46 protein-coding genes, 3 pseudogenes and 2 riboswitches are annotated in these 56,163 nt (G+C 39.1%); of the genes and pseudogenes, 44 read left to right on the forward strand and 5 right to left on the reverse strand.

Annotation, left to right across the window (positions count from 1 at the left end):
• Window positions 1–437: 437 nt before the first annotated feature.
• The 4 genes from SAY88_RS17115 to SAY88_RS17130 all read left to right on the forward strand — a co-directional run bounded on the left by SAY88_RS17115 (window position 438) and on the right by SAY88_RS17130 (window position 3,757).
• On the forward strand, window positions 438–620 hold the full coding sequence (locus SAY88_RS17115) for a twin-arginine translocase TatA/TatE family subunit (RefSeq protein ID WP_250097716.1): 183 nt from the start codon (window positions 438–440) through the stop codon (window positions 618–620).
• A 17-nt stretch (window positions 621–637) separates the two neighbouring features.
• Window positions 638–1,396: a twin-arginine translocase subunit TatC gene (tatC, locus tag SAY88_RS17120; protein ID WP_250097717.1), complete on the forward strand. Its 759-nt coding sequence runs from the start codon at window positions 638–640 to the stop codon at window positions 1,394–1,396.
• Between the two features lie 245 nt (window positions 1,397–1,641).
• Window positions 1,642–2,172 carry a DoxX family protein gene (locus SAY88_RS17125; protein WP_332633341.1) on the forward strand — a complete coding sequence of 177 codons (531 nt, stop codon included), beginning with the start codon at window positions 1,642–1,644 and terminating at the stop codon, window positions 2,170–2,172.
• A gap of 175 nt (window positions 2,173–2,347) precedes the next feature.
• Complete coding sequence (locus SAY88_RS17130) at window positions 2,348–3,757, forward strand: MDR family MFS transporter (RefSeq protein ID WP_332633343.1); 1,410 nt, start codon at window positions 2,348–2,350, stop codon at window positions 3,755–3,757.
• A gap of 375 nt (window positions 3,758–4,132) precedes the next feature.
• Here SAY88_RS17130 and SAY88_RS17135 read toward each other — a convergent pair whose 3' ends face one another.
• Together SAY88_RS17135 and SAY88_RS17140 are read right to left on the reverse strand one after the other, a co-directional pair.
• The gene (locus tag SAY88_RS17135) at window positions 4,133–4,351 is read right to left on the reverse strand and encodes a YdiK family protein (RefSeq protein ID WP_034632355.1); all 219 of its coding nucleotides are present in this window, start codon (window positions 4,349–4,351) and stop codon (window positions 4,133–4,135) included.
• Window positions 4,348–5,073, reverse strand: coding sequence for a CPBP family intramembrane glutamic endopeptidase (locus SAY88_RS17140; protein WP_332633346.1), 726 nt, complete (start codon window positions 5,071–5,073; stop codon window positions 4,348–4,350). The genes SAY88_RS17135 and SAY88_RS17140 overlap by 4 nt, the downstream gene beginning before the upstream one ends.
• A gap of 401 nt (window positions 5,074–5,474) precedes the next feature.
• Here SAY88_RS17140 and groES point away from each other — a divergent pair, with 401 nt between their 5' ends.
• The 33 genes and pseudogenes from groES to SAY88_RS17305 all read left to right on the forward strand — a co-directional run bounded on the left by groES (window position 5,475) and on the right by SAY88_RS17305 (window position 43,665).
• Window positions 5,475–5,759 carry a co-chaperone GroES gene (groES, locus tag SAY88_RS17145; RefSeq protein ID WP_250097724.1) on the forward strand — a complete coding sequence of 95 codons (285 nt, stop codon included), beginning with the start codon at window positions 5,475–5,477 and terminating at the stop codon, window positions 5,757–5,759.
• Window positions 5,760–5,814: 55 nt separating this feature from the next.
• Complete coding sequence (groL, locus tag SAY88_RS17150) at window positions 5,815–7,455, forward strand: chaperonin GroEL (protein WP_250097725.1); 1,641 nt, start codon at window positions 5,815–5,817, stop codon at window positions 7,453–7,455.
• A gap of 332 nt (window positions 7,456–7,787) precedes the next feature.
• The gene (locus SAY88_RS17155) at window positions 7,788–8,180 is read left to right on the forward strand and encodes a (2Fe-2S) ferredoxin domain-containing protein (protein WP_332633349.1); all 393 of its coding nucleotides are present in this window, start codon (window positions 7,788–7,790) and stop codon (window positions 8,178–8,180) included.
• A gap of 10 nt (window positions 8,181–8,190) precedes the next feature.
• Window positions 8,191–9,186 (forward strand): CobW family GTP-binding protein, encoded by a 996-nt coding sequence (locus SAY88_RS17160; protein ID WP_332633350.1) that lies wholly within the window; start codon window positions 8,191–8,193, stop codon window positions 9,184–9,186.
• 101 nt (window positions 9,187–9,287) lie between these two features.
• Window positions 9,288–10,031: a class I SAM-dependent methyltransferase gene (locus SAY88_RS17165; RefSeq protein ID WP_332633351.1), complete on the forward strand. Its 744-nt coding sequence runs from the start codon at window positions 9,288–9,290 to the stop codon at window positions 10,029–10,031.
• An 88-nt stretch (window positions 10,032–10,119) separates the two neighbouring features.
• Window positions 10,120–10,965 (forward strand): annotated as a pseudogene (locus SAY88_RS17170) (FecCD family ABC transporter permease).
• Window positions 10,962–11,777 (forward strand): heme ABC transporter ATP-binding protein, encoded by an 816-nt coding sequence (locus tag SAY88_RS17175; RefSeq protein ID WP_332633353.1) that lies wholly within the window; start codon window positions 10,962–10,964, stop codon window positions 11,775–11,777. The pseudogene SAY88_RS17170 and the gene SAY88_RS17175 overlap by 4 nt, the downstream one beginning before the upstream one ends.
• 32 nt (window positions 11,778–11,809) lie before the next feature.
• Complete coding sequence (locus tag SAY88_RS17180) at window positions 11,810–12,250, forward strand: methyltransferase domain-containing protein (RefSeq protein ID WP_332633406.1); 441 nt, start codon at window positions 11,810–11,812, stop codon at window positions 12,248–12,250.
• A pseudogene (locus SAY88_RS17185) lies at window positions 12,240–12,356 on the forward strand (Fe-S cluster assembly sulfur transfer protein SufU); the annotation flags it as partial. The gene SAY88_RS17180 and the pseudogene SAY88_RS17185, both read left to right, overlap by 11 nt.
• 15 nt (window positions 12,357–12,371) lie before the next feature.
• Window positions 12,372–12,578, forward strand: a pseudogene (locus SAY88_RS17190) (GTP-binding protein); the annotation flags it as partial.
• Window positions 12,579–13,045: 467 nt separating this feature from the next.
• Complete coding sequence (gene nikA / locus SAY88_RS17195; protein WP_332633355.1) at window positions 13,046–14,680, forward strand: nickel ABC transporter substrate-binding protein; 1,635 nt, start codon at window positions 13,046–13,048, stop codon at window positions 14,678–14,680.
• An 18-nt stretch (window positions 14,681–14,698) separates the two neighbouring features.
• Window positions 14,699–15,643 carry a nickel ABC transporter permease subunit NikB gene (nikB, locus tag SAY88_RS17200; protein ID WP_332633357.1) on the forward strand — a complete coding sequence of 315 codons (945 nt, stop codon included), beginning with the start codon at window positions 14,699–14,701 and terminating at the stop codon, window positions 15,641–15,643.
• Entirely contained in the window at window positions 15,640–16,473 is an 834-nt protein-coding gene (gene nikC, locus SAY88_RS17205) for a nickel ABC transporter permease subunit NikC (RefSeq protein WP_332633359.1), read from the forward strand. The genes nikB and nikC overlap by 4 nt, the downstream gene beginning before the upstream one ends.
• Window positions 16,474–16,488: 15 nt before the next feature.
• On the forward strand, window positions 16,489–17,310 hold the full coding sequence (gene nikD, locus SAY88_RS17210; RefSeq protein ID WP_332633361.1) for a nickel import ATP-binding protein NikD: 822 nt from the start codon (window positions 16,489–16,491) through the stop codon (window positions 17,308–17,310).
• Window positions 17,311–17,345: 35 nt separating this feature from the next.
• Window positions 17,346–18,191 carry a nickel import ATP-binding protein NikE gene (nikE, locus tag SAY88_RS17215; protein ID WP_332633363.1) on the forward strand — a complete coding sequence of 282 codons (846 nt, stop codon included), beginning with the start codon at window positions 17,346–17,348 and terminating at the stop codon, window positions 18,189–18,191.
• A 1,016-nt stretch (window positions 18,192–19,207) separates the two neighbouring features.
• The gene (locus SAY88_RS17220) at window positions 19,208–21,016 is read left to right on the forward strand and encodes a cache domain-containing sensor histidine kinase (protein WP_332633365.1); all 1,809 of its coding nucleotides are present in this window, start codon (window positions 19,208–19,210) and stop codon (window positions 21,014–21,016) included.
• Complete coding sequence (locus SAY88_RS17225) at window positions 20,994–22,196, forward strand: response regulator (protein ID WP_332633367.1); 1,203 nt, start codon at window positions 20,994–20,996, stop codon at window positions 22,194–22,196. The genes SAY88_RS17220 and SAY88_RS17225 overlap by 23 nt, the downstream gene beginning before the upstream one ends.
• Window positions 22,197–22,214: 18 nt before the next feature.
• Complete coding sequence (locus SAY88_RS17230; RefSeq protein WP_332633369.1) at window positions 22,215–23,504, forward strand: ABC transporter substrate-binding protein; 1,290 nt, start codon at window positions 22,215–22,217, stop codon at window positions 23,502–23,504.
• 500 nt (window positions 23,505–24,004) lie between these two features.
• Complete coding sequence (locus SAY88_RS17235; RefSeq protein WP_332633408.1) at window positions 24,005–25,366, forward strand: glycoside hydrolase family 68 protein; 1,362 nt, start codon at window positions 24,005–24,007, stop codon at window positions 25,364–25,366.
• 278 nt (window positions 25,367–25,644) lie between these two features.
• Window positions 25,645–26,979 carry a glycoside hydrolase family 68 protein gene (locus SAY88_RS17240; RefSeq protein ID WP_332633371.1) on the forward strand — a complete coding sequence of 445 codons (1,335 nt, stop codon included), beginning with the start codon at window positions 25,645–25,647 and terminating at the stop codon, window positions 26,977–26,979.
• Window positions 26,980–27,071: 92 nt separating this feature from the next.
• Complete coding sequence (locus SAY88_RS17245; RefSeq protein ID WP_332633373.1) at window positions 27,072–28,418, forward strand: glycoside hydrolase family 68 protein; 1,347 nt, start codon at window positions 27,072–27,074, stop codon at window positions 28,416–28,418.
• A 227-nt stretch (window positions 28,419–28,645) separates the two neighbouring features.
• Window positions 28,646–31,042, forward strand: a complete 2,397-nt coding sequence (locus SAY88_RS17250) for a GH32 C-terminal domain-containing protein (protein ID WP_332633375.1) — start codon at window positions 28,646–28,648, stop codon at window positions 31,040–31,042.
• A 274-nt stretch (window positions 31,043–31,316) separates the two neighbouring features.
• The gene (locus SAY88_RS17255; RefSeq protein WP_332633377.1) at window positions 31,317–32,408 is read left to right on the forward strand and encodes a D-alanine--D-alanine ligase; all 1,092 of its coding nucleotides are present in this window, start codon (window positions 31,317–31,319) and stop codon (window positions 32,406–32,408) included.
• Between the two features lie 130 nt (window positions 32,409–32,538).
• Complete coding sequence (locus SAY88_RS17260) at window positions 32,539–33,909, forward strand: UDP-N-acetylmuramoyl-tripeptide--D-alanyl-D-alanine ligase (protein ID WP_332633379.1); 1,371 nt, start codon at window positions 32,539–32,541, stop codon at window positions 33,907–33,909.
• A 191-nt stretch (window positions 33,910–34,100) separates the two neighbouring features.
• A complete protein-coding gene (locus tag SAY88_RS17265; RefSeq protein WP_332633381.1) occupies window positions 34,101–34,598 on the forward strand; it encodes a GNAT family N-acetyltransferase in 498 nt (165 codons plus the stop codon).
• Between the two features lie 291 nt (window positions 34,599–34,889).
• Window positions 34,890–36,164: an urea ABC transporter substrate-binding protein gene (gene urtA, locus SAY88_RS17270; RefSeq protein WP_332633383.1), complete on the forward strand. Its 1,275-nt coding sequence runs from the start codon at window positions 34,890–34,892 to the stop codon at window positions 36,162–36,164.
• A gap of 61 nt (window positions 36,165–36,225) precedes the next feature.
• Window positions 36,226–37,128 (forward strand): urea ABC transporter permease subunit UrtB, encoded by a 903-nt coding sequence (gene urtB, locus SAY88_RS17275; RefSeq protein WP_332633384.1) that lies wholly within the window; start codon window positions 36,226–36,228, stop codon window positions 37,126–37,128.
• A 24-nt stretch (window positions 37,129–37,152) separates the two neighbouring features.
• On the forward strand, window positions 37,153–38,250 hold the full coding sequence (gene urtC / locus SAY88_RS17280) for an urea ABC transporter permease subunit UrtC (RefSeq protein ID WP_332633385.1): 1,098 nt from the start codon (window positions 37,153–37,155) through the stop codon (window positions 38,248–38,250).
• Window positions 38,189–38,992, forward strand: a complete 804-nt coding sequence (gene urtD / locus SAY88_RS17285; RefSeq protein WP_332633386.1) for an urea ABC transporter ATP-binding protein UrtD — start codon at window positions 38,189–38,191, stop codon at window positions 38,990–38,992. The genes urtC and urtD overlap by 62 nt, the downstream gene beginning before the upstream one ends.
• Window positions 38,976–39,668 (forward strand): urea ABC transporter ATP-binding subunit UrtE, encoded by a 693-nt coding sequence (urtE, locus tag SAY88_RS17290; protein WP_332633387.1) that lies wholly within the window; start codon window positions 38,976–38,978, stop codon window positions 39,666–39,668. Before urtD ends, urtE begins: the two co-directional genes overlap by 17 nt.
• A 95-nt stretch (window positions 39,669–39,763) precedes the next feature.
• Entirely contained in the window at window positions 39,764–41,428 is a 1,665-nt protein-coding gene (locus SAY88_RS17295; protein WP_332633388.1) for a sensor histidine kinase, read from the forward strand.
• Window positions 41,428–42,135, forward strand: coding sequence for a response regulator (locus SAY88_RS17300; protein ID WP_332633389.1), 708 nt, complete (start codon window positions 41,428–41,430; stop codon window positions 42,133–42,135). The genes SAY88_RS17295 and SAY88_RS17300 overlap by 1 nt, the downstream gene beginning before the upstream one ends.
• Window positions 42,136–42,342: 207 nt before the next feature.
• Window positions 42,343–43,665, forward strand: a complete 1,323-nt coding sequence (locus SAY88_RS17305) for a CitMHS family transporter (RefSeq protein WP_332633390.1) — start codon at window positions 42,343–42,345, stop codon at window positions 43,663–43,665.
• Window positions 43,666–43,729: 64 nt separating this feature from the next.
• On the opposite strand, the gene SAY88_RS17310 is transcribed toward SAY88_RS17305, so the two are convergent.
• Window positions 43,730–44,608 (reverse strand): SMP-30/gluconolactonase/LRE family protein, encoded by an 879-nt coding sequence (locus SAY88_RS17310; RefSeq protein ID WP_332633391.1) that lies wholly within the window; start codon window positions 44,606–44,608, stop codon window positions 43,730–43,732.
• A 184-nt stretch (window positions 44,609–44,792) separates the two neighbouring features.
• On the opposite strand from SAY88_RS17310, the gene SAY88_RS17315 reads away from it, so the two are divergent.
• Window positions 44,793–45,461, forward strand: coding sequence for a futalosine hydrolase (locus tag SAY88_RS17315; RefSeq protein ID WP_332633392.1), 669 nt, complete (start codon window positions 44,793–44,795; stop codon window positions 45,459–45,461).
• A complete protein-coding gene (locus tag SAY88_RS17320) occupies window positions 45,458–46,288 on the forward strand; it encodes a 1,4-dihydroxy-6-naphtoate synthase (protein WP_332633393.1) in 831 nt (276 codons plus the stop codon). The genes SAY88_RS17315 and SAY88_RS17320 overlap by 4 nt, the downstream gene beginning before the upstream one ends.
• A 56-nt stretch (window positions 46,289–46,344) precedes the next feature.
• On the opposite strand, the gene SAY88_RS17325 is transcribed toward SAY88_RS17320, so the two are convergent.
• Together SAY88_RS17325 and SAY88_RS17330 are read right to left on the reverse strand one after the other, a co-directional pair.
• A complete protein-coding gene (locus SAY88_RS17325; RefSeq protein WP_332633394.1) occupies window positions 46,345–47,544 on the reverse strand; it encodes a DHH family phosphoesterase in 1,200 nt (399 codons plus the stop codon).
• 120 nt (window positions 47,545–47,664) lie between these two features.
• Window positions 47,665–47,835 (reverse strand): hypothetical protein, encoded by a 171-nt coding sequence (locus SAY88_RS17330; protein WP_332633395.1) that lies wholly within the window; start codon window positions 47,833–47,835, stop codon window positions 47,665–47,667.
• Between the two features lie 222 nt (window positions 47,836–48,057).
• Here SAY88_RS17330 and SAY88_RS17335 point away from each other — a divergent pair, with 222 nt between their 5' ends.
• The 5 genes from SAY88_RS17335 (at window position 48,058) to SAY88_RS17355 (ending at window position 55,757) form a co-directional block, all read left to right on the forward strand.
• Entirely contained in the window at window positions 48,058–49,017 is a 960-nt protein-coding gene (locus SAY88_RS17335) for an AAA family ATPase (RefSeq protein ID WP_332633396.1), read from the forward strand.
• Window positions 49,014–50,165, forward strand: a complete 1,152-nt coding sequence (locus SAY88_RS17340) for a DUF58 domain-containing protein (protein WP_332633398.1) — start codon at window positions 49,014–49,016, stop codon at window positions 50,163–50,165. Before SAY88_RS17335 ends, SAY88_RS17340 begins: the two co-directional genes overlap by 4 nt.
• Window positions 50,166–50,186: 21 nt before the next feature.
• Window positions 50,187–52,367 carry a transglutaminase TgpA family protein gene (locus SAY88_RS17345; protein WP_332633400.1) on the forward strand — a complete coding sequence of 727 codons (2,181 nt, stop codon included), beginning with the start codon at window positions 50,187–50,189 and terminating at the stop codon, window positions 52,365–52,367.
• A 41-nt stretch (window positions 52,368–52,408) separates the two neighbouring features.
• Window positions 52,409–52,510: riboswitch (purine riboswitch) on the forward strand.
• A gap of 101 nt (window positions 52,511–52,611) precedes the next feature.
• Entirely contained in the window at window positions 52,612–54,153 is a 1,542-nt protein-coding gene (gene guaA, locus SAY88_RS17350; protein ID WP_332633402.1) for a glutamine-hydrolyzing GMP synthase, read from the forward strand.
• Between the two features lie 91 nt (window positions 54,154–54,244).
• A riboswitch (purine riboswitch) is annotated at window positions 54,245–54,346 on the forward strand.
• A 109-nt stretch (window positions 54,347–54,455) separates the two neighbouring features.
• Window positions 54,456–55,757 (forward strand): NCS2 family permease, encoded by a 1,302-nt coding sequence (locus SAY88_RS17355; RefSeq protein WP_332633404.1) that lies wholly within the window; start codon window positions 54,456–54,458, stop codon window positions 55,755–55,757.
• The last annotated feature ends 406 nt before the right edge of the window (window positions 55,758–56,163 follow it).

Raw genomic sequence — 56,163 nt, forward strand, 5'->3', positions numbered from 1 at the left:
TCCGAGTGAGTGGTTTTCTCACACGGACGAGTAGCGAGAGAAGCCATCGCCATCTATGAAAGGGCTGAGAAAAAGGGTGGTTTTCCCTTTTTATACAAAATCGAAGCGATGAGCGGAACCGCTACATGTTTTAAAGTCCGAGTGAGTGGTTTTCTCACACGGACGAGTAGCGAGAGAAGCCATCGCCATCTATGAAAGAGCTAAGAAAAAGGGTGGTTTTCCCTTTTTATACAGAATCGAAGCGATGAGCGAAACCGCTACATGTTTTAAAGTACGTGTGAGTGGTTTTCTCACACGGACGAGTAGTGAGAGAAGCCATTGCCATCTATGAAAAGGCTGAGAAAAAGGGTGGTTTTCCCTTTTTATACAGAATCGAAGCCATTGCCTTCTATTTGAACACACTCTATAATGAAAAATAGGACAAGGAGGTGCTACCTATGGGTGGATTAGGAGCAGGCAGCATTGCATTGATTGCAATCGTTGCGTTACTAATTTTTGGTCCAAAGAAGTTACCAGAGTTAGGAAAAGCTGCTGGGAATACATTACGTGAATTTAAAAACGCAACAAAAGGCTTAGCAGATGAAGATGAGAACAAGAAAAAAGATAACGATAAAGCCTAAGTAGGAAGGGTCTATAAATGGAACAAAGAGACATGTCGGTAATGGACCACATTGTGGAGCTTAGACGAAGAATTATTATAACTTTAGTCTTCTTCATCGTGGCACTAATTGCCGGCTTCTTTTTAGCTACACCGTTAATAACATATTTGCAAAGCACACCTACTGCTCAAGACTTGCCAATGAATGCTTTTAAGATGACGGATCCGATTCGGATTTTTATGACATTTGCTTTTGCAAGTGCGCTCATTATCACATTTCCGGTCATCTTGTATCAGCTTTGGGCGTTTGTTAGTCCTGGCTTACATGAGAAAGAACAAAAGGCTACATTGGCCTATATTCCGTTTGCTTTCATATTATTTATAGCTGGTCTTTCGTTTTCGTACTTTGTTCTTTTCCCCTTTATCGTTCAATTTATGGGGAGTTTGTCAGAACGACTTGGAATTACTGAGCAGTATGGGATTAATGAATACTTTTCGTTTCTCTTTCAAGTAACTTTGCCATTTGGATTATTATTTCAACTTCCTGTTATTGTAATGTTTTTTACTCGATTAGGGATGTTAACACCGAGTTTACTTGCTCAGGTAAGGAAGTTTGCTTATTTTGTTTTGCTTGTAATAGCTGGTTTTATAACGCCACCAGAAATTTTGTCTCATTTGATGGTGACATTGCCGTTATTGCTTCTGTATGAATTTAGTATTTGGGTGTCTTATCTAACCTATCGAAAAGTTCAAAGGTTGGAACGAGAACGAGAACAAGAAGAAAGCATAAAAGAGTGACTTCCGCTGTGATGAAAGTCACTCTTTTTTATACTGTTTTGTGAGATGTTGAACATAGTTTGACATGTCTTAAAATAGGATAGCCAAAAAGGTTGTCCTGTCCTATACTATGAATATAGAAAAGGTTGTGAAAACAATCACAAGAAAAAAGAGCTATCACAGCCGATTCTACAATAAAAGTGAGTTTCTTCACTAAAGTATGTGAAGTTCTGAACAAACAAAAGCAAATAAAAGGAGGACTTACAATGATCGGTCAATTTTTCAGAGAAAACAAATATGTCGCGGGAGTATGGTTGTTCTTACGAGTATATTTAGGATGGTCTTGGTTAACAGCAGGATGGGGGAAGGTAACTGGAGATTTTCACGCAGGAGGCTATTTACAAGGATCTGTTGCTAACCCAGTGATAAGCGGGGAAGCGTTAATGTATCCAAACTACGTATCATTTTTAGAGGGTATAGCAATTCCAAACGCCGATCTGTTTAGCTTTATGGTAGCGTGGGGAGAAGTATTAGTAGGACTAGGACTTATATTAGGAGTATTCACATCAGCAGCAGCTTTCTTCGGAGTAGTGATGAACATGTCATTCTTATTTGCCGGAACGATTTCTTCTAACCCGTGGATGATATTAATCTCAATGTTCATTTTAGCAGCAGGAGCAAACGCAGGTCGTTACGGTGGAGATAGGTGGGTATTGCCATACTTGAAAAGTGTCGTATTCAAAAATAGAAACAATGAAAAAGGCTTTGGTGGAGCGAATTTAAAAGAAGCCATCTAATTGTAAAAAGAGGTAGACTCTAAAGAAAGAAGGGGTTTGCCTCTTATTGCTGTTTTCTAGGGTGAAATTAATTAGAAGGCCAAGGCAATAGGTCGATCTAAATAGTGTTCCTGCTTTAACACTTATGTTATGATACAGCTATGGTATTTCGAAAAACGAAATGGTGTGACTAACAATGAAAGTGTCAGGAAAGTGGATGGTCGTTGTAGCTGTGCTGCTCGGATCTTTTACAATGATTTTAAATAATAGCATGTTAAATCCAGCTGTACCACAACTAATGACTGTGTTTAATGCAGATGCGGTTGCAACTGGATGGGTTATAACGATATTTATGGTAACAATGGGGATGACCGTGCCAGTTACAGGATATCTCGGTGATCGGTTTGGGAAAAAGAAACTATATATTCTTGGGTTAGCCATTTTTGTTTTAGGTTCCTTACTTGGTTCATTTTCATGGAATCTGAGTTCGTTAATTATGTTCCGAGGGCTTCAAGGCATAGGTGGTGGAATTATGATGCCCCTTTCTATGGCACTTATCTTCGAAGCTTTTCCTCGAAAAGAACGTGGTTTAGCAACAGGAGTATGGGGCATATCTGCCATGATGGCACCTACCATTGGACCGACATTTGGTGGTTTTTTACTTGAGACATTAGATTGGACTTACTTATTTCTTGTTAATGTTCCCTTTGGGCTTATTGGTATCTGGTTTGCGTATCGTTATTTACCAACTACAACTGCTAATAAGCAAATTACATTTGATAAATACGGGTTTATCACCATTACTTGTGGTGTCGGTGCAATTTTGTATGCATTAGGAAGAATGTCTGAACTTGCTCACTTAACAGAGCCAATGAACCTTACGTTAGTGGCGGTGGGGATTGTACTATTATATGTATTTGTCCAAATTGAAAAGAAAGAGGAGCAACCTCTATTAGATTTAGCATTGTTTCGTGTGCCAGCCTATATGTATAGCATGATCATAGCGAGTGTTTCATCTATCGGTTTGTTTGCGGGAATATTTTTAATTCCATTGTTAATTCAACAAGTGTATGGTTTTGGTCCAATTATGACAGGTCTTATCTTTTTGCCATCAGCCTTGTTAACGGGAGTATTTATGAGTGTAGGTGGACGGATTCTTGACCGGAAAGGGCCAACTGGAGTCGTATCTACAGGCCTTATTGTTGTTGCTATTGGTACGTTTCCGCTCGGGTTTATGAGCCTTGAAACGTCTTTAGTGGTGATTTTCTTTTGGATGGCTATTAGAGGGATCGGAATGGGATTAAGCGGTATGCCGTCAACGACGACAGGAATGAATGCCATTCCTAGTCATCTCATCTCCAGAGGGTCTGCAGTGAATAATGTTATTAGACAAATGAGTTCCGCCTTAGGAATTGTATTTGTTTCGATTTACTATGAAGTGAGAAGAGGTCAATTAGCGATTACGCTCGGATCGTTAGAAGAAGCGAGTCTTCATGCAATTAATGAAGGGTTTATTGCTATTGCCATTCTCACAACAATTTCAATTCCAGTAGCATTCTTCCTTGAAAAAGCAGCAAGGCAAGAGGAAAAATTGGCTTCAAGGTAAAAGTTTTCGAGGAGTATTATGCAAAAAGCATAGTGCTCTTTTTTTATTGAAAAGGACACTAGAGCACGAATGAAAATGCATAAGCTGCATATAAAACAAGTAGGAATGAAAATTATAGAAGGTGGTAAGTAGTGGACGGCAAACGCAAGGTGAAAGTGTGTTTTGTCATAGTGACGAGTATCCTAATATTATCTTTTGTGAGACACGTGTTTCTTTGAGGGGGAGTACGAAGGAAGAAATGCCTAGGGGGTTGTCGAAAAGCCAGTAACAAAGGAGGCACTGGCTCCGTTCGCTGCGCGCCTTCTATGAGAAACCCACTCATAGAAGGCTTAAAACATGGCAGCGACTCCGCTCAGTGCTTTGGGAATATCCCCTTTAGTCTTTCTTTTTCTTATTTGTCTTCTGGAGCTGTTTAATCACTTTTCGTAAACGATAAAAGCGATAGGCAATCATAAAATCAATTGCAGCAAAAGAAACAATTAAATAGCTCCAAAAATTCCAACCGGCGGTGTTCACATTTTGAATAGCAAAAAATACTAGTAACACACCTATTGAAAAATAGAGGAGCGCCATTGTAATCGGTGATGCTCTCATAGTAATCCTCCAATGATGAGTGATGTTTGTTGTTCAAGTTGTTCGAGTTGCTCCATCCAATCTTCAATTTGGTCTGCTAACAAAACATTAACAATTGAAACAAAAAGGTTAATTGCAACATGAGCGATAATCGGAACAAGTATACGTTTTGTTTTTACATATAGGTAAGCAAAAACTAGTCCCATAGCTGTGTATACGAGTAAATGAGTGAAATCCATATGAACAGCGGCGAAAATTAATGAACTAAGGATCCCTGAAATCCAGAAATTAAATCGTTTGTAAAGAGCTCCAAATATAACTAAACGGAAGACAATTTCCTCTAAGATAGGGCCAATGACTGATATAACAATAATAAAAGCAGGGAAAGCTTTTGCGAATTCTACAATGGTCTCTGTGTTTTCAGACCCAGGTTCAATCCCAAGAAGGAACATTTCAATTAATGCTGCTGCATACTGAGCAGCAAAAACAAAGAAAACACCAATAATGGACCAACGTATGGCTTCTCCTCTTGAAGAGCGCCCTCTTACTTCATGACGATTACGGATCTCAGGCAAAAGCAATAAGATAATAATAAGTAAGCCAGTCGTAAAACTGAACATACTCCAAATACCAGGTATACGCTCTAAAGGAATGTCGAGTTCCCTGAGAAGTAAGACGCCAGGTACAGCTGAAAATTGCATTAATGTGTATGTAATTAGAATCCACCAATATCTTTTATTCAATGTGTAATTCCCCTTTGTTAAAAAGTCTCAAAACGCATCTTCATATTTTAACATAAGCTTTACAGAAAAGCTGAAGGAAAGCCCCAAGTATTATCGAATATAATGTGAATAAGAATACTGAATTAGGAAAAGATAATGAAGGTTTGTTTTAAATCCTACATGAAAGCAGTCTTTTATTACGGTATGTAAGTACATAATTGATTATGTGCTTGTCTTGATTCTTAAACAAAATACATATATTAAAGGACCTGAAAGCGCACAGCAAATTTTTAAATTTTTTTTTGCAAAATGCTTGCAAATATACCCAGTTATGCTTATTATAATAATTGTGTTAGCACTCGAAGGTGATGAGTGCTAATAATAAAAATTTAATTTGTAGATCTTGAAGGAGGGTGTTTTCCTTGTTAAAGCCATTAGGTGATCGTGTTGTAATTGAACTAGTTGAATCAGAGGAAAAAACTGCAAGCGGGATTGTGTTACCCGATTCTGCGAAGGAAAAGCCTCAAGAAGGAAAAGTGGTAGCTGTTGGTACTGGTCGTGTGACTGACAACGGTGAGCGCGTTGCTCTTGAAGTAAGTACGGGAGATTCTATCATCTTTTCAAAATATGCAGGTACTGAAGTGAAATTCGAAGGCAAAGAATATTTAATCTTACGTGAGAGCGATATTCTTGCAATCATTGGCTAATAAAAAAAGAGCTTAGTCTCTACATAAAATAGAAAAATTCTAGGAGGGTACAAACATGGCTAAAGATATTAAGTTTAGTGAAGACGCTCGTCGTTCAATGCTACGTGGTGTTGATGCACTTGCGAACGCTGTGAAAGTAACACTTGGACCAAAAGGACGTAACGTGGTTCTTGAGAAGAAATTCGGTTCTCCATTAATTACAAATGATGGTGTAACAATCGCGAAAGAAATCGAGCTTGAAGATGCATTCGAAAACATGGGTGCAAAGCTTGTAGCTGAAGTAGCTAGCAAAACAAACGATATTGCAGGGGACGGTACAACAACTGCAACAGTTCTTGCTCAAGCTATGATCCGTGAAGGTCTTAAAAACGTAACATCTGGTGCGAACCCGATGGTCATCCGTAAAGGTATTGAAAAAGCAACTGCTGCTGCAGTTACTGAACTTAAAAACATTTCAAAGCCAATCGAAGGAAAAGCTTCAATTGCACAAGTTGCAGCGATCTCTTCTGCTGATAATGAAGTAGGTGAAATCATCGCTGAAGCAATGGACCGTGTTGGTAACGACGGTGTTATCACAATCGAAGAGTCTAAAGGTTTCTCTACTGAGTTAGAAGTAGTAGAAGGTATGCAATTCGATCGCGGATACGCTTCTCCTTACATGGTAACTGACTCTGATAAGATGGAAGCAGTTCTTGATAACCCTTATGTACTTATCACTGACAAGAAGATCGCTAACATTCAAGAAGTTCTTCCTGTTCTTGAGCAAGTAGTACAACAAGGTAAGCCAATCCTTATCATCGCTGAAGATGTTGAAGGTGAAGCTCTTGCTACACTTGTTGTGAACAAATTACGTGGTACATTCAACGCTGTAGCTGTAAAAGCTCCAGGATTTGGTGACCGTCGTAAAGCAATGCTTGAAGACATTGCAACATTAACTGGTGGTGAAGTGATCACAGAAGATCTAGGTCTTGACCTTAAGTCTGCGAACATCACTCAACTTGGCCGCGCTGGAAAAGTTGTTGTAACAAAAGAAAATACAACGATCGTTGAAGGTGCTGGAGACGCAGCTGCAATCGCTGGTCGCGTAAGCCAAATCAAAGCTCAACTTGAAGAAACTACATCTGAATTTGACAAAGAAAAGCTACAAGAGCGCCTTGCTAAGCTAGCTGGTGGAGTAGCCGTTCTTAAAGTTGGTGCTGCAACAGAAACAGAATTAAAAGAGCGTAAACTACGCATTGAAGATGCATTAAACTCAACTCGTGCTGCAGTTGAAGAAGGTATCGTAGCTGGTGGTGGTACAGCACTTGTAAATGTCATCAAAGCTGTTCAAGCAGTTCAAGCTGACGGCGACGAAGCTACAGGTGTGAACATCGTTCTACGTGCTCTTGAAGAGCCAGTTCGTCAAATCGCGCACAATGCAGGTCTTGAAGGATCTGTTATCGTTGAGCGCCTTAAAGGCGAAGAAGTTGGCCAAGGTTTCAACGCTGCAACTGGCGAGTGGGTAAACATGGTTGAAGCTGGAATCGTTGACCCAACTAAAGTTACACGTTCAGCTCTACAACACGCTGCATCTGTATCTGCTATGTTCCTAACAACTGAAGCAGTTATCGCTGATAAGCCAGAAGAAAACGCTGGCGGCGGCATGCCTGACATGGGCGGCATGGGTGGCATGGGTGGCATGGGCGGCATGATGTAATCTGCCCCTCGAACCCTTGTTGCATAAGCATTTCTATATAATATGCTAACAAAATGCTAACATAGTGAATAAATTTCAGACTTCTCCTTAGTTCTTTGGAACTTATGAGAAGTCTTTTTTCTTATGTCATATGACGATATACATTTTTTTGCTCTGAATATCTGAATGTACCAATCTTTTTTCTAATGTTACACCTATAATTGACAGCTTTTATTTTTCAAGTCTATAATCGTAATGATTACTATTATCTGTATTCGATGAATAATTCTTAAAAGAATAGGGTAAGAATGTTTTGTATATCGTAATGATTACGTTTTGTGAAGTGGTATATAGTGCCAGCTTGGGATCTTAGTCAAACGAAGCATCATGTGCTGTTTTGTAATGGGAGTAGTTGTAACAAGTGGGGAGCTGAAGATGTAACACAAGCGATTCGTCATGAGATTTCCAAAAGAAACTTAGATGAACTTATACATACAACAAGGACTCGCTGCAATGGGCGGTGTGATGATCGGTGTGTCGCAGTCGTGTATCCTTCTGGGGAATGGTACAAAGGATTGGTGCCAGAGGATGCGAGCACCTTCGTTAATTCACTTGTGTTAGATCGAGATCTAACAGGGAAAGTAAGTCATATATACACGGGTGATAGGTTTGCACGTGAAGAGGGAATCTCAAAAGCGATCTCTAAAGACACGGAAAAGGTAAAGAGAGTGTCTAAACAAAATTAAGAGAGTAGTGATGAAAATGGTTTTTACTAAGCAATCAAGGATTCCGGTAACCATATTAACAGGTTATCTTGGAGCTGGGAAGACAACCTTACTTAATCGTATTTTGACTGAAAAACATAATAAAAAGATAGCTGTCATTGTGAATGAATTTGGTGAGATTGGGATTGATAATCAGCTTGTTGTGGATTCTGAGGAAGAAATAGTAGAGATGAACAATGGATGCATTTGTTGTACAGTGCGTGGTGATTTAATTAAAATTCTTCGTACTTTACACTTTTCAATGGAACAAGGACATGTGCATTTTGATCAGGTAATTATTGAAACGACTGGTTTAGCTGATCCAGCTCCTGTTGCACAGACATTTTTCGTTGATGAGATTCTAAGCGAAGTGTTTGAGGTAGATAGTATCGTCACCGTTGTAGATAGTAAACACATTACAAAACACTTAGATAGAAAAGACGAAGCTCAGGAACAAATTGCCTTTGCCGATGTGATTGTTTTTAATAAGCAAGATTTAATCAATCCGGATGAAATCAAGCAACTGGAAGCAAGGGTCAGCCAAATGAATCCAACAGCTAAAAGACTCTATGCCGAGAATTGCCAGATCAATCTGCAAGACATCTTAAACATTCATACATTCAATGTTAATCATAAGCTGAATGTCAACCCGCATTTTCTAGATGATCATCATCACCATCATCATGATGATCGTGTTTCCTCGGTTGCATTTACAGAAGAGAGACCCCTTGATATGAGCAAAGTAGATCGTTGGATGAGCTACTTGGTTCAAGAAAAAGGAGAGGATTTACTTCGTTATAAAGGGATATTGAATATCGAAGGGATGCAAGAAAGGATTGTGTTTCAAGGACTACATATGTTGTTCACAGGTAAATCTGATAAGAAGTGGCAAGAGGGAGAAAAAAGGAAAACAGAACTTGTTTTCATTGGAAGAAATCTAGATAAGGTTGAACTAGAAAAACAATTTAACGAATGTGTTGTGAGCTGAGAGTAGCTACGTCAAGTAGCTTACTTCTTGGTTAGGTGAAACTAGAAACTAGGGGAAGTATATTTTTAAAATCGTAATTATTACTATTTACGGAGGGGCAAATGGAGAAGTGGTATGAAGAACATTTTAATGAAGACTATTTAAGAATCTATAAACATCGTAATGATGATTTAGCTCATAAGGAGTTAAATCAATTAATGAAGTTTGTGCCAACGACGAATGGTCAGTTATTACTAGATCTATGTTGTGGGAATGGGAGGCATAGTAGGTGGTTTGCTAAACAAGGCTTTCATGTAACGGGGGTTGATTTGTCGCCTACATTATTAAATGATGCCCAAAGGAAAGAGTACGCAAAAGACATTCATTATGTGCGCTTAGATATGAGAGAACTATATTATAAAGAAGATTTTGATGTAGTTGTTAATCTTTTCACAAGCTTCGGATACTTTAAAGAGGATGAACAGAATATAAAAGTGTTAGCGAATGCTTATCATGCACTGAAAACAAATGGATATTTTGTCTTTGATTATTTGAATCCATCTTTCTTAGAAAATTACCTTGTACCTTTTTCAAAGGATGTCATTGATGATCTTTCTATTCTTCAGTATCGGATGATTCTAAACAATACGATCGTAAAGAAGATCAAGGTAGTAGATCAAGGTGCTTTAAGAGAGTATGAAGAACGTGTGAAGTTATATGAACGCGAGAAATTAGATGCAATGTTAGAAGAGGTAGGGTTTACGATTATCCAAACGTTTGGTGATTATGATGGTAGCAGGTACGAGAGAAATGCATCTCCTAGGTTGATTTATGTTTGTCAGAAGAGAAGGAGCGGTGAAAGGTAAATAAATGGGAACGTTAGAAGTTACTAAGCGAAAGATGAACTTATCTTCAAGTCTTCATCTGAGATCCCCTGTTTTCTTAACATGGTGGATGCTCATTATCCTAACAATATCAATGACCATCTCAGTGATGGTAGGTGCCGTTACGATTTCCCCATTTACTGTGTGGAAGGTAACCTTATCAAAGATTTCGTTCATGGAACCTTATATCATAGCGGACTGGTCACGTGCCGAGCAACAAATTATTTGGGAGCTTCGATTTCCACGAGTGATATTAGCAGCTGTTGTTGGTGCGTTGGTTTCTGTGTTACTTGTGTTTATTCTATCGCAGGTACAAGGACGCATTTCCACTGTTCGACTTTTGCTGGCTGGTATTGCTGTATCTATGATGCTTTCAGCTGTTACTAGTTATATTGTTATTTCCGCTCCACGTGAAGAAGGAATTAGAGATGCAATGTTTTAGATGATGGGGAGTGTGGCAGGTGCAAAGTGGTCACAGCTACCTATACCATTAATTAGTCTAATACTTGCTTTGATTATACTGAGGCTTCTTGCAAGACCTCTTAACCTAATGCTAATGAGAGAGGATGCAGCAGCAACCTTAGGTGTAGATAGTCAAAGGTTAAAGGAATGGATAATTGCTTTAACAGCTCTATTAACCGGTGTATTGGTTTCTGTTAGTGGTGCTATTGGATTTATAGGATTAATGGTGCCTCACATGGTTCGATTAGTGATCGGATCTAACCATCGATATGTGCTTCCATTTAGTGCATTAGTGGGGGCGGTTTTTCTGATTTGGGCGGATTTAATCGCAAGAACAATAGTAGCGCCGCAAAAACTACCAATCGGAATTATTACGGCGTTATGTGGAGGGACCTTCTTTATTTGGCTATTAAGGAAAAGCTCGTACTCATTTGGTGGAGGTGGAGAAAAATGAAATTAATGGTTAATGAGTTAGTTACTGAATTAAATCACCAAGCCATTGTTCAAGATGTCAGTTTCAATGTAAACGAAGGGGAATTTGTTGGGGTAATTGGTCCAAACGGAAGTGGGAAATCGACACTCTTAAAGACGTTATATAGAGTGCTCAAACCTGCTGAAGGTGCAGTTATGTTAGATGATGAAGCAATTACTTCTTATCATCATAAAGAATTTGCTAAAAAAGTAGCTGTCGTTGGACAAGAAAGTACAGTTCCTTTTGATTTTTCCATACTGGATATAGTCCTCATGGGAAGAAATCCGCATAAACGGTTACTTGACCAAGAAACAAAGGTTGATCATGACATTGCTCAAGAAGCGCTTAAACAGGTTGGGCTAGAAGGTTATGAACAACGCAGTTTTGCTACATTGTCTGGCGGAGAGAAGCAGCGTGTCATTATTGCTAGAGCGATTGCCCAAGAGTCAAGCTTCTTTATTCTAGATGAACCTACGAATCATCTAGATATCCACCATCAGCTTCATATTCTTGATGTATTGAAACGTTCTAACATGACGGTCCTTACTGCCCTACATGACTTAAATCTAGCAGCCTCTTATTGTGATCGGATCCTTGTTATGCAGGACGGTAGATTGGTAGCAAACGGGTCACCAAAAGAAATTCTAACAAAGCAACTATTAGAGGAAGTCTTCCAAGTAGAAGCAACCATATGGACACACCCATTAACTCAAAAAGTACAAGTCATGTATGTCTCACCAGGGATGAAACAAGCGATTTTTGATCTTCAGCTAAAAAGATGGCTGCAGAGCTAAGGAAAGGAAGGCCTATGGGAAATTATCAATGTATGGTTTGTGGGTTTCGTTACAATGAATGGCATGGGGATCCAAAGAACGGCATTCCTGAGAATACTCCTTTTTATCAATTAGCAAGAACATTGTGTTCAAGGTGTGGATTACAGGGAGAACGTCATCAAAGACAGCCTAATCCTAAATATCGATCATTAGAGGCCGAGTATTATGATTATTTTGTTGGAAAACGCGGGATAAACTTCTACCGTCAATGGCTTGCAGCGTATCATGATCAGGCATCTGTATTAGATTTAGGAATTGGAACAGGGAGATTGGCTGTAAAACTATTGAAGGATGGGGCAAGTGTCACTGGTGTTGATTGGAGTGAAGACATGCTTGCGGTTGCTGAAAGGAGGTTTAACAGATTCAATCACGATATTGAACTAATTCATGAGGATATTCTTTATTTTTCACTAAATAAGAAGGATGTCACTTGAAGGTGTTCATAAGTTAAGAGCAAGACATAACTGTGCATTAATGGCCTGGCAGGCTTTAGATAAGGTATTAGTTGATGCACAAGGGTATAAAGGGATCAAAGGGTAACTGTGAGATGTATGCATGAAGGAAAAAGTTGAGGTTGTCATACTAAGTGGATTTCTAGGGAGTGGAAAAAGCCCATTATTAACTCGACTTCTATCCTATGAAAAGAAGAAGGGGCGTAAGGTAGCTGTGTTAATGAATGAGCTAGGCAAAGTGAGTATCGCTTCCTCAGTTGTCCCTACAAATATTCCTTTAAAGGAAATGTTAAATGGATGCATTTGCTGTTATTGATTTACCGCACTTCTTGCACACGATATTAAAGATATTACACACTCTCACCTTAGGGGCGCATGATGTAATTTATGCTCCCTGAAACCCTTGGTATATAAGGATTTTGAAGTGTTGTGCTCACAAAATGCTAACATCAGGGTATAAAAGAGGCTTCTCATTAGTTGATTAAACTTTTGAGAAGCCTCTTTTTTGTTTCTGTGTTACGTGAAGATACAATTTGCTTTTTGTATAATTTACACGAAAAACTGAGAGCACTTAATTAAATTTAGTAGGTTATAAATCTATAGTAGGAACTCAACTCTGTAAGGTAAGAGATTTTTTAAAATTATCTCGTAGAATCAGATATTCTAAACATTTAAAGACTAATTCCTTTCTGAAATTTAAAAATTTTATTGACAAGTAGCCGGTTGAATCTTATTATTTGATAATGGTTATCAATTTCAATGAGAAGGGGAAGTTTTATGTTAAATCGAATACATAAAAAACAATTTTTATTTATGTCTGCAATGATTATTATATTATCTATGACTTTACTTGGTTGTTCAGGTGCAACTGAATCAGGAAATGAGTCTTCAGATTCTTCTAGTGTAAGTAGCAACATGATTACTTTTGCTTGGCCTAGGGATATAGGTGATTTAAACCCACATCTCTACAATCCATCTCAAATGTTTGCTCAATCTATGGTATTTGAACCTTTAGTTAGCTATCAAGATGGAGGCGAACTAAAACCACATTTAGCTGAATCTTGGGAAGTTTCAGATGATGGAAAAGAATATACATTCAACTTACGTCAAGATGTGAAGTTTTCTGATGGCTCAAGTTTCAATGCTGAGACTGTGAAAAAGAATTTTGATGCTGTATTAAACAATGTAGATTTACATAATTGGTTAGGCTTTATTCCGAAAGTCGATCAAACAGAGATCGTTGATGAATATACGTTTAAAATAACATTAAATGAACCATATTATCCTACTATTCAGGAGTTAGCTGTTGTTCGTCCAGTTCGTTTCTTAGGGGAAGCTGGTTTTCCTCAAGATGGTGACACTTCTAAAGGAATAGAAAAACCAGTAGGCACAGGCCCATGGGTATTGGATGAATATAAAGTAGATGAATATGCAACTTTTAAACGTAATGATCATTATTGGGGTGACCTCCCAAGTGTAGAGCAAATTAAAGTCAAAGTTATTCCTGACGCTGAAACACGCGTACTCGCTTTTGAAAAAGGGGATTTAGACCTTGTATATGGGGAAGGTGTTATCAGTTTAGATTCTTTTATACAATTAGAATCGACTGGTTCCTATGATACTAGTATTTCTGAGCCTGTGGCTACTAGACAGCTAGTTATGAATACAAATATTGAACAGCTTTCAGATATCCAAGTACGTCAAGCCTTACATTATGGATTTAATAAAGAAGCAATGGTTGAAGGTGTGACATCTGGGGTAGAAGAGAAGGCTGACTATATCTTACCAACAAATTTCCCTTACACTTCGAATGTTGATGTAAATACGGTTAATTATGATGTTGATAAAGCGAAACAATTATTAGATGAAGCAGGTTGGAAGTTACCAGAAGGAAAAGATATTCGTGAAAAAGACGGGAAACCACTTGAAATCGAGTTAATGTATAACTCAGCTGAATCCATTCAAAAAACAATGGCTGAAATATTACAATCTGAGTGGGTGGCATTAGGTGTGAAACTAAATATTGTCGGTGTTGAACTTACGACTCAAGTCGAAAGATTCAAAGCTAATGAGTTTGATATGAACTTCTTTAGTAACTATGGCGCTCCTTATGATCCACATGCTTTCGTAAACGTCGTAGCTACAGAAGGATTTGGATTTAGAGAAGCTATTTCATCTTATCCTAACAAAGATGAGTTGTTAAGCCAAATTGCTGCTGTCCAACAAACAACTGACGAAAATGAGCGTCAAGAACTATACACATCTATTTTAGGTGCATTACAAGAGCAGGGTGCAATTGTTCCTATTTCTTATATTAAACAAATAGCAATCCATCAAAAGGATGTTTCTAGTTTTAAGTTCCCGGCTAATCGGGATGAACATCCATTTACAGGGATTAGTATCGAGGAGTAAGCGACAGGAGATTTTCTTATGGTCACATATATCGTAAAACGAATTATGACAATCATACCAATTTTTCTTTTAGCTACTTTGCTAACATTTGGAATGATACACCTATCACCAGTGGATCCAGCTGAGGCATACTTAACTGCTGCGCATATCCAACCAACAGATGAGGTATTGGCCCAAAAAAGACAGGAGTTTGGCTTAGATCAACCTCTTCTTGTACAATATGTAAACTCCGTTATTCAGATATCCCAATTTGATTTTGGTGTATCTTATGTAACGAATAAACCTGTATGGGAAGAGGTATCTTCTCGAATACCAGCAACAATCCAGTTAACAGTAGGGAGCATCATAATAGCGATCATAGTCAGTGTCCCAATTGGTTTTTTAGCAGGTCTAAAGAAAAACAGTGGAATCGACCATTTTAGTCGATTTCTCTCTTTTTTCGGGGCATCTATACCTTCCTTTTGGCTTGGATATTTATTAATTTTTTTCTTTTCTGTAAAATTTGATCTTTTCCCAGTAGAAGGTACAGGAACATGGAAACATCTAGTTTTACCGTCGTTAACATTGGCTTTACCTTTAATCGCTTTATATACTCGACTATTACGTGCAAGCGTACTTGAAAATGTACAAGAGCCATATGTGCTTTTTGCCCGAACAAGAGGGATTCATGAAAGAATTATAATGGGAAAACATGTATTTAGAATTGCTATATCTCCTATGATTACCGGACTAGGAATGAATTTAGGTAACCTGATGACTGGAGCTATTATTGTAGAGGCAGTCTTTTCTTGGCCGGGATTTGGTAGGTATTTTATTGAGGCTATTTTTAACCGTGATGTTCCAGTCATTCAATGCTATGTTCTATTAGCAGCAGGTTTATTCCTGATCAGCAACTTAATTGTTGATCTTATCCAAATGTATATTGACCCACGTATTTCTAGAAAGGGAAGGAAGCTCCAATGATTGCAAAGACTCGTATTCTAGTAAAAAGTCAAAAAGTGATTGTTCTTAGTTCGCTACTATTGTTCATGCTATTTTTTATCACGATTTTTGCTCCTTGGCTTGCACCTAATGACCCTACTGCTGTGAATTTATTACATAAACTTTACCCGCCTTCTTTGAATTACCCATTAGGAACAGATCATTTAGGAAGATGTACATTATCACGTATCCTATATGGAGCAAGGGTGTCACTGGGGTTTGCTACATTAATTTTTATTTCCGCTTTAAGTATCGGTTTGATCATTGGTCTTATTGCTGGTTTTAAAGGTGGTTGGGTCGATCAGGTGTTAATGAGATTCGCTGATGGTGTGATGGCATTCCCAAGTCTTTTGCTTGTTCTTGGATTAGTTGGTATATGGGGAGCAGGGCTTAAACAAGTTGTATTAGCATTAATTTTCGTACAATGGGTCTATTATGCAAGGATAATCCGTGGAGTGGTACTAAGCCTGAAAGAACAGAACTATATAACCGCAGCTAAAATAAGTGGTTCTTCACAATGGAGGATCATGATGAGTCATATCATTCCTAATATCCTTCCACCACTAGCGGTAATGGGAACATTAGAAATGGGTTGGGCGATCATGCATTTATCTTCCATGTCCTTTTTGGGTTTAGGTGTGCAACCCCCTACACCAGAGTGGGGAGCGATGATTCACGAAGGGAAATCTTATATCAGGACAAATCCATCATTAATGCTTTATCCAGGGTTAATGATTATGCTAGTTGTCGTTACCTTTAATTTATTAGGCGAATCACTATCAGAACGTTTTGGGATTAAACGTCGATCATAAAGGACTGATAAAATAATGGATCAAAATATTTTAAATGTCAGAGACTTACATGTACAAGTAAAAACAAAAGATGGTCTTTCCACACTTGTTCAAGACATTAATTTTGGAATTGAAAAAGGAAAGGTACTCGGTCTAGTTGGGGAAAGTGGCAGTGGTAAAACAGTCACAAGTATGTCTATCTTACAGCTGCTTGATAGGAAAAACATGAAAATCGAGGGTAGCATTACGCTAAATGGACAGGAATTAAATGGGTTAAAAAACAAAGAAATGCGGGCGATTCGTGGGAAGGACATCGCCTTTATTATGCAAAATCCGATGAATGCTTTTACTCCTGTTTTTACAATCGGGCACCAATTTATTGAAACTATTAGATCCCATACTTCATTAAATAAGAAGCAAGCTAAGAAACTTGCTATCGAAGTGATGCAAAATGTAAACTTGCCCGATCCCGCAAAATTATTAAGAAACTATCCTTTTCAATTGAGTGGAGGTATGCTTCAGCGCGTAATGATTGCTATGGCCACTTGCTTACATCCATCTATTATTATTGCTGATGAACCTACAACGGCACTGGACCTACATAATCAATTATTAGTCCTTCGTCTATTAGATAAAATTCGTTCTGAATATGGAACTTCTATTTTACTCATTTCCCATGACCTTGGAGTAATTGCAGAAATGGCGGATGATGTAATCGTGATGAAACATGGTAGGATTGTAGAAAAAGCAAATGTATTTCAATTATTTGATCATCCACAACATGAGTACACAAAGAAGTTGTTAAACACAAGACCTACCCTGCAAGTTGAACAACAGCCTATCACTCATATGTTGTGATCGATAGAATTGCATTTTGCAAAGAGGTGAAACCAATGAGCTTATTACAGGTAAAAGAAGTCAATCACAGCTACGATTCTAAGAAACTTTTTAAATGGAAGGAACCATTAAATAAAGTGCTTTCTAATATTTCCTTCTCGATTGAAGAAGGAACCTGTTTAGGGTTACTGGGGACAAGTGGGGCTGGTAAAAGTACCTTAGGAAAAGTGATTCTTGGCATACAACGTCCACAACAAGGTCAGGTCTTGTTTCAAGGATACGATATTTATAATTCAGATAAACATACTCAACGAAAACTACGTCGCGATCTGCAAGTTGTTTTTCAGGACTCATATTCATCTGTGAATCCCCGTATGACAGCTGAGCGAATCATAAGCGAACCATTAGAGAATTATGAAAAACTATCCATAAGTGAAAAAAGAAGAAAGGTTATTTCGCTGTTAGAACGAGTAGGATTAAGTGAAAAGGATTTAAAAAAGTACCCACATCAATTTAGCGGTGGGCAGTTGCAAAGGATTAATATTGCTAGAGCCATTTCTCTTAAACCAAAGTTAATCGTCCTAGACGAATCGGTTAGTAGTTTAGATATGGTTACACAACGCTTAATTTTAGACTTATTAAGAGAATTAAAAGATGACTTCGGCTTATCTTATCTGTTTATTACCCATGATATTAAAGCTGCCTTTTCAATCTCTGATAGTCTCGGTGTACTGGAAAAAGGAGAATTAATCGAGTTTTATCATTCGAAAGATCATTTTTTTTCCTCGGAAAATCCTGTAGTTAAACAAATGAGGAACTCCATTCTTGTAGAACATCCGCGTTTTCGTCACTTTCGTCCACGTTCAGGGGTAACTAATAAGGAGTCGTGTCAAAACATATAAAGATGTATGAGTTAGTAGCTTATATTTATATAGGTGTAAACAAATAAATAATAGTTTGCTAACGCAATTAAATGAAAAAAGGTAATCGGTCGTTAAAGATGGCACAGATAAAATTTTGCAAGCCCTTTTTGACATGAAATCTAGTCTATGTTGTTATACACAGACTAGATTCTTTACTGCCTTCAGTTTAAGTTCCTCCGAATACCTCCTTCAGGTAGAAGTCTCCTTCAAACCTTCAACTTCGTACTTTTCATATTTATAAACTTAATCATAAATTGAGGTTGCATATGATTTCATCTTCTAATTGTAATTTTGTACTTCAAAACCGAATCCGTGTTTTTTTATTAAATTCCATTTCTCTCTACTACAGTTGTTGTTGTATAGAGAGTTATGAACATGTCGAATGACATGTGTATTGTTTTGGTCACGCTACTTTAGAAGTGCGATAATCCTGCTTTTGGAAAAATCCTGTGATTAAAGTGTGGTGTACCAAGAATTGGTTAGTCGTACATATGATTCTATCTGCAGAAAGTAAATACAACGACTGTTCTGTTTATGGTATTCTCTAAAGAAGTTTATTTTAAAAATAATGTCAGTCCTAAACCTGTCGCTCCTAACTTTGAGTGAATGAAATACCATAATAGGTGTTATGTCATACGTTCAAAATTTGTATTAAATGATCAGCCTTTCGTAATTAACAGAATAGTCAGTGGAAGGTGCAGAGTAAACATGACTTACACGATTACGCCTTATTTTTCATTGATCATTCTCTTGAGATCGTTTTTAGCTTCTAAGAGTTCTAGATTGGTTGATTAGGTGATTCCATCCTTGCCGTCTTGTATAGTCGAACCCAACGACTAACTATGTTTCGATTTAATTCGAAGCGACGAACAACATTTAATTGTTTCCCTGTTTCAAGTAATTATCTAATAAAAACTTCTGATTGGCTAGTAGCGTTAGTAAGCAGCGGTTGCAAATTAAGGCAATCGCTTTTAAGTGAAAGGAGCTTTATTTTTGTGAAAAGCATTCAAAGTCGCCTATTGATTATGCTTATTATTTTTATCATCTTCCCGTATTTTTTATCTGTGCTTTTGATTTATGGGTATACGAAGAAGAATGTTGAGCGGCATGAGCTTGTAAGCAGTCAAGATCAAATGCAAGAAGTGTCTGATCATCTGGAACAATACTTTCATGACATGATCCACCTTCCGTATATTTTGTATCGAAATCCCGATTTATTTCGAATGTCAGAAAATGAGGTTGGAAATTCAACTTATTCTAACCCATTGGTTATTGAAAAAGCCCTGAAAACTTTTTATTTGATGCGAAGAGAAATTCGTCAAATTCGGTATTATATTGCGGACGAAAAAAACTCATTTTCTGTTTATAATGCGATGATCAGTGCCCGTAAGCATCAACCGGATTTAATGAAGCAAGTCTCTTTTCAGGATCTTATTAACTCTGAACAGAATTTCGTGATTGAGCCGCCGCATCAGATTGAGAATTATACCGATGCCGCGATCATTCCCCAGTCGGATAAAACGATGGTTTTGACGATTCATCATAAAATTATAGATGTCCTATCAAACGAACTTCTTGGCATCCTCACGATTGATATCGATATGGATGAATATATCCGCATAAGCGACCGTCTCATTCAGGGCGGAGATGAATCGGCATTTTTAATTGATTCCGATGGTTTTATCGTCTATGCAAGTGATCAAGACTTGATCGGTAAACCTATAACTGCCGATTTACAGTCTCAGATCAATAAGGAGGAAATCTATTCTGATAATGGCGATATTCTTTTGTCCAGAACGTTGTCGTGGCCGTTAGAACAATGGAAATTAGTTAAGATAACCCCAAGCGATTTTCTATTCAATGAGGTGAGGCAAACTGCCCAGACAAATATCATTGTCGGTGTGGGAGTGGTGTTTTTGGGCTTATTAATGGTTGTCATTATCTCTCATAAAATTACTCGTCCAATCAAACTCCTTAGCCGGAAAGTGCGGAGAATCGAGGGCGAGAATATGGACAAGGACGTGTCGTTTGATGATGAACGAGAAGATGAAATCGGCCATCTGGAAAAGCACATAAAGGGGATGATGGACCGGATTAATCTTCATATTGAACGTGAATATAAACTGGAGATCGAGAATAGGAAAAACCAATTTAAGGTTCTAAAGTCTCAGGTGAATCCGCATTTCTTATATAATTCACTACAGTCTATTGGTGCGGTTGCTCTAAGGTCCAATTCTCCGGATGTGTACAAGTATGTGACGTCCCTCTCTAGAATGATGCGATATTCAATTCGTGCAGATCAATGGGTGTCGGTTCAAAGTGAAGTGGATTATATAAAAGCTTATTTGGAACTTCAAATGGAACGTTTTCGAACGAGTTTAAGCTACTCGATTGATATCCACGAGACTCTTCGTGATATTAGAGTTCCAAGTATGATTCTGCAACCGCTTGTCGAAAATTTCTTTAAACACTGTTATGAAGAGGGTGTTTATGATGCGCATTTGCACATTGATGGAGAAATACGAGAAGAATATTTATATCTGGTTGTAGAAAATGATGGACCGAGTCTAACGGATACAGAGTTAAGGGCGTTAAGGGAATCAATCTATACTTCAGGTGATGAAGGAACCGATTCACACGAGCATATCGGTCTGAAAAATATTCATGAGCGATTGGTTTTAAATTATGGACCGGGAGCAGGGATGGAACTAGATACGAAGGAAGGACAAGGGTTTTCAGTAAGACTTAAGATTCCATTACGTACAAAGGAGGATGAGATATATGAAAGCTCTGTTGGTGGATGATGAATTCAATGTACGGGACGTCATTCGTTCTTTGGGACAGTGGGAAACATACGGGATTACGACTGTGTTGGAAGCAAACAATGGCAAAGAGGCAAAAAGATTGATTGAACGGGAATCGCCGGAAATCATTTTTACAGACGTGAAAATGCCCGAAATGAGCGGGATAGAATTAATCGAGTGGCTAGATGCGATCTCTTATCCGGGTAAAGTGATTATGGTTACGGTGTGTGACGACTATTCATTCATGCGTAAAGCGATTCAATACAGCAGCTTCGATTATTTGTTGAAGCCGATTGAACCAGAAGCGCTCAATCAAGCATTGTTCGGTGCTGTGAATGCTTGGAAAAGCGAAGAGGAGGAACGCCATAACAAAGAGTCGGGTCTCTATGAAGATGTTAAAAGTTTACGTATGAACCGGGTGGTGACGGCAGCTTGTAACGGCGAGCCTTTTGACGCTGGACAAATTGCCGCTTGTCTTCCGCAAGCTGATGGATACGATCTTGCTTTACTTTCCTTTTACCAGATGCACGATGCCGATTCGTATATTCAGTTGTTGGCTAATGAGCTTTGTGATCGGAACTGGGGGAATGCATTTGCTCTTCTGAACGACCATCATCTCTGTGTCGTTATGACTGTTCAGGGACGATGGTTAGCGGTAGAAGAATGGATTAGTCATCACTTTGATATCCCTATTCGTTTTGTTAGTGAAATTCCATTGAAAGCATTGGAAGATCTCCCTGCGTCTTTTCAAGCTGCGCAAAGAGAAATGACCGATCAAAATTTTAGATCCATACACCGATTGACCAATGTGGATGATGCTATGCGGATCCATGACATTGTCGCATATGTAGACAAGTATTATACAGAAGAGGTGAGTCTAGAAAAACTGGCCAACCGGTTTTTCCTGAGTCGCGAGCATATCTCAAGAAAATTCAAACAAGAAAAAGGAGTGACCTTGTCTGAATACGTCACCCAACTTAGAATTGAACAAGCGAAACAGTGGTTAATCCAAACGGATGAGAAGGTGTACTCGATTTCAATCAAGCTTGGATATCAGGACGGAAACTTCTTTTCGAAGCTATTCAAAAAAATGGTTGGTATGACGCCGATTGAGTACCGGAATCATGGGGAGAAATGGCAAAGCAGAAAAATTAAAAACAAGGGGATCATAAATAGTTAAGTTATTGAGGGGGAAACAATGAATAAAAAGATTTTGCAATTGTTTTGGACTGGTAACCTCATCCTATCACTTTTCGCATGTGAAGCTGACAATGAAACAGTGAAATCGGAAACGCTAAGTGAAGATCAGAAGATTACGTTGGAAGTGTGGAATCGGAAAGTCGAAATTTCCACAAAATTTGAAGAGATGATTCTGGCTTATGAAAAGGAAAACAAGGGTGTGGATATTATCGTTCGTACCGTAGGCGGAGGGGTCGATGACCGTAGTGATCTAATCGCACAGTTAGCTGCCGGAAAAGGACCTGATATCTTTACGAACGGTGGATATGAAGAGGCAAAAATGTGGAGTGAATATTTGGAGGATCTTTCTGATCAACCCTGGGTAGAGAATGCGTTTGAAGATGCTCTGGCATCTATGAAAATCGATGAAAAACTATACGGTATGCCTATAAGCATTGAAGGGTACGGATTCATTTATAATAAAGATTTATTTAAAAAGGCAGGTATTGAGACGTTACCAAAAACTCATACGGAATTAATAGCGGTAGCAGAAAAATTGGAAGCGAGGGGCATCACGCCTTTTGCAATCGGATATTATGAAAAGTGGAAATTGGGTCATCTTTTAAATATTGCCTTTGCGCAACAGGAAGATCCGGATGCTTTTATTAAAGGCCTGAATGACGGAACGCAAGACATTGAACACAATCAAACATTTAAAGACCTGGTCGGATTGTTGGATGTAACGATTAAATACGGAAACGAGAATCCGTTGATTACGGATTACAACATGGAAGTAAACCTGTTTACCAATGGGGAAGCAGCAATGATTCAGCAAGGTAACTGGATTCAACCGATGATCGATCAACAAACGCCAAATATGAACATCGGATTTCTGCCAATTGCGATTAATGACGACCCTAAAAACGATGCCTTAGCGGTCGGTGTCCCCAATTACTGGGTTGTGAATAATCAATCGACACCGGAGAAGAAGAAAGAAGCAAAGAAATTTTTAAACTGGATGGTTTCTTCTGAACAAGGAAAACAATTTATGACGGAACAATTCAAATTTATTCCGGCGTTTAAACATATTAAGACAAATGATTTAGGTCCGCTTGCAGACGATATTATTCGTTACGCCAAGGATGGGAAGACGTTGTCCTTCAACTGGTTTAAATACCCTGGAGGAGCAAGGGATGAGTTCGACCATGAGTTCGGGCTTGCCATGCAAGCCTATATCAATAAACAGCTGAACCATGATCAATTGCTGCAAGAGCTTCAGAAGTCGTGGGAGAAGGCTGCGAGGCAATGATGGATCGTCTTGAAAAAGGGATCCGTGAGAGAATTTATTTTATAGTAATGATACAAACATGTTTTTTTAATAGATCGGTAGAATGAAAAGCAAGATGGGGGAGATGAGAACCCATCTTTTTTTGTTTTCAAGGATCTAGTGGCAGAGGATCCGTCAAACAGCAAGTAGATCTCAGGTTGTGCATAACTTTACTGGGAATATTGAGTTGAATAAGGATTTCAAAAAGTATTGGTTTAGATCCAATGCTTTTCCATATCAATTTAAGACTAATTTATCCTCAATTTAAACCGTATTTCCAAAAGGTAGATTTATTTATAATCCAATATATAACCGAAACATGGTGGGATTGTTAACAGAAAACCTAAAAGACTAAACGTACTGTTACGGGAATCTATAAACCTTCTGTTATCCCACCAAACAAAAAGATAGGAGGTAAGATTAAAAAAAATAGTTGTTTGTAAAAGGAAAAAATTAAATTTAGGGAGGAAAAACAATTGAAAATGAAAACTCGTAAAAAAGTAGGGAAATTAGTTTTGTGTGCTGCGATTTTAGCAAGTAGTCTGACTAGCATTAGCGTTGCTGCAAGCTCTTGGGGTATTGAGGATGATTACACGGCGACATGGTCCAGGCAGCAAGCAGAGAAAGTGGCTCTGACGGAAGAGACGACAGCCCCAATCATCGATATGGACTTTGAAGACGTAGCTCCGGATGTGTGGGTTTGGGATACGTGGCCTCTTCAAAACAGAGACGGTTCCCTTGCAAACGTGAAAGGCTACAGAATCGCATTCGCATTGGTTGCACCACGTACTTATACTTGGCATGACCGCCATACTGAAGCAAGAATCGGTATGTTCTACTCCAGAAACGGCAAGGATTGGACTTACGCCGGGATTCCTTATGACTATGACAATGCGTTAGGACACATGCAATGGGCTGGTTCTGCTATGTTGGACGAGAAAGGAAAAGTACATTTCTTCTATACGGCAACCACTGATATGAATGCCAATGGCGGTAAAGAATTTAATAAAGACGGATGGGTGCAAAGAGCTGAGCAACGTCTTGCTAAGACGACATTTGATATCAGTGCTGACAAAAATGGAGTGCATCTGACGAATGAAGGTGATCACCAAATCCTTCTTGAAGCAGACGGCCATCATTATGAAACGATCGAACAGTTCCAAGAGCACGGAAATATCATCACTGGGTTCCGCGATCCGTTTTTCTTCAAAGATCCGAACACAGGTGAAGAATACATTATTTGGGAAGGTCAAGCAGGAACCAACAGAAGTGATTTAAAACCAGAAAATATCGGTGATGAAAAATACCGCGAAACTCATAACGTTCCCGATGGCGTGGAATTTTACAACGGCAATATAGGGATTGCGAAAGTGCTTGACAACGACGTAACTGAACTAGAAATGTTGCCGCCGCTTCTCGAGTCAGTTGGGGTTAACCATCAGTTGGAACGTCCGCATGTCGTGGTGAAAGGCGATACTTACTACTTGCTAACGATTAGTCATGAATTTACGTTTGCGCCAGGCTTGACCGGTCCGGATGGATTGTACGGATTTGTCGGCGAGGGAAGCTTGCGTACAGATTATAAGCCGGTCAACGGTACTGGGCTGGTTGTAGCTAATCCGGCGGAAAAACCGTTTCAAGCTTATTCATGGTGGGCGGCTCCAGATGGTCAGGTCATCAGCTTCATTAATGAACCTGTAGACGAGAATGGTCAGGTCCAATTTGGTGGAACGTTTGCACCGACGCTGAAGGTATCCTTTGACGGTGACACAACAAAGATCGTAAAAGAAATGGAAGCTGGAGAAATCAAACCTTTTGGTCCATACGGTAGATCCTTACGCTAAATAATTAGTACGTGGAAAAATGGGAACGGGCTTGAAAAATCTATTCCAAGCCTATTCCTGGTATGTGATGCAAATCGTACTAGCTCAGCTTTGTAAATAAGTTCTTTGACGAAAACGGTGAACTCCAATTTGGTGGGGGATCATTTACTCCAACTCTTTCACTTTCTATTTCAAATGAAAAAACGAAAGTGACGGGTGAACTGCAGAAGGTCAAATCATTCCTTCACGTTAATAAACGGTTAACTCAAGGAAAGGTACTAAAAAAAGGAGGTAATGAAATGAATAAGAAGAAACGAAACTTGGTACTAGCGACAGCAATTATCGGACTATCTGCCATCCTTTCACCACTGGCAACAGTAGGTGCGGCTAACGATTATACGGTGTCCAATTGGACACGGGAACACGTAACGAACATCGAACTAAATGATCGTAACACGGCTCCTGTCATTAACATGGACGAATTAGAAAAGTTAGATGAAGGGTATCATACTTGGGATACATGGCCTCTTAAAGATAAAGATGGTTCTGTCGCTGTAGTAAACGGCTATAAAATCATTTTTGCTCTTTCAGCTCCGAGCCATGTACTGCCTGGTCAAGTCCATGATATTGCTGAAATTCGTTATTTTTACTCAAAGAACGGAAAAGATTGGATTAGCGGAGGTCCTGTTTTTGAAAAAGGGAAAGCTTTAGGCTCAAGACAATGGGCCGGATCCGCTATGATAGACGAGAATGATCAAATTCACTTTTTCTATACGGCTACTGGTCGAAAAGGAGAGGAACGTATCACGTATGAGCAGCGCTTTGCAAAAGCTTCCGCTGATGTAGTTGCCTCTAAAGATGGAATATCGTTTAAAAATTGGTCCGATCATCAAATTATCCTTGAAGCGGATGGAGAATACTATCAAACTCAAGAACAGGGAAGTCAGGGTGATATTGCCTATGCTTTCCGTGACCCTGAATTTTTTAAGGATCCTAAAACTGGTGAAGAGTACATTGTCTTTGAAGGAAACTCTAGCGGAGCGCCTGCTGACCGTTCTTGCTTGCCAGAACACAGCGGTTCACCAGAATTTGCTGAAAAACACGATGTTCCAGAAGTATCCGTATTATTTAATGGAAGCATCGGGATTGCAAAGGCTAGTAATGAAGATTATACGGAATTTGAAATACTCCCACCTTTACTAGAAGCAAATTGTGTCAATCAAGAACTAGAACGACCACATATTATTGTGAAGGGAAATAACTATTATCTATTCACAGATACTCACTTTGACAAATTCGCTCCTGGTATTACAGGTCCAGAAGGTTTATATGGGTTTGTTTCAAACGATTTATTTGGAGACTATGAACCGCTGAATGGAAGTGGCTTAGTCATTGCTAACCCTGAAGATAATCCATATCAAGCTTATTCATGGTTAGTTTTACCTAATGGAACGGTGATTAGCTTTGTACACTTTACTGATTTAGGAGACTTAACGATCGCTGACGTTGGTCACCAATCTCATGAGTTTCAATTTGAACACTTTGGTGGAATGCCCGCACCATCTTTAAAAATTGCATTGAATCGTGACCGTTCGCGTATTGTGACAGAGTTAGGACAAGGTGTAATCAAATAATGATAATGAGTCAGCCTCTCATGATGGAAGTGAGAGGCTGTTTTCATCAAAGGCGATGCTACAAAAATAATAAAAGAATATGGGGGATATAAATGGAATGTAAATTAGATAAGAAGGTCCCATTTTTTTTAGCAGCAATGATAGGCCTTTCTGCTATATTCGCTCTTATTGTAAGCACTGATGTATCTGCCAAAGAAAATATTGATACTTATAATTGGACTCGTGAAGATGTTAGCAATCTTTCTATGAATGCTCATAATACTGCACCTATTATTAATAAAGACGAGCTTATTCAAATCACATCAGACTTTTATATTTGGGATACTTGGCCATTGCAAGAAAAGAATGGTCATCCAGCTGTCGTAAACGGCTTTAAAATTATTTTTGCTTTGTCAGTGCCTAATGATGTCCTTCCTGGTAAGCGACATGATACAGCTGAAATTCATTATTTCTATTCAAAGGACGGTAAGAGTTGGGAATCCGGTGGCCCTGTTTTCAAAGATGGAGAAGCATTAGGCTCAAGACAATGGGCTGGATCTTCGATTGTTCACAAAGATGGGAAATTACAAATTTTCTACACCGCAACAGGTAAGAAAGGTGAAACTCAACTAAGCTATGATCAGCAAATCGCAACCGCAACTGCAAGTATAAAAACAACGAACACAAGTGTGACATTTGAGGATTGGTCAACACATGAAATCATTCTTGAAGCAGATGGAAAATACTATCAAACAAATGAACAAACAGGTTCAGTAGAGTCGTCATATGCATTCCGTGACCCGTATTTTTTCCAAGATCCAAAGACTGGGGAAGAATATCTTTTGTTTGAAGGGAATTCTGCTGGGAAGCTTGAAGACAGATCATATAAACATGAATATATTGGTTCCGCAGCATTTCGCCGAAACCATGTTATCCCTGATGGATCAAAAGCATTTAATGGCAGTGTTGGTATTGCCAAAGCAGCGAATCAAGGTTTGACTAAATTTAATTTGCTACCACCATTGTTGGAAGCAAACTATGTAAATGATGAGCTGGAGAGACCAAGTGTCATGGTAAAAGGAAACAAATATTATCTTTTTGTAAAGACACACAGTGAGAAATTCGCCTCCGGCCTTAAGGCACCGGAAGGGTTATATGGGTTTACTTCAGATTCACTTTTTGGAGGCTATCAACCCTTGAATGAAAGTGGGCTAGTTATCGCAAATCCAACCGATAATCCGTATCAAGCATATTCTTGGATGGTGATGTCCAATGGCACTGTAATAAGTTTTGTCAATTATGTTGATGTGGATGGTAAAGATATTTATGAAATTGGTGAGCAATCACCTGAATATCAATTCGATCATTTCGGTGGAATGCTGGCACCTTCATTAAAAATATCTATCACACGCAATGAAACAAAGATCCTTCATGAAAAGAAGCAAGGGGTTTTTAAATAAAGTGAGACTTTTATCAGGGGGGTTATTCTTCATCCCACACTGATAGATAGCAAGACTAATCGGATTTTTGACTGCTAGTTAGGAATAAAAGAGAAGACAAGCAATGGCGTTCGTTTTTTTACTGAGCGCCATTGCTTGGTTATCTTTAGTCATGATCATGAGTAACCTCTTAGGTTAAAGTGAGAGGATGCTCTCATCAATTTTTAATATAGGAAAGTGAGGAGTACATGAAACGTTATCTCGTAATCTTTTTTATGATTGTTATAGCACTGATCATCTGGTTTGCTATAAGTGATTCAGATGACGAGCAAGAGCAAGTTGAAGAGGAGCCTCTTGAACCTCCTCAACAAGAAGAGGAATCTTTAGAGGGGGTGGCTGCCTTATGGAGATTTGATGAGGGAACAGGTAAGGCGACCGTTGAAGCACGTTCCAATCAAGAACATCACATCCATTATGTATTTAATGAAGCGGCAGATAAACCGAGTAGCGATCCTCTTTGGAAACAAGGAATTTCTGGGCGCGCTTTGCTGTTTGATGGTTACTCAACTTGGGTATCAGCTGATACATCGACATTGGATATCCCAGAAGATGCGATGACACTAGAAGCTTGGGTCGCGCCTCGTGCGTTTGAGTGGGGAAATGAGGGGAAACTCTCTTCGATTCTTAGTTATCACAATCAAGAAGAGAATAAAGGCTTTCAATTAGGTGTGTTTCGTCATGGAACATGGTCTTTCCAAATTGGGACAGGTGAGGAATGGTTAGAAGTGTGGGCAGATGAGGAATTTAGACTTCCTCGAAATGAATGGTCTCATCTTGTTGCTGTTTTTTCCAATGAACGAAACGAAGTAGTCCTTTATCGGAATGGCGAACAAGCAGGCTATCTAGAGATTCCGCCTCATACTACGATCGCCTTCCCCGATCAAGAACTTCGAATTGGAAAAAATAATGACCCTGCTAAAATAAGTGATACTTTTGATGCGAGTATGTTTAATGGGTTAATTGATGAGGTAGCAATTTATCAAAAAGCACTTGAGCCGCCTTTTGTTAAGGAACGCTTTGATCAATTTATTGATGGTGAGCTTCCTGACCCTAGTTCGGAACTTGCCTGGGATAGAAGCAGATATGAAGGGGATCGTCATCGACCTCAGTATCATTTTACTCCCCCAGAGCATTGGATGAACGAGCCGCATGCTCCGCTTCACTTTAACGGACAGTACCATTTATTTTATCAGTTTAATCCAGCGGGACCTTATTGGGGCGGTATTCACTGGGGACATGCAGTCAGTGATGATCTGATTCACTGGAGAGATTTACCCATTGCCTTAGCCCCTGAAGCAGACCAAGTCGACCCTGATGGTGTATGGTCTGGAGATTCGATTATCGATGATGAAGGCAACCCAGCTCTATTTTTTACCGCAGGAAATGATAGCATGATGCCAAATCAAATGACAGGTCTAGCTAGAAGTACGTTCTTAGATGACCAAAATCCTGATTTAGTTAATTGGAACAAGCATCCAGAACCCGTCACCATTCAAGAAGAAGAGATTCAAACGGAAAAAGGAACGGTTTGGCATGGTCAATTTAGAGATCCATTTGTCTTTAAATCTGGAGATAAATGGGTTCAACTTGTTGGATCAGGAATAAAAGATGGCGAGGAGTCGGTTGGAGGAACGGCGCTTGTTTACACATCCGATAACTTAATTGATTGGCATTATGAGCATCCTCTAATGATTGGCAATGTCCTCGACTATCCGGAAACGGGTGATGTGTGGGAGCTTCCCGTTCTAGTACCGATTGGGGAAAACAATATTGGTGAAGAAAAATATGTTTTTCTCATTAATCCATGGTTTGAAGGCGATAGTGAATATGCAGTGAAATATGTCTGGTATTGGATAGGCTCATGGAATGAAGAAACCTATCAGTTTATCCCTGATCAAGAGGATCCGCAGTTACTAGATGTCGGCGAACACTTTACAGGACCAAGTGGAATGGTCGATGATGAAGGCCGAGCTATTGTTTTTTCGATTACACAGGATAGAAGAACCGAAGAAAGTCGGTACAATGCAGGATGGGCTCACAATGCTGGTTTACCAATCGTCCTTTCGCTTCGTGACGATCACCGTTTAGGAGTAGAACCTGTTCAGGAAGTAGAACGTTTAAGAGAAGAACTCCTTTTTGCATTGGACACGCCTTCTACGATAGAAGACGTGAACCAACAAATAGCGGGCATGAGTGGGGACATGCTTGAGATTGAATTAGAAATCGAAAGAAAAGAAGCGCAAAAAGCAGGAATAAAAGTTCGTCAATCACCAGATCAACAGGAAGAAACGCTCTTGTTCTATGATTTTGACGAACAAACGATGAATGTTGACCGGGAGCATTCTAGTCTTTCAGAAAATGTGGAAAAAGGAATTCAAGGAGGTAAAGTTGAGATTGAAGACGACCTTTTGCGCCTCCGTATTTTTCTTGACCGCTCCATGGTTGAAGCCTATATTAATGGCGTAAACAGTTTAACGACACGCGTCTATCCATCAAGAGACGATTCTCTTAATCTAGAATTATTTACAGAAGGAGAGTCTGAAGTGAAGAAAATGAATGTGTGGAGAATGGGAAGCGCATATTAATAAGAATTAAAAAGAATTAAAAAGGGTCAGACCCCAATCGAAAACATACGGGGGTCTGATTTTTTTTTTTTGTATAAGTATTTTCTAAGCTTATTGTGTAATGGTTTTAAAAACTTTCCAGTAAACATGCCCGTAGAAAAGAATTTTACATACAATAGTAAAAAAAATAGGCTAATGAGCAAGTACGAGGGTATAAACTAGTTAAAAATTCGTATTTGATTTGGGGGCGATAGTGTTACAATAGTAAAGGGAAAAATGGATATGGAGGGTGTATATGAAAATTAAACTTGGATTGTTATATGGTGGGAAATCTGCTGAACATAAAGTATCATTACAAACGGCAAAAGCTGTTATTAAAGCATTAGACTTAACAAAATATGAAATCCATCCAATATATATTTCGGAAAACGGTGAGTGGGTCAGGGGAGCTCAGCTTGAAGGCCCAGTTGAGGATGTCAAGCAGCTTCAATTGAAAGAAGAAGGAGAAGTGATCTCTCCAGTTGCGTTAAACTCAGAGCTCTTCCCGGTTCCGTCAAACAATCAAACAAATGAAGATAAGATTGATGTCGTTTTCCCATTGCTTCACGGACCAAACGGGGAAGATGGAACGGTTCAAGGATTATTAGAATTAATGAATATGCCTTATGTAGGCAATGGGGTACTGGCGTCCGCTGCTGGCATGGATAAAGTCATGATGAAAAACATCTATGAGCAGGCTGGTATTAAGCAGGCCAACTATGTATGGTACCTTCGTCGTGATTGGGAAAAGGATGCGGATGCAGCATACAAAAATGTTGAAGAAAAGCTTGGTTACCCTTGTTTTGTTAAACCAGCGAACTTAGGATCAAGCGTTGGAATTAGTAAATGTAAGGATCGAGAAAGCTTAGAAAAAGCCTTTGAGTTAGCTTTTGAATATGACCGAAAAATCATTGTTGAAGAAGGGATCGACGGTCGAGAAGTGGAAATTGCTGTTTTAGGAAACGACGATCCAGAGTGTTCGGTTGTGGGTGAGATCGTTCCAGAAACAGACTTTTATGATTATAAAGCGAAGTATGAGGACGGAAGTACGGGACTTATTATTCCTGCCGACATCACCGATGAAGAATACGAAGAAATTAAGAGAGTAGCGATTCAATCGTTCAAAGCTCTTGATTGCTCCGGTTTAGTCCGTGCCGACTTCTTTTTGACAAAAGATGGTGAAGTTCTTATGAACGAAGTGAACACGATGCCGGGCTTTACGCCATTTAGTATGTTCCCGATGCTATGGCAGGAGTCAGGCTTACCGTACTCCAAGTTGATTGAAAAACTAGTGGAACTTGGAGTAGAGCGTCACGAGGAAAAACAAAAGATTAAACACACTTTTTAAGGTGAATAAATAGTAATGAGGTTGACTACGTTGTGAGTCAGCCTCCTTTTACATAGAATAGAATTAGTGAACATAAGGGCGCGGGGTTCTTTCCCATACGACTTATTGATAATAAAAAGGAGCGATTGTGATGATTAAAAGAACGTTTAAGGAGATTGCTGCGTGGGTGAACGGGGAAGCTGTCGGCCTAGGCATTACTCCTGTAGAGGTTGTGGGAGTTTCAACGGATACAAGAACGATACAAGAAGGTAATCTGTATATCCCGCTTGTTGGCGAGAACTTCAATGGTCACGACTTTGTGAGAGCAGCTGTTGAAAATGGAGCAGTTGGAGCCCTTTGGCAAAAAAATCAACCCAATCCCCCTGCCGATATCCCGCTTATCTATGTGGAGGACACTTTATTGGCATTGCAAGATTTAGCAAAAAACTACTTAGCGAGTCTTTCTGCAAAAGTTGTCGGAATCACTGGCAGCAATGGGAAAACAACGACGAAGGACATGGTGACTTCCGTGCTTGCAACAACTTATAAGGTTCAGAAAACGGAAGGAAATTACAATAACCACATCGGGCTGCCGCTCACGATCCTCAGGTTAGAGGAAGACACGGAAATGGCTGTGTTGGAAATGGGAATGAGCGGAAGGGGAGAAATCGAGCTTCTTTCCACACTTGCAAAACCTGAAGCTGCGATTATCACAAACATTGGCGAATCCCATTTACAGGATTTGGGTTCTCGGGAAGGGATTTCTGAGGCGAAATTTGAAATTACGGCAGGTTTGAGGGGAAACGGAACATTTGTGATTCATGGGGATGAGCCGCTATTAACAGAGAAAGTCGTAGACAGTCCGTTTCATGTCATCACATTTGGTAGCTCTGAGACAAATGACTTTTATCCGGTGCAGATCAAGCAGAAGAGCGACGGAACGTATTTTACGATAAATGGAGAGGATGAGACTGAGTTTTTTATTCCGGTTCTAGGCAAACACAATATCAATAATGCTCTCGCTGCCGTCGCTATTGCCAAACAGTTTGGGGTGTCGACTCCTAACATTAAAAAAGGGCTGGAAATGATTAAAATCACCGGGATGCGTACGGAATTAATCCAAGGTAAAGATGGAGTGGCGGTTATTAATGACGCGTATAATGCGAGCCCAACTTCTATGCGCGCTGCGATTGAATTGCTTCAGGATTTAAAGGATTATAAGAAAAAAATAGTCGTTTTAGGCGATATGCTAGAGCTTGGCGAAAAAGAAGAGACCTTCCACTATGAAGTCGGAAAAGGAATTGACTCTGCTAAAATCAATTATGTTTTCACATTTGGCAAGCTGGGGAACAAAATTGCAAAAGGTGCAAAAGTGAATTTCTCTGAAAATCAAGTGTTTGCATACGATGACAAACAGGCATTGATTGTTAAACTAAAAGAAACTGTGGGCGAAGGCGATATTGTTTTAGTCAAGGGCTCCCGCGGTATGAAATTAGAAGAGGTTGTCAATGCATTAACGTAACAAGATGTTATAATGGAGGCTTCTTATAAGGTTTAATAATCTTATAAGAAAGTCTCTTTTTTATTTATTAGTAATATAAAGAAATGCTTATTACGATTTTTAACAGTACACGAATCTATAAAACAAATAGACTATTCATTTTGAAGAAGTGGCTTAGGACCATGTAAGCAGGTAGAGGGAGGGTGGATATAGTGATAGATATAAGGGAAGTGAAGATAAGTGAGATCGAACTGGTATCAAAGTTTTTACTAAAGACAATGCAAGAGGTGTATCCTTTTCAATTAAGTGAGAAATCTTTACGTGATCTTACAGAAATGGAATCACTTTTTTTAGATCGTACTGATGCAACAATGATTGCAGCCTTTCATAATGAAAAAGTAGTTGGTACGATTGCGGTAAGACGTTATGATGGAAGAATTGCATCACTTGAAGATCGATATAATCTCGATACCACATGTGAAATCATTAAGTGTTATGTAGATGAAAATGAAAGAAACAAAGGCATTGGATCGCTTCTATTGAACCGGGCACGGGAGTTTTGTAGGGAGGCGAATTATTCTACTTTGTATTTGCATACGCATCATTTTTTACCTGGAGGGTTTCATTTTTGGACAAAGAAAGGATTTCAAGTCACGGTAGAGGATTTGGACGAATTCGAAACAATTCATATGGAGCAGTTGATTGCTTAAAGAAAAAGACCAGAGTGAATGCATGTTCACTCTGGTCTTTTTCTTTTGCATATACGAAATTATTCAGCTCAGTTATTTAACAAACAACTGTTTCGATAGAAAATCTAACGAACTTCTTGTTTTGATGGCATTTCATTTGATGGAATCAGAAGGTAGGGATTGTTAGATGTTATTTTTTGATTTTTTTGAAAATTAACGTTACATTTTCTAACAATTTTCACGTTTATTTTTTAAAAGCTTGGTATTGTATTTCGTGTAGAGAAAAATCTTACATAAAATGGAGGGTCAATTATGAAAAAGTTTTTTAAGGGTAAGACAGCATTAGTTGGTGCAGCTGTGTCTTCTATGTTACTCCTCAGTGCTTGCGGTGGAGGAGGTGCTGAAACTTCTACTGAAGCAGAAGACGACACAGGTACAGATGTAGGTGTGGAAGTTGAGGCTGGTGAAGATGTGATTAAAGTCGGCGTTCTTCATTCGTTAAGTGGAACGATGGCAATGAGTGAAACATCTGTAAGAGATGCAGAATTATTAGCAATTGAAGAAATTAACGCAGCCGGTGGTGTATTAGGGAAACAGGTAGTACCTGTGATTGAAGACGGTGCTTCTGAGCCACCGGTTTTCTCTGAACGTGCAGCAAAATTGCTACAACAAGATGAAGTTGCTGTTATCTTTGGTGGTTGGACATCGGCGAGTCGTAAAGCGATGTTACCAGTTGTAGAACAAAACAATGGTTTACTATTCTACCCTGTTCAATATGAAGGTATGGAAGCTTCTCCAAATATCTTCTATGCAGGTGCGGCTCCGAACCAGCAAATTGTTCCCGCTGTTGATTGGTTACTAGAAAACAAAGGTACCGAATTCTTTTTATTAGGGTCTGATTATGTATTCCCGCGTTTAGCGAATCATATTATTAAAGCGCAATTAGAAGAGAATGGGGCAACTTTAGTAGATGAACAATATACACCACTTGGTCATACGGACTATAACACAATCATCTCAAGAATTCGTGAGTCAAAGCCAACTGTAATTTTCAACACATTAAATGGAGATAGTAACGTAGCATTCTTCAAACAGCTTGCTGATGCTGGTATTACAACTGACGATCTAACAGTTATGTCTGTAAGTGTAGCGGAAGAAGAAATACGCGGAATTGGAGCTAATGTACTAGAAGGTCATTTAGCTAGCTGGAACTATTATCAAACAACTGACACGCCAGCGAATGCAGAGTTTGTCGCAAATTATCAAGAAGCGTATGGTGATGACCGAGTAACTGGTGATCCAATAGAAGCAGGTTACTTCATGGTTCATTTATGGGCGAAAGCTGTTGAAGCTGCAGGCACAACGGATGTTGATGCTGTACGTGAAGCGGCAGTAGGGATTGAATTTGATGCACCAGGTGGTCCAGTTAAAGTTGACGGAGATAATCAGCATGTTTACAAAACTGTAAGAATAGGTGAAATTCAAGCTGATGGACAATTTAACGAAGTGTGGAATTCTGATGAGGCGGTAAAACCAGATCCATACTTAGAAGGTTATGATTGGGCAAGTGGCATTAGTGCTGAGTAATAGGTAGAAAACGGGGAGAGGAGCACTCTCCCTATTTATATATACAAAGGGTGGATGGAGCATGGAAGGAATGATTATTCAAGCATTTAATGGCGTTAGTCTTGGATCAATTTTATTATTAATTGCTCTTGGATTGGCTATAACATTTGGATTAATGAAAGTTATAAACATGGCTCATGGTGAGTTAATAATGATTGGGGCTTATACAACCTATGTAGTTCAGGTGATCTTTGCTCAATATCTTCCAGCAACGATGTTTGACATGTATTACTTTTTAGCCATTCCTATTGCGTTTGTCGTTGCTGCATTAATCGGAATGTTAATAGAATTTACGGTGATTCGTCATTTATATGGAAGACCTTTAGATAGTTTGCTTGCAACGTTTGGTGTTGGGTTAATACTTCAACAAACAGCAAGATCAATTTTTGGTGCGCCGAATGTTGGGGTACAGAGTCCGGGATTTTTACGAGGTGGCTTAGAAGTAATGGGTGTGACATTACCGTATATCCGACTATTTATAATTGGCCTAGTTGTAGTTAGTTTTTTACTATTGGCATGGTTTTTGTATAAAACGAGAAATGGGCGGAAGATCCGTGCGGTCATGCAAAATCGCGAAATGGCACAGTGTTTAGGAGTTTCGTCACGAAAAGTAGATCTGATTACCTTTGCAATAGGCTCAGGCTTTGCAGGAATTGCAGGAGCAGCCCTAACACTTATCGGGCCAATAGGTCCAACCATTGGAACGTATTATATCGTTGATGCATTTATGGTTGTTGTTGTCGGTGGTGTAGGGATGTTAATTGGTACCGTTGCAGGTGCACTTGGAATTGGCATCTTTAATACAGTATTTGAATATTGGACGAACGCTTCAATGGGGAAAGTTCTTGTCTTTGCACTGATTATTTTATTCTTACAATGGCGTCCGTCTGGAATGTTTTCGCTCCAATCTCGGTCACTGGACTAATGAAAATTGGAAGGGGTTCAAAGTATGCAAACAATAAGTGCTCGCTTGCTAGAGAGGAAGTGGCTCTTCTTAGCTCTAATAATCATATTACTTATTCTGCCCTTTTTTATATCAGATTTTAGAACGAATTTACTTGGGCGTTATATAGCATTTGCGATATTAGTTATTGGATTGGATTTGTTATGGGGATATACAGGGGTATTAAGTCTTGGTCATGGGATATTTTTTGGTCTAGGTGCCTATATCATGGCGATGCATTTGTCAATGGAAAGCATGACAGGAGCTGTTCCTGATTTTATGACGTGGAATGGAATTACTGAATTGCCATGGTTTTGGGCGATTTTTTCCAACGCTATTTCAGCTATTATCGGTGCAATTATGGTGCCGATGATCATCGCATCAATCTTATCATTCTTTATTTTCCGAAATAGAATAAGAGATGTGTATTTTACAATACTAACACAGGCCCTAGTCCTTGTTACGACAACATTAATTGTCAGTCAGCAAAGTTTTACTGGTGGAACAAATGGGATAACGGGGTTTTCAACAATCTTTGGGTATTCTCTTTCGTCTCCTGCGACACAGAAAGGACTTTATTATATATCGGTTGGAAGTTTAATCGTTGTCTTTTTGATTTGTTCAATATTGGTTAACAGCCGTTTTGGGAAAACATTGATCGCCATACGTGATGGCGAAAATAGACTTCGCTTTTCAGGGTACGATACATCAATGTTTAAAGTACTTATTTTTTCATTATCAGCTGGGATAGCTGGATTAGCTGGAATGTTGTTTGTGATGCAAGTTGGGATTATTTCACCGACTATGATTGGGATTATTCCATCGATTGAAATGATTTTGTGGGTTGCTATTGGTGGGCGTGGTACATTGATTGGTCCAGTAATAGGTGCAATTTTAACAAATAGTGCAAAAACGTTTTTTAGTGAAAGTTATCCTGACTTTTGGTTGTATTTCTTAGGCTTAGTCTTTGTTATTATCGTTATTTTCCTTCCAGGAGGATTAATGAGTTTAGTCGACAAAGTAAAGAGGAGAGGTGGAAAGCATGAAAAAAAACGTAAAGAGGGTACAGAAAGAAAAGAAACCAATCATTCTGCAGTCGGATAAACTTTCCGTTCGGTTTGGAGGATTTTATGCGATCAAAGAGTTTGATTTTTCGATTCCGCATGGAGAATTGCATTTTTTAATCGGACCTAATGGAGCTGGGAAAACAACTTTTTTAGACGCGGTATGCGGAAAAACAAAATACAGTGAAGGAACGTTAACGTTTAATGGAACTACAAACCTAGCGAAATTAAAAGAGTATGAGATTGTTAGAGAAGGGATAGGGAGAAAGTTTCAAGCCCCTTCCATTTTCCCCTTTTTAACTGTTTTTGATAATTTGGAATTAGCTATGAAACAAGATAAGCGTGTCTTCCCAATTTTGTTTTCAAAAATGAAAGATTCAGATAAAGCAAAGATTGATGATATGTTAAGTTTAATCGGATTAAAAGAGCAGAAAAATGTCGTTGCCAAAACATTGTCTCATGGGCAGAAGCAATGGTTAGAGATCGGTATGGTCATGATGCAAGAACCGGACTTGCTAATGTTAGATGAGCCGATCGCAGGAATGACGGAAGAAGAGGAAGAAAAAACGGGTGAATTGCTACTAGAGTTGAAAAAGCGTTGCTCAATTATAGTGGTAGAACATGATATGGATTTTGTTAGAAAATTTGCTGAAAAAGTTACGGTCATGCATGGTGGACAATTGCTCTGTGATGGAACAATGGAAGAGATTCAAAGAAACGAACGAGTAATGGAAGTTTATTTAGGAAAGAAAGGTGACCAGGCAAATGCTAAAGCTCTCTAAATTAGAAGTGGCTTATGACGGAAGTACAGTTATTCGGGATGTTTCCCTTACTGTTAAACCTGGAAAAGTAGTGTGCCTAATGGGGAGAAATGGTGTTGGGAAATCTACGATTATGAAGACAATTATGGGTGTTCTTCAACCGGTTAATGGGACAGTGTCTTATAGTGATGAAGAAGTAACAAAAAAAAATGCTTCGTATAGGGCTCGGAAAGGAATAGGCTATGTACCGCAGGGGAGAGAAATATTTCCTCAATTAACCATATATGAAAATCTCCTTCTAGGTTTAGAAGCTCGTTCGAATAGTGAGGAAAAAATCAATGAAAAAATCTATCAATACTTTCCTGTCCTAAAAGAAATGAAGGATCGTCGTGGTGGAGACTTAAGTGGAGGTCAACAGCAGCAACTTGCAATAGCAAGGGCGCTTGTAGCTGAGCCGAGCTGCTTATTACTAGATGAACCGACTGAAGGGATTCAGCCCAATATCGTAAGTGACATTCAAGAAGTTATTAAAGATATAAAGAGAAGCCAAGTCAATACGTCAATTTTGCTAGTTGAACAAAGCTTTGACTTTGCCAAAAGTGTAGCTGATTACTTTTATGTGATGGATAAAGGGCGAATTGTATATGAAGGTGAGGAGTTAATGGAAGAGAAAGTAAGTCAATATTTAAGTGTTTAATATGCATAGTTTAAGAGTGTGGAATCCCTCCATGCTCTTTTTTTATGTGGCTTTATGGTAAACTATAAAAGTATTTTAAGAAGGAGCGTCGGGTAATGATTTCATTTCAGAGTGGTGACAGTAGAAGATATTTAAATAAGCCAAAAACGAAGCTTAACTTAAAATTAAAAATGACGTTTCTTATTGTCATATTAATTATTGGAATGTTCTCGATTGTCGGATTATTTCTTCAATATTTCCTCTCAGATACATTGGAAACGCAGCTTGGTGAACGGGCGCTGAGTGTGGCTGAGAGTGTTGCCCAAATACCTGAGTTAAAAGATGCATTTGGTTTGGATAATCCTTCAGCGGTCATTCAGCCTCTTGTTTCACCAATTCGAGAAGCGACTGGTGCAGAATTTATTGTGGTAGGTAATCGAAATGAAATTCGATATGCGCATCCGAATCCAGACCAAATTGGAAACAAGATGGTTGGTGAGGATAATGACCGTGCACTGATTCATGGTGAATCATACGTCTCCAAGGCAGTTGGTTCGTTAGGACAATCAATTCGGGGAAAGGTGCCAGTTATCTCACGGGAAGGCGAAATTATCGGAGTCGTTTCTGTTGGTTTTTTAAATGAGGATGTTCAAAGCATTGTTAAAAATTACAGCCAGGAACTATGGTATGTGCTTTTAGCTATTGTTGGGGTAGGAATGATAGGTGCGGTCCTCATTGCAAATTATATAAAAAAATTGTTATTTGGCTTAGAGCCTGAAGAAATTTCACATCTTCTTTTGCAGAAAGAAACGATCTTGCAATCGACTCATGAAGGGATTATCGCCGTAAATAAAGACGGTACGATTACAATGATGAACGCGGCAGCAAAGCGGTTGATTTCGAGTAATAGAAAAGAAACCGACCAATTGATTGGCAGGCCGATTTTGGAGGTGCTTCCGAATTCAAAGCTTCATGAAGTGCTTGAACGAGGAGAGAGCCAATACAATAAAGAGCTGTTGCTAGGAAACCATATTGTCCTTGTAAATCGCGTCCCTATTTATTATGACAATATGTTAATTGGAGCAGTGTCTACTTTTCGAAATAAAACAGAAATTGAAAAGCTAACAAAAGAATTAACAAGGGTAAAACAGTATGCTGATGCTTTACGTGCGCAAACTCATGAGTTTTCTAATAAAATGTATACAATTTTAGGCCTTATTCAATTAGAGAAAAGTGAAGAGGCGGTTGATTTTATTCGGAGAGAAAGCAACATTCAACAAAAGTGGATACGTTTTTTGGTTGAAAAGGTACCCGATCCATTGGTGAATGCCATATTGTTGGGTAAGTTGAATCAAGCAAATGAACAAAGGGTTCGTTTAACCATTGATCCTGAAAGCAGATTAACATACCGTTTGTCTGATAAAAAGCGGGAGGCTCTCGTAACAGTTCTTGGCAACCTAATAGAAAACGCCATTGATGCCGTGAAAAATAACTCTGAGCCGAAACGGGATGTTTCAATTTTCTTTACGGATATCGGAGAAGAGATTGTGTTTGAAATTGAGGATGCAGGGAAAGGTGTGCCTAGCGATTTTGCTTTAGATATTTTTAAACAAGGGTTTTCAACTAAAGAAGGTTCACACCGAGGAATTGGTTTAGCGTTAACAAAACAGGTCCTTACAGAAATTGATGGAGACATTTTCTTAGAAGAGGGCGAACTAGGAGGCGCTTGTTTTGTCGTAATAATACCAAAGGATAATACGGATATGGGGGGACTTGAGTAATGCGCCATGATTTTCAGGTGTTAATTGTGGAAGATGACTTTCGGGTTGCTGAAATTACAAGGCAATTTGTTGAAAAAGTGGAAGGGTTTAAAGTTATTGATATTGTAAAAACCGGGGAAGAGGCACGACAAGTGTTAAAACGGCTAACGACATTACCAGATCTTATTCTGTTAGATGTATATATCCCTGATGTTCATGGTTTAGAGCTCTTTTGGGAGATTCGTAAAGAGTATCAAAGCATTGATCTTATTATGATGACTGCAGCAAAGGAAGTTTCAACAATTGAAGAGACATTACGAGGTGGAATATTCGATTATATTGTAAAGCCTGTTGAGTTCTCGAGGTTTAAACAAACGCTTGACCAGTATTATGAACAAAGAAACGTATTAGCTTCTAAAGAAAGTATGGAGCAGGAGGAAATTGACCAATTAACTAGATTTTCCTTACAAAATCAGACATCTCCTAATATGGAAGCATTCGATGATTTACCAAAGGGGATTGATCGTCTCACGTTAGATAAGATTAAAAGCATTATGGAAAGAAACCGCGAAAATGGGTTGACCGCTGTGCAAGTGGGGAAAGAGATTGGAGCTAGCAGGTCGACAGCAAGACGTTATTTAGAATATTTGGTTTCAATTAAAGAATTATTAGCGGAACAAAAATATGGAGACGTCGGGCGGCCGGAACGACGATATTTGTTAAAGTGAACAATATGAACAAAATTCATTTAATGATCAATATTTTGTTTATTTTCATAAACTTCATCTCTCTTTTCAATCGTGGTAAATTTCTATGTACATAGAAAACTTTGAAAAGAGAGATTTTTTGTAGTGAAGTTAGGTTAAAATGTATCCGCTTTCAAATCTTCTCTCTTTTCGAGTAAACGTTTATTTAAATTGAAAGGGGAGATATGAATGCTGAGTATCATTGGTCTTGTTACGATCTTGACTATTGTGTTTTTGTTATTAAGTGGGCGGATTACGCCGATTATCGGACTTGTGCTTGTTCCTATTGTCGGAGCGTTATTTGCAGGATTTGGGTTTGCTGAAATAGGCGTCCTTTTTGGTGAAGGAATTGACCGAGTAATCAATGTCGTCATTATGTTTATTTTTGCAATTCTCTTTTTTGGAGTTATGCAGGATGCGGGACTATTTGACCCAATTATTAATAAAATGATTGCGATTTCAAGAGGCGATGTTATTGCTGTTGCTGTTGGAACAGTTATCATTGGAGCAATTGCACACCTTGATGGATCTGGAGCTTCAACATTTCTTATTACGATTCCAGCACTGTTGCCTTTATATAAGAGACTGAAAATGAGTCCGTATTTGTTGCTCTTATTAGTTGGTTTAAGTGCAAGTATTATTAATATGGTCCCATGGGGAGGACCGCTTGGGAGAACTGCTGCAGTTATTGGAGCAGATCCAACGGAGTTATGGAGACCTCTAATTCCAGTCCAAATTATTGCCATGATTTTATTAATAGGATTAGCTGTTATTTTAGGCTTAAGAGAAAAACGAAAAATTTCAAAGCTGACGGAATCAGAAAATGCAGAATTAGAAGCTGCCGCAACGTTAGAGATGACAGAGCAGGCTACGCCATCTAGAAAAGATGAGTCACTAGCACGTCCGAAACTATTGTGGGCGAACTTACTACTGACGCTAGGTGTCATTACGATGTTGGTATGGGGGATTATCCCTGCCGGTTTTGTTTTCATGATCAGTTTAAGTATAGCCTTAATCATGAATTATCCTAAAGTTGATGATCAAATGGAGCGAATTAAAGCACACGCACCTAACGCCTTGTTAATGGCTGCCATTATTCTTGCGGCTGGATCATTTTTAGGGATTTTAGATGGAACAGGAATGTTACAATCGCTAGCGACAGACCTTGTTCTATTTTTACCAGCATTTATCGTTCCTTATTTGCACCTTGTTATCGGATTTTTGGGTGTACCGTTTGAACTAGTGTTGAGTACGGATGCTTACTATTTTGCTTTAGTACCAGTTGTAGAACAAATTGTTTCTGGTTACGGAGTGGAAACGACTTCCGCTGCTTATGCGATGGTAATAGGGAATATTATCGGTACATTTATCAGTCCATTTTCACCTGCTCTTTGGTTAGCTCTTGGGCTTGCAGGACTTGAAATGGGTAAGCATATCCGTTACTCGTTCTTTTGGGTTTGGGGATTTAGTATTGTATTGATTGTAGCTGCTATGTTAATAGGAGTCATTTAATTGAAATATGAAAAGAGGATGGCCAAAATAAAATGGCTATCCTCTTTTTATATTTACACTAGCATCAATCTTCAAAAAGGTAGGCAGGAATTCCTTTGACATTTGTTTTTACTTTAAAAAGATGACCTGAATCGGGGTAAGAATGAAAATCTGACTCTACCATCCCTTTTCGAGCTGTTGTTATGTATAATTCATCAAGGTTTTTTCCGCCAAATGTGCAAGATGTAACGTTTTTGGCTGGAACTGCAATTTCATCTAATAGGTTCCCTGAATGAGGATTCCAGCGTGTCACCTTACTGCCTCCCCAATGTGCTACCCAGATCATGCCTTCTTGGTCGATCGTCATCCCATCTGGATAGCCGTTTCCATCTGGGATGGTTACTGCTGTTTTGGCATGTGAGATGTCTCCAGTTTCCTTGTTATAATTGTACATCTGGACCTCATGTGTTGGTGTATCAATATAGTACATATACTTATGATCAGGACTCCAAGCCAATCCATTTGAAATAGTAACTGGAGAGATCACTTTCTTTATGTCGCCAGATGGTTGAAAGCGATATAAGGAGCCTGCATGAGTTTCTTCTTCGAGAGACATAGTCCCGGCCCAAAAACGTCCAGCTGGGTCGCATTTACCGTCATTAAAACGATTATTGGGCAATTCCCCTTCAGGATTCGTTAAAAAAGTTAATTGTCCAGATTGAATATTGTAACGATAAATTCCATTTTTCATCGCTAACAAGAGGTCACCTGACTTACTTCCGACAACAGCACCGATATATTGCTCAAAAGTTATTGTGCGGTTTTCACTTTTCTGTGGTTCATAAATATGGAGTTTCTTTTCGAGTATATCAACCCAATATAAACGTTCGTTTTCATGATCCCAATGCGGTCCTTCCCCTAATGTAGCTTTTGCAGGTACAGCTATCTCTACTTGATAAGACATGAATCTACCTCCTGAATTTTCTGTAACTCAATATCTTTTTATCATACCATGTTTAGTAGAATTATTTAGGGGACTAAGAGGTGTGAAGGTGTGTAGGGAGTCTTATACTAGTCAAGGATCTGGTAATTAGATACACTAAATGCTAAAGAGTAAGTCAACTGTGTTATGGAGGAGAGTGCGCATAATGAGCGGATCTAATAAAGTGTTAAGTCGACGTATGCTGATCGTTACTTCCGTTTCTGCAGAGAAGGAAGCAATCTTACGCGGGTTACGTAATTGCAATGACTTTGATGTCATCGTAGCAGGAGTGGGACAAGCTGCAGCTGCAGTGGCTACAGCAACTGCATTGGCAAAAACGCAATATAATTATGTGATTAACGCGGGCATTGCTGGTGGTTTCGAAGGGAAAGCAGAGGTTGGTTCTCTTGCGGTATCGACAGAAATGGTGGCGGCAGATTTAGGAGCAGAATCCTATGATGGATTTTTGAGTTTAGAGGAGTTAAAGTTAGGCTCGTCTAAGATAGAGGTGGAAAAAGCAATGGTTACGCGTATTTGTTCTAAGGCAATGGAACAAGGGATACCTGTTCAGGAAGGGGCTATCCTTACATTGTCGACAGTGACAGGTACACAAGAAACAGCGAATTATTTATTAGAACGGTTTCCTCATGCTATAGCAGAGGGGATGGAAGGCTTTGGTGTAGCGGAAGCGGCGAAGCAAAGTCATATCCCTGTTATCGAGGTTAGATCGATTTCTAATAAAGTTGGTCCGAGAGATAGGGAATCTTGGCGCATAAAAGAAGCGCTTGATACGTTAGAGAAAGCAAGTTCAATTTTTTCGGAGGTGTTCAAATGAAGATAGCATTTTCTCCTTGTCCAAATGATACATTTGTGTTCCACGCATGGGTTCATGGGTTCATTCCTGGAGCGCCAAAACTAGATGTAACCTATGCAGATATTGATATTACAAACAATTGGGCAGCAGAAGGGAAAGGTCCCGAGGTTCAGAAAATTTCTTATGCTGCACTTCCTTGGGTGCTGTCTGAGTATGCTTTAATTCCTTGTGGAGGAGCGCTTGGCAGAGGATGTGGACCGCTTGTCTTAACAAAAGAAGCACAAACAGGTTCTAAAGCAATATCAGGAAAAAAGGTAGCTGTACCAAGTGAGCGTTCAACAGCTTACTTATTGTTTCGGTTGTGGGCGGCGCAAAATGTTCCAGGTGGAGTTGGAGAAATTGTTGTGATGCCATTTCATGAGATTATGCCTGCTGTCCAAGCTGGAGACATTGATGCAGGGCTAGTCATCCATGAAGCTCGTTTTACCTATCGACAATATGGCCTTAATCTTTTGACGGACTTAGGGAATTGGTGGGAAGAAGATACGGGGCTGCCGATTCCGTTAGGGGCAATTATCGCTCACCGTTCTCTAGACCTAGAGGCAATTACAACTTGGATTCGAGCTTCGGTTGAGTATGCTTGGGCTCATCCAGAAGTGTCAAAGTCGTATATTATGGAGCATGCTCAAGAGCTTTCTCATGACGTTGCGAAATCACATATTGATTTGTATGTTAATGAGTTTACGCTAGATTTGGGTGATGATGGATATGCGGCTATTGAAGCGTTACTAGGAAGGGCAGCTGAAGAAGGGTTAGTTCCAAAGTTTGATATGGGTGCTCTAAGATAAGTATTGTTATGACCCCACATTATAATGAAATGAGGGGTCAACTTTTTTGTGAGTAGTTAATTTCCTTTTGCTTTCGAGCGTTTTTCGCTTAAGACATTTTCGGATAGATATCGTACAAATAGTTCATCGCGAACAAGCCATGCTAAGTGATTTCGTTTAATTTGGCGCTCGGCTTCTTCAAACGATGAAAAGGAACTTTCGACTGATTGGTTCTTTTCTAATACCCACTTCTTATCACTTAAAGGATAAATGAAGAAGCGATTCTCTTCACTATCTACATACAAAGAGCCTGATTGACTTGCCTTTAAATTATGTTGGTTTCTAAAAGCGTCAATTCGCAGAGGTTCGATCGGAAATGGTTCAGCTATGAAAAGTTTGTATGCTTCTTCGTTGAGCGAGCAGCCTGAAGCTTTTGCGTGGCCGCCACCACCGAACTGGCCGGCGATTTCTGATACGTCAACATCATCATGAATGGTTCGAAAACTGATTTTTTTGCCTCCTAAATTTAGAATAGCAATATAATCAAGATGCGGACTATCCTTTCCTAATTCATTTCCTAGTTCTGAATGATAAGATTCAGCATGAACAATGCCGGCGCAATAGTTGCCAATGAAAGTTTGTACGAGCTCTCTTCTTTTTCTTCTTATATAACGTTCGATCTTCGTTTCTTCCATATCAAGAATTTTTTCTTCAAATTCATCGAAGCTAAAAGTTTCGCTTTCTTGAAGGCGGTTCACCATTCGTTCTTCAAATTCATCGATAGAAATCATAAAAAACAGATCGTTTAACCGTTTAGCCTTTAGTACGTTATTTTTTTCCCATTCCCATGTGTCCCATAGTCGTACTAGCTCGACAAATTCGTCTAATGAAGAAGAGTGTTTCAAGAAACCTTGCTCAACTAGAAACTCATAAAATAACGAGGTTGCTGCAGCTAATCTTCCGTCTTCGTATTCCACTGTGACAGAACCCCAGCTATATTCGTTAAAATGGAGAGCTGTTTTGTGATGGTCAAGTAATGTTACGCTTCCTCCCTTTTTAACGAATTCATCTAATTTTTTTTCGTTATCACTATGTACAGATAGATCGGTGATGAGTAATACATCATCTAACCTGTCTTTCTCTAAAAACCGTTCAATCTGAAAATCTAAGCCTTGAACGGAGTTATAGCGAACGTCAACATTTGATCCAAAGGCTAAGCGAGCAAGAATTCCGCAGCCTACACCATCTAAGTCGTTGTGAGTATACAATCGATACATCAAATACCCCCTCCTATACTTATAGTATGCATCAGTAAGGAGGGAATATTGAGCAAAAAAGTTAAAATTTAAATTGTGATTGGAGTTTATTTATAAGGAGAAATTTAGGGGTGTATGTTATTACTTTGTGATTGAAGCTTTGTCATTAGCTGTCTGTCGTTTGTAAATAAGTTGATTAACAATCGTGGCAACGATAATAGCGCCAATTAACCCGTATAGTAGACCGACATAACTATAGGTGATGAACCCAATGATAAGCCCGATTGCAATAAATGACAAACCGATTGTCATAAGATCCCTCCTTTTTAGTTTCCATATTCTAACATAAAATCAGAACTTTTGTGTGTTTTGTGTTAGATTATTTACAAGAAAAATAGATGAACTCTATATGTATGCCAAAAGGAAATCGTTTAGTATTTCTCTTAAAATTGGTAATGCAATTATAACGTTTTTTATAGGTTGAAATGGTATGATGGAAATAGACTGGTTATTTATTAGATTGGAGGCAGTTGCATGACAGCAGCGGTTGAACGAATTGAAAAAGTAATTGAAAACATTGAACTTGTCGTCGTTGGCAAGAGGAAAGAGGTTGAGTTAAGCCTTGTTTCGCTCTTTGCTGGAGGACATGTTCTGCTTGAAGATGTTCCGGGAGTTGGAAAGACGATGATGGTTAAAGCGATAGCCAAATCTCTTGGAGCGGAATTTAAACGAATTCAATTCACACCAGATCTCCTGCCATCAGATGTGACAGGGGTATCGATATATAATCAACTTAAGCAGCAGTTTGAGTTTCGACCGGGTCCTATTTTGGCGAATATTGTCCTTGCTGATGAAATAAATCGTACATCACCAAAGACCCAATCGGCATTACTGGAAGCATTAGAAGAAAGTAGTGTAACGATAGATGGAGAAACTCTTCAGCTTGAAAAGCCGTTCTTTGTTATGGCTACACAAAATCCTATTGAGTATGCAGGGACATTCCCGTTACCTGAAGCTCAGCTTGATCGGTTCTTAATTAAGTTAAATCTAGGGTATCCAACGGCCTTAGAAGAATTAGAAGTACTAGAACGAATTCAGCATAAGCATCCACTTGAAGATATTAAGCCGGTAATGACAACAGCGGAGGTAGTAGATATCCAGTCTGAAATAACGAAAGTTCTCGTTAGTGAAGACGTGAAAATGTACATGATTGACCTAGTGCATGAAACGCGACAAAATCGAGCAGTCGAGTTAGGGGTAAGTCCGCGGGGGACGATTGCGTTGATGAAAGCATCTCAAGCATATGCCTTTGTGAAAGGAAGAGAGTATGTACTTCCGGATGATGTGAAGCATCTAGCACCATATATACTTGCGCACCGAATGATGTTAACGGCCGAGGCCAAAATGTCTAACAGGACACAAGAAGAGGTGATTTCTTCTATTCTGGAACAGGTCCGAATCCCTGTAAATCAGAGAAGGTTGACGCGCTCGTGAGTAGAGGGAAGGGGAACTTTCGTCTATTTGTAAAATGCTCACTTCTTTTACTATTTATTGCAGCTGCGTTTTCTTATGCGATGTTTCAAGGTGGATTTGTGAGTTGGTTTTTATTTTATAGTGTTGTAACGGTAGTGGTTTCCACCGTTTTGGTGGCTTTGTATCCATTTCGTATAGTCAAGGCGGAACGGGTATTTCATAAAGATGTATTGCAAGCCGGTGAGTCGTTAACGGTTACGGTCACGCTTCCTAAGCGTGCGCTTCAGCCGTTTTTTTATGTTAGGGTTCAAGATCTGATTCCCGAAAATCTCGGAACCTATGAAGAATCAGGTTCTCTCTTTTTCTTTTCTTTCCAAAGGCGTCTTGTCTTCTCGTACACTGTACGTGATGTGAAGAGGGGTGCACATACATTTGAACAATTATCGCTCGTCTTCGGTGATTTATTTGGTTTGTTTGAAAGAGAGAAGAAGGTACTTTGTGAAACAAAGCTTCTTGTATATCCTCGCTTTCATAAGCTACCACCAATTAATGATTTTGGAAAACCGAGACAGTTAGATGGTAGAAGAATTCAGCATTCTTTTGAGGAAGATCGTTCTCTTGCTGGTGTCCGGCAGTATGTGCCTGGAGACCGGTTAACTTCAATCGACTGGAAACAGTCGGCTAGGTCGACCAAGTTAATGACGAAAGAGTTTGAGTCTTATCAGGGCGAAGGGATTGTGGTTGCATTTGATTCAGCCGTTATCGATCTGAATGAATCTGTTTTTGAGCATTCAGTCGAATTGGCAGCTTCCTTAATGGTCACCTTTACTCAAAAACAACCGGGAGTGAGGCTTGCGGTTAGACTTGGAGATTGGATGTCACTTGAAGTGAATCAACGATCTATTTCAAAAGGTTTAATGACATTGGCGAAATTGATACCGAGTGAGGAGCCGGCACCTGCCATTCATAAGGTATATCGAGATTGGTCAGGAATGCATGTGTACTACGTTTGTGTTGGGTTAAATGAACGAGTATTAAAAGTTTGTAAAACGTTATTAGAAGAGAGTGTTGTCGTTACCGTATGTTTAGTTGCCGTTTCGGAGCAAGATCGTACGTTTATAGAGGAACTGGAAAGGGCTGGAGTTTCGACCTTTATTGAAAACGAATAAATTGAAAGGGGAGGGGAGGTCGTGCGTTTAGATCAAAAGCAAACCGAAACAGGAAGGGATTTCCTGTTGTATGGATTAAGTTTCCTGCTGCTTATGGAATGGCTTTTACCACTCCCGCACATTACAGATACTGGGTATATTTTTGTTTTTGTGCTAGTTACAGCTGTTTTTTTCTTTATTACATTTTTACAATTGCCTGTCATTGTCTCTATGGTATTAAAGTCAGTAGTCGTTTTTTATGGACTTTACTTAGTTTTCATGGATGGACCGTTTCTATCTTTTGAATGGTTCCTTTATATTGTTTCTGACATCATCATAAATATCGAGCTTATGTTGACGGGTGGTTGGTATGGATTGACCGACCTATTTCGTAGCTTTTTATTCTTTGTCTTGTTAGCGATTATGAGTTATCTTCTGTTTTATTGGACAGTACATGCAAGAAGAGTGTTGTTTTTTCTAGTTTTTACTGTTGTTTATGTCACTGTGATAGATACTTTTACTATTTATGACGCCACATTTGCTATAATACGTACGTTCATAATTGGTTTTCTTTTACTAGGTTTGGTTACTATGTACCGGATGATTGAACAACAAACCGTGTATAAAGCACCTAAACTTTTGCCTGTTCGCCTTGCTATGTTGCTTATCATGCTAATTGGTGCAGGTGGATTATTAGGGTTGTTATCGCCCAAACTAGACCCGCAATGGGATGATCCTGTTCCATTTGTACGAGCAGCTGTTGGAATGGGCGAAAATGGATCAGGAGAGCTTGTCCAGCGAATTGGTTATGGAGATAATGATGAGCGACTAGGTGGCGGATTCATAGATGATGATACTCCTGTATTTTATGCTTTCTCTTCAAGAGAACATTATTGGAGAGGTGAAACGAAGGATTATTATACAGGTCGAGGTTGGGAAACGACCACCCCTGTAGAAAGAAAGAGTTTTTTATACAGTAATCTTGGCCGAGGGATAGTTGAATATGAGACGTTGGAAGCAGAGATTATGTTAACCGAACACTCAAGAGGGTTTGATCATTTGTTTTATCCTGGTGAATTACAGCTAAGCAATCAGATTATAGAATTTGAATTGTTCCAAGATGCCTATACAGGGAAAGCGAGTACGTATCGAGGTGCTCAGTCTATCAAACTTGAACATTATCAGTATGAATACTTGTATCCGAGTTATCAAATTGAAGGGCTGCGCAAAACGGGTAATCAAGACCCCGATGATATACGAGATTATTATACTCAGCTTCCTGATGACTTGCCTACTCGGATACGAGACCTTGCTTTAGAAATAACTGAAGGTGAAGAAAATCGTTATGACCGAGCAAAAGCAATTGAGTCGTACTTTGGACGGAATGATTTTCAGTATGAGACTCAAGAAGTTCCTGTTCCGAGAGAGGGACAAGACTATGTTGATCAGTTTTTGTTTGAAACGATGCGAGGATACTGTGATAATTTTTCCACAGCGATGATTGTATTGTTACGAACAATCGATATTCCTGCTAGATGGGCAAAGGGATTTACCCAAGGTGAGCTCATTGGTACTGAAGAATCTCGAAATGTGTATCAAGTGACAAACGGAAACGCTCATTCATGGGTAGAAGTATATTTCCCAGAAGTGGGGTGGGTACCGTTTGAACCAACTCGCGGCTTCGATAACGTGTATGAGTTTAACGAACCAGAAGTCGAGAGAGAGGGAACAGAAGAGAATTCAAGGGTAGAAGATGAGGAAGAAGAAAACGAGCCAGAAGTGGAGGATGTATTTGCAGATCTAGAGGGGGATGATGAGCAATCATCTACAAGTGCAGGTTCTTCTCGAAATTGGACGATACCGGGTGGACATTGGATCTTAACTGGACTCATAGTTGGAATGTTTTTATTTGTTCTTGCTAAAAATAAACGGATTTTCCAATACTATATGTTAAGAAAGTTTGGTCGAAGAGACGATAAAGAGGCCTTTTTGCAAGCGTATGATCGCTTACTTTGGTTGTTGAAGTATGTTGGTTGGGAACGTGAAAATGGGGAGACGCTTAGGGAATATGCTACGCGAATGGATAAACTTTTTAACACGACAGAAATGATGAGTTTGACGATTGAATACGAACGGATTATGTATGGTGGTCAATCGATTGATGCTAGTTGGTCGAAACAAAAGCCGAATTGGCTTTCCTTTGTTCGGAAAATCGATTCTTGACCGTCTTAAAGCTCACTGATAAAATGAATCAGTGTTTAAAAAATGTATAAAGAATCGACCTTCGTATATCCTTAGGAATATGGCCTAAGAGTCTCTACCGGATTACCGTAAAAAATCTGACTATGAAGGCAGAAAGAAGAACTAGAATTTCTGCCTTCCTTGTTCATGTTTAATCGGACAAGTAGGTGAATTCTAGTTCTCTTTTTGTAATGTACGAATGAAATAATAAAAAGGGTGGGAAAGCATGACTGAATTAAACCAAGAAATGATTGTTGTACTAGACTTTGGTGGACAATACAATCAATTAATTGCAAGACGTATTCGTGATCTAGGTGTGTATAGTGAATTGCACTCTAACAAGTTAACGGCAGAAGAAATTAAAAAAATGAACCCTAAAGGAATTATTTTCTCTGGTGGTCCTAATAGTGCGTATGTAGAGGGTGCACCTAAGTGTGATCCAGCTATTTATGATCTTGGTATTCCTATTTTAGGGATCTGTTATGGAATGCAGTTAATGACTCAACACTTTGGTGGGAAAGTGGATGCAGCTGATCACCGTGAATACGGAAAAGCGACGATTAAAGTTGAAAACCAATCAAAAATCTTCAAAGGGTTACCGATTGAACAATCTACTTGGATGAGTCATGGTGATTTAATTACTGCCCCTCCAGAAGGGTTTGTTGTTGATGCATTTAACCCTTCTACTCCAGTAGCAGCAATGAGTAATGAGGCGCAAAACTTATATGGCGTTCAATTTCACCCAGAAGTCCGTCATTCTGAATTCGGAAATGATATGCTGAAAAACTTTGCTTTTGAAGTGTGCGGATGTACAGGCGACTGGTCAATGGAGAACTTCGTTGAAGTAGAAATGGAGAAAATTAGAGAGCAAGTAGGAGATAAGCAAGTTCTTTGTGCTTTAAGTGGTGGAGTGGATTCTTCTGTTGTTGCTGTCTTAATCCATAAGGCGATTGGAGATCAGTTAACTTGTATGTTTATCGATCACGGGCTTCTTCGTAAAGGTGAAGCAGATAGTGTTATGAAAACGTTCAGCGAAGGCTTTAACATGAAAGTCATTAAAATTGATGCACAAGAGCGTTTCCTAGGTAAGTTAGAAGGAGTCTCTGACCCTGAACAAAAACGTAAAATCATCGGAAATGAATTTATTTATGTGTTTGATGAAGAAGCATCGAAGCTAAAGGATATGGATTTCCTAGCTCAAGGTACTCTTTATACTGATATTATTGAGAGTGGCACAGACACTGCGCAAACAATCAAGTCTCATCATAATGTAGGTGGGCTTCCTGAAGATATGCGTTTTGAATTAATTGAGCCGCTTAATACATTGTTTAAGGATGAAGTTCGTAAACTTGGAACAGAGCTTGGCATCCCTGATGAGATTGTATGGCGTCAACCATTCCCGGGACCAGGTTTAGGTATTCGTGTACTCGGAGAAATTACAGAAGAGAAATTAGAAATTGTTCGGGAATCGGATGCGATTTTACGTGAAGAGATTAAAAAAGCTGGTCTTGATCGCGAAATTTGGCAGTATTTCACGGCACTTCCGAATATGCGTAGTGTAGGAGTTATGGGAGATGCTCGTACGTATGACTATACTGTTGGTATCCGAGCGGTTACTTCCATTGATGGAATGACATCAGACTGGGCGCGTATTCCTTGGGATGTGCTTGAAATTATTTCAACGCGAATTGTGAATGAGGTAAAGCATGTAAACCGTGTTGTTTATGATGTAACTTCAAAACCACCAGCGACGATTGAATGGGAATAAACGTAAAGACGAATATTTTACAAAAAAAAAACAAAAAATGTTCGTGTTTTTATTGACAAAGGATAAGGGGATTGGTACAATTCTTTAGGCCGACAAGAATTGTATAGTCTTTCGTATAATTGCGGGAATATGGCCTGCGAGTCTCTATCAAGCTTCCGTAAAGAGCTTGACTACGAAAATCAATCTACCCCTTTGTTATAAGGATTTGAACGATTTTTTGTTAGTTGAGCTTCCAAGTGTGATGTATTGGAAGCTTTTTTCTGTTTATATTACGAGTAAGACAAAAAAATGGAGGAACACATATGGAACGTTATTTTGGTTTTAAAGAACACGGAACATCGTATAGAAAAGAATCAGTTGCTGGCTTAACAACATTCTTATCGATGGCATACATTTTATTTGTTAATCCAATGATCTTAGCTGATGCGGGGATGGATATTGGTGCTGTGTTCACAGCGACTGCTTTAGCAGCGGCGATTGGAACGTTAATTATGGGGATAGTAGCGAATTATCCGATTGCTCTAGCTCCTGGAATGGGGTTAAATGCCTTTTTTGCTTATTCAGTTGTTCTTGGGTTAGGGATAGACTGGCAAGTTGCTTTATTTGGTGTTTTTCTTTCTGGTATTATTTTTATTTTAATTACCGTATTTAAGATTCGTGAATTAATTATTAATGCAATCCCAGCTGAGCTAAAATATGCAGCTGCTGCAGGTATTGGTCTGTTTATTGCGTTTATTGGATTAAAAGGAGCGGGAATTGTTGTTCCTTATGAAGCGACTGCAGTAACGTTAGGGGACTTACTTGCTCCACCAACTTTGTTAGCTATTTTTGGTGTTGTGATCACAGTAATTTTTATGGTTCGTGGTATTAATGGCGGAATCTTTTATGGAATGGTTATAACCGCTATAGCTGGTGTTGTTACTGGTGTAATTGCCCCGCCCGAAGCGATTGTTGGATCTATTCCAAGTTTGGCGCCAACATTTGGTCAGGCATTTGCGATTGATTGGTCTACTGTTTTCACATGGCAGTTACTCGTAGTTGTGTTAACTTTCTTATTTGTTGATTTCTTTGATACGGCAGGAACTCTTTATGCTGTTGCAAACCAAGCGGGGTTTGTTAAAGACAATAAGCTGCCTCGTGCTGGTAAGGCGTTGCTTGCTGATTCAAGTACAACTTCTATTGGGGCAATCCTTGGTACGTCGACGACAACTGCTTACGTTGAGTCTGCTTCAGGTGTAGCTGCTGGAGGGCGTACTGGGTTTACATCTGTAGTAACTGCAGGATTGTTTCTAATTGCGTTGTTCTTCTCTCCGCTATTGGCTGTTGTGACAGCTGAAGTAACATCTGCGGCGCTAATCATCGTTGGGATTTTAATGGCTTCTTCATTAGGATTAATTGATTGGAAGAGGTTTGAAATAGCTGTGCCTGCTTTCGTAACGGTAATTGCTATGCCGTTAACGTATAGTATCGCAACAGGAATTGCGATGGGCTTTATCTTGTATCCAATTACGATGGTTGCTAAAGGAAAAGCAAAAGAGATTCATCCGATAATGTATGTTCTCTTCTTTGTATTCCTTGCTTACTTTATTTTCTTGTCAGAATAAAACTTGTTAAATTAGAACAGCACTCCTTTGTTAGGGTGCTGTTTTTTATGACTTTAAGGTTATGGAGTTTATCAAAGTGAGGAGAAAAACTAATTTTAAAAAAAGTATTGACTGATCTTCAATAAGGTGGTAAATTTAATCTCGTTGTCAAAACAGATTATCTTTTGTTGAAATAACAAGAAAAAAGTTGTTGACTTCTTTGAAAGTTGTTGTTATGATATTAAAGTCGCTAACAACGACAGATAAGTTCTTTGAAAACTGAACAAAAGCCAAGCGAAATAGAGATACATGATATCTCGTTAATTTCTTAGTGATTTTTTCAAATCACTTAAAGTATCGTTAGCGATACATTTTGAGCTAATCAAACACTTTTATGGAGAGTTTGATCCTGGCTCAGGACGAACGC

Origin of the sequence: Halalkalibacter flavus (assembly GCF_036663575.1) — a bacterium.
GTDB lineage: Bacteria > Bacillota > Bacilli > Bacillales > Bacillaceae_D > Halalkalibacter > Halalkalibacter flavus.

Excerpts from the sequence above, each read along its gene's own strand:
- SAY88_RS17115 (WP_250097716.1), top strand. The coding sequence starts at position 438 with ATGGGTGGATTAGGAGCAGGCAGCATTGCATTGATTGCAATCGTTGCG.
- tatC (WP_250097717.1), top strand. The coding sequence starts at position 638 with ATGGAACAAAGAGACATGTCGGTAATGGACCACATTGTGGAGCTTAGA.
- SAY88_RS17125 (WP_332633341.1), top strand. The coding sequence starts at position 1,642 with ATGATCGGTCAATTTTTCAGAGAAAACAAATATGTCGCGGGAGTATGG.
- SAY88_RS17130 (WP_332633343.1), top strand. The coding sequence starts at position 2,348 with ATGAAAGTGTCAGGAAAGTGGATGGTCGTTGTAGCTGTGCTGCTCGGA.
- SAY88_RS17135 (WP_034632355.1), bottom strand. The coding sequence starts at position 4,351 with ATGAGAGCATCACCGATTACAATGGCGCTCCTCTATTTTTCAATAGGT.
- groL (WP_250097725.1), top strand. The coding sequence starts at position 5,815 with ATGGCTAAAGATATTAAGTTTAGTGAAGACGCTCGTCGTTCAATGCTA.
- SAY88_RS17160 (WP_332633350.1), top strand. The coding sequence starts at position 8,191 with ATGAAAATGGTTTTTACTAAGCAATCAAGGATTCCGGTAACCATATTA.
- SAY88_RS17165 (WP_332633351.1), top strand. The coding sequence starts at position 9,288 with ATGGAGAAGTGGTATGAAGAACATTTTAATGAAGACTATTTAAGAATC.
- SAY88_RS17175 (WP_332633353.1), top strand. The coding sequence starts at position 10,962 with ATGAAATTAATGGTTAATGAGTTAGTTACTGAATTAAATCACCAAGCC.
- SAY88_RS17180 (WP_332633406.1), top strand. The coding sequence starts at position 11,810 with ATGGTTTGTGGGTTTCGTTACAATGAATGGCATGGGGATCCAAAGAAC.
- nikA (WP_332633355.1), top strand. The coding sequence starts at position 13,046 with ATGTTAAATCGAATACATAAAAAACAATTTTTATTTATGTCTGCAATG.
- nikB (WP_332633357.1), top strand. The coding sequence starts at position 14,699 with ATGGTCACATATATCGTAAAACGAATTATGACAATCATACCAATTTTT.
- nikC (WP_332633359.1), top strand. The coding sequence starts at position 15,640 with ATGATTGCAAAGACTCGTATTCTAGTAAAAAGTCAAAAAGTGATTGTT.
- nikD (WP_332633361.1), top strand. The coding sequence starts at position 16,489 with ATGGATCAAAATATTTTAAATGTCAGAGACTTACATGTACAAGTAAAA.
- nikE (WP_332633363.1), top strand. The coding sequence starts at position 17,346 with ATGAGCTTATTACAGGTAAAAGAAGTCAATCACAGCTACGATTCTAAG.
- SAY88_RS17225 (WP_332633367.1), top strand. The coding sequence starts at position 20,994 with ATGAAAGCTCTGTTGGTGGATGATGAATTCAATGTACGGGACGTCATT.
- SAY88_RS17230 (WP_332633369.1), top strand. The coding sequence starts at position 22,215 with ATGAATAAAAAGATTTTGCAATTGTTTTGGACTGGTAACCTCATCCTA.
- SAY88_RS17235 (WP_332633408.1), top strand. The coding sequence starts at position 24,005 with ATGAAAACTCGTAAAAAAGTAGGGAAATTAGTTTTGTGTGCTGCGATT.
- SAY88_RS17240 (WP_332633371.1), top strand. The coding sequence starts at position 25,645 with ATGAATAAGAAGAAACGAAACTTGGTACTAGCGACAGCAATTATCGGA.
- SAY88_RS17245 (WP_332633373.1), top strand. The coding sequence starts at position 27,072 with ATGGAATGTAAATTAGATAAGAAGGTCCCATTTTTTTTAGCAGCAATG.
- SAY88_RS17250 (WP_332633375.1), top strand. The coding sequence starts at position 28,646 with ATGAAACGTTATCTCGTAATCTTTTTTATGATTGTTATAGCACTGATC.
- SAY88_RS17255 (WP_332633377.1), top strand. The coding sequence starts at position 31,317 with ATGAAAATTAAACTTGGATTGTTATATGGTGGGAAATCTGCTGAACAT.
- SAY88_RS17260 (WP_332633379.1), top strand. The coding sequence starts at position 32,539 with ATGATTAAAAGAACGTTTAAGGAGATTGCTGCGTGGGTGAACGGGGAA.
- urtA (WP_332633383.1), top strand. The coding sequence starts at position 34,890 with ATGAAAAAGTTTTTTAAGGGTAAGACAGCATTAGTTGGTGCAGCTGTG.
- urtB (WP_332633384.1), top strand. The coding sequence starts at position 36,226 with ATGGAAGGAATGATTATTCAAGCATTTAATGGCGTTAGTCTTGGATCA.
- urtC (WP_332633385.1), top strand. The coding sequence starts at position 37,153 with ATGCAAACAATAAGTGCTCGCTTGCTAGAGAGGAAGTGGCTCTTCTTA.
- urtD (WP_332633386.1), top strand. The coding sequence starts at position 38,189 with ATGAAAAAAAACGTAAAGAGGGTACAGAAAGAAAAGAAACCAATCATT.
- urtE (WP_332633387.1), top strand. The coding sequence starts at position 38,976 with ATGCTAAAGCTCTCTAAATTAGAAGTGGCTTATGACGGAAGTACAGTT.
- SAY88_RS17295 (WP_332633388.1), top strand. The coding sequence starts at position 39,764 with ATGATTTCATTTCAGAGTGGTGACAGTAGAAGATATTTAAATAAGCCA.
- SAY88_RS17300 (WP_332633389.1), top strand. The coding sequence starts at position 41,428 with ATGCGCCATGATTTTCAGGTGTTAATTGTGGAAGATGACTTTCGGGTT.
- SAY88_RS17305 (WP_332633390.1), top strand. The coding sequence starts at position 42,343 with ATGCTGAGTATCATTGGTCTTGTTACGATCTTGACTATTGTGTTTTTG.
- SAY88_RS17310 (WP_332633391.1), bottom strand. The coding sequence starts at position 44,608 with ATGTCTTATCAAGTAGAGATAGCTGTACCTGCAAAAGCTACATTAGGG.
- SAY88_RS17315 (WP_332633392.1), top strand. The coding sequence starts at position 44,793 with ATGAGCGGATCTAATAAAGTGTTAAGTCGACGTATGCTGATCGTTACT.
- SAY88_RS17320 (WP_332633393.1), top strand. The coding sequence starts at position 45,458 with ATGAAGATAGCATTTTCTCCTTGTCCAAATGATACATTTGTGTTCCAC.
- SAY88_RS17325 (WP_332633394.1), bottom strand. The coding sequence starts at position 47,544 with ATGTATCGATTGTATACTCACAACGACTTAGATGGTGTAGGCTGCGGA.
- SAY88_RS17330 (WP_332633395.1), bottom strand. The coding sequence starts at position 47,835 with ATGACAATCGGTTTGTCATTTATTGCAATCGGGCTTATCATTGGGTTC.
- SAY88_RS17335 (WP_332633396.1), top strand. The coding sequence starts at position 48,058 with ATGACAGCAGCGGTTGAACGAATTGAAAAAGTAATTGAAAACATTGAA.
- guaA (WP_332633402.1), top strand. The coding sequence starts at position 52,612 with ATGACTGAATTAAACCAAGAAATGATTGTTGTACTAGACTTTGGTGGA.
- SAY88_RS17355 (WP_332633404.1), top strand. The coding sequence starts at position 54,456 with ATGGAACGTTATTTTGGTTTTAAAGAACACGGAACATCGTATAGAAAA.